This is a genomic window from Phreatobacter sp., assembly GCF_027532945.1.
Lineage (GTDB): Bacteria > Pseudomonadota > Alphaproteobacteria > Rhizobiales > Phreatobacteraceae > Phreatobacter.
Genome location: NZ_JAPZTZ010000004.1, coordinates 281,143 through 335,855 on the forward strand (window position 1 = coordinate 281,143; position 54,713 = coordinate 335,855).

At 69.3% G+C, this 54,713-nt stretch carries 54 protein-coding genes (1 of these 54 running past the window's edge); 30 read left to right on the forward strand and 24 right to left on the reverse strand.

Translation table 11 applies throughout. The annotated features are described in order from the left end of the window. The first annotated feature begins 67 nt into the window (after positions 1 to 67). Positions 68 to 3,004: an FAD-binding and (Fe-S)-binding domain-containing protein gene (locus tag O9344_RS04075; RefSeq protein WP_298473106.1), complete on the forward strand. Its 2,937-nt coding sequence runs from the start codon at positions 68 to 70 to the stop codon at positions 3,002 to 3,004. A gap of 26 nt (positions 3,005 to 3,030) precedes the next feature. Here O9344_RS04075 and O9344_RS04080 read toward each other — a convergent pair whose 3' ends face one another. The 3 genes from O9344_RS04080 to O9344_RS04090 form a co-directional block, all read right to left on the reverse strand. Further along, positions 3,031 to 3,369, reverse strand: coding sequence for a hypothetical protein (locus O9344_RS04080; RefSeq protein WP_298473107.1), 339 nt, complete (start codon positions 3,367 to 3,369; stop codon positions 3,031 to 3,033). Between the two features lie 84 nt (positions 3,370 to 3,453). After that, positions 3,454 to 4,428, reverse strand: coding sequence for a tripartite tricarboxylate transporter substrate binding protein (locus O9344_RS04085; protein ID WP_298473109.1), 975 nt, complete (start codon positions 4,426 to 4,428; stop codon positions 3,454 to 3,456). Positions 4,429 to 4,571: 143 nt separating this feature from the next. Beyond that, positions 4,572 to 5,381, reverse strand: a complete 810-nt coding sequence (locus O9344_RS04090) for an aspartate dehydrogenase (protein ID WP_298473112.1) — start codon at positions 5,379 to 5,381, stop codon at positions 4,572 to 4,574. Positions 5,382 to 5,600: 219 nt separating this feature from the next. Between O9344_RS04090 and O9344_RS04095 the strand changes: the two genes are divergently transcribed. Further along, positions 5,601 to 6,593 carry a tripartite tricarboxylate transporter substrate-binding protein gene (locus tag O9344_RS04095; protein WP_298473115.1) on the forward strand — a complete coding sequence of 331 codons (993 nt, stop codon included), beginning with the start codon at positions 5,601 to 5,603 and terminating at the stop codon, positions 6,591 to 6,593. Positions 6,594 to 6,800: 207 nt separating this feature from the next. On the opposite strand, the gene O9344_RS04100 is transcribed toward O9344_RS04095, so the two are convergent. Then, positions 6,801 to 7,715 carry a sugar kinase gene (locus tag O9344_RS04100; protein ID WP_298473117.1) on the reverse strand — a complete coding sequence of 305 codons (915 nt, stop codon included), beginning with the start codon at positions 7,713 to 7,715 and terminating at the stop codon, positions 6,801 to 6,803. 281 nt (positions 7,716 to 7,996) lie between these two features. Here O9344_RS04100 and O9344_RS04105 point away from each other — a divergent pair, with 281 nt between their 5' ends. After that, positions 7,997 to 8,770 (forward strand): ferredoxin--NADP reductase, encoded by a 774-nt coding sequence (locus O9344_RS04105; protein WP_298473119.1) that lies wholly within the window; start codon positions 7,997 to 7,999, stop codon positions 8,768 to 8,770. Positions 8,771 to 8,901: 131 nt separating this feature from the next. Further along, positions 8,902 to 9,576 carry a hypothetical protein gene (locus tag O9344_RS04110; protein ID WP_298473120.1) on the forward strand — a complete coding sequence of 225 codons (675 nt, stop codon included), beginning with the start codon at positions 8,902 to 8,904 and terminating at the stop codon, positions 9,574 to 9,576. Between the two features lie 2 nt (positions 9,577 to 9,578). Here O9344_RS04110 and O9344_RS04115 read toward each other — a convergent pair whose 3' ends face one another. From O9344_RS04115 to O9344_RS04130, 4 genes are all read right to left on the reverse strand, one after another. Continuing rightward, positions 9,579 to 10,160, reverse strand: coding sequence for a gamma carbonic anhydrase family protein (locus tag O9344_RS04115; RefSeq protein WP_298473122.1), 582 nt, complete (start codon positions 10,158 to 10,160; stop codon positions 9,579 to 9,581). A gap of 72 nt (positions 10,161 to 10,232) precedes the next feature. After that, positions 10,233 to 10,379 (reverse strand): hypothetical protein, encoded by a 147-nt coding sequence (locus tag O9344_RS04120; RefSeq protein ID WP_298473124.1) that lies wholly within the window; start codon positions 10,377 to 10,379, stop codon positions 10,233 to 10,235. Then, positions 10,376 to 10,879 carry a hypothetical protein gene (locus O9344_RS04125; protein ID WP_298473127.1) on the reverse strand — a complete coding sequence of 168 codons (504 nt, stop codon included), beginning with the start codon at positions 10,877 to 10,879 and terminating at the stop codon, positions 10,376 to 10,378. The genes O9344_RS04120 and O9344_RS04125 overlap by 4 nt, the downstream gene beginning before the upstream one ends. Positions 10,880 to 10,969: 90 nt before the next feature. Next, a complete protein-coding gene (locus O9344_RS04130) occupies positions 10,970 to 12,301 on the reverse strand; it encodes a TIGR03808 family TAT-translocated repetitive protein (protein WP_298473130.1) in 1,332 nt (443 codons plus the stop codon). 136 nt (positions 12,302 to 12,437) lie between these two features. On the opposite strand from O9344_RS04130, the gene O9344_RS04135 reads away from it, so the two are divergent. Beyond that, positions 12,438 to 13,190, forward strand: a complete 753-nt coding sequence (locus O9344_RS04135) for a metallophosphoesterase family protein (protein WP_298473133.1) — start codon at positions 12,438 to 12,440, stop codon at positions 13,188 to 13,190. On the opposite strand, the gene O9344_RS04140 is transcribed toward O9344_RS04135, so the two are convergent. Both O9344_RS04140 and O9344_RS04145 read right to left on the reverse strand, forming a co-directional pair. Beyond that, complete coding sequence (locus tag O9344_RS04140) at positions 13,139 to 13,807, reverse strand: pyroglutamyl-peptidase I (RefSeq protein ID WP_298473136.1); 669 nt, start codon at positions 13,805 to 13,807, stop codon at positions 13,139 to 13,141. The genes O9344_RS04135 and O9344_RS04140 overlap by 52 nt on opposite strands. Further along, positions 13,804 to 14,982 (reverse strand): aminotransferase class I/II-fold pyridoxal phosphate-dependent enzyme, encoded by a 1,179-nt coding sequence (locus tag O9344_RS04145; protein ID WP_298473139.1) that lies wholly within the window; start codon positions 14,980 to 14,982, stop codon positions 13,804 to 13,806. Before O9344_RS04145 ends, O9344_RS04140 begins: the two co-directional genes overlap by 4 nt. 167 nt (positions 14,983 to 15,149) lie before the next feature. Here O9344_RS04145 and O9344_RS04150 point away from each other — a divergent pair, with 167 nt between their 5' ends. Further along, positions 15,150 to 16,535 (forward strand): M48 family metalloprotease, encoded by a 1,386-nt coding sequence (locus O9344_RS04150; protein ID WP_298473142.1) that lies wholly within the window; start codon positions 15,150 to 15,152, stop codon positions 16,533 to 16,535. 10 nt (positions 16,536 to 16,545) lie between these two features. Continuing rightward, entirely contained in the window at positions 16,546 to 17,319 is a 774-nt protein-coding gene (locus O9344_RS04155) for a DsbA family protein (RefSeq protein WP_363321919.1), read from the forward strand. Between the two features lie 185 nt (positions 17,320 to 17,504). Here the strand turns inward: O9344_RS04155 and O9344_RS04160 are convergent, their stop codons facing one another. Continuing rightward, positions 17,505 to 17,912: a nuclear transport factor 2 family protein gene (locus O9344_RS04160; protein ID WP_298473149.1), complete on the reverse strand. Its 408-nt coding sequence runs from the start codon at positions 17,910 to 17,912 to the stop codon at positions 17,505 to 17,507. A 147-nt stretch (positions 17,913 to 18,059) separates the two neighbouring features. Here O9344_RS04160 and O9344_RS04165 point away from each other — a divergent pair, with 147 nt between their 5' ends. Genes O9344_RS04165 through folK form a run of 4 tightly spaced genes read left to right on the forward strand, consistent with a single transcriptional unit; the run spans position 18,060 to position 20,205 of the window. Then, positions 18,060 to 18,443, forward strand: coding sequence for a DUF2267 domain-containing protein (locus O9344_RS04165; protein ID WP_298473282.1), 384 nt, complete (start codon positions 18,060 to 18,062; stop codon positions 18,441 to 18,443). A 57-nt stretch (positions 18,444 to 18,500) separates the two neighbouring features. Continuing rightward, positions 18,501 to 19,346: a dihydropteroate synthase gene (gene folP / locus O9344_RS04170; protein ID WP_298473152.1), complete on the forward strand. Its 846-nt coding sequence runs from the start codon at positions 18,501 to 18,503 to the stop codon at positions 19,344 to 19,346. Next, positions 19,343 to 19,711 carry a dihydroneopterin aldolase gene (gene folB / locus O9344_RS04175; RefSeq protein WP_298473155.1) on the forward strand — a complete coding sequence of 123 codons (369 nt, stop codon included), beginning with the start codon at positions 19,343 to 19,345 and terminating at the stop codon, positions 19,709 to 19,711. Before folP ends, folB begins: the two co-directional genes overlap by 4 nt. Further along, positions 19,711 to 20,205 (forward strand): 2-amino-4-hydroxy-6-hydroxymethyldihydropteridine diphosphokinase, encoded by a 495-nt coding sequence (folK, locus tag O9344_RS04180; RefSeq protein ID WP_298473157.1) that lies wholly within the window; start codon positions 19,711 to 19,713, stop codon positions 20,203 to 20,205. The genes folB and folK overlap by 1 nt, the downstream gene beginning before the upstream one ends. Here the strand turns inward: folK and O9344_RS04185 are convergent. Beyond that, positions 20,202 to 20,984, reverse strand: a complete 783-nt coding sequence (locus O9344_RS04185) for a class I SAM-dependent methyltransferase (protein ID WP_298473160.1) — start codon at positions 20,982 to 20,984, stop codon at positions 20,202 to 20,204. The genes folK and O9344_RS04185 overlap by 4 nt on opposite strands. After that, the gene (locus tag O9344_RS04190; RefSeq protein ID WP_298473163.1) at positions 20,981 to 21,790 is read right to left on the reverse strand and encodes a sugar phosphate nucleotidyltransferase; all 810 of its coding nucleotides are present in this window, start codon (positions 21,788 to 21,790) and stop codon (positions 20,981 to 20,983) included. Before O9344_RS04190 ends, O9344_RS04185 begins: the two co-directional genes overlap by 4 nt. 149 nt (positions 21,791 to 21,939) lie before the next feature. On the opposite strand from O9344_RS04190, the gene O9344_RS04195 reads away from it, so the two are divergent. The 6 genes from O9344_RS04195 to O9344_RS04220 all read left to right on the forward strand — a co-directional run bounded on the left by O9344_RS04195 (position 21,940) and on the right by O9344_RS04220 (position 30,067). Next, positions 21,940 to 23,925, forward strand: a complete 1,986-nt coding sequence (locus tag O9344_RS04195) for a methylmalonyl-CoA mutase family protein (protein WP_298473166.1) — start codon at positions 21,940 to 21,942, stop codon at positions 23,923 to 23,925. Positions 23,926 to 23,935: 10 nt separating this feature from the next. Next, entirely contained in the window at positions 23,936 to 26,083 is a 2,148-nt protein-coding gene (scpA, locus tag O9344_RS04200; RefSeq protein ID WP_298473169.1) for a methylmalonyl-CoA mutase, read from the forward strand. A gap of 173 nt (positions 26,084 to 26,256) precedes the next feature. Continuing rightward, positions 26,257 to 27,246 (forward strand): tripartite tricarboxylate transporter substrate binding protein, encoded by a 990-nt coding sequence (locus O9344_RS04205; protein ID WP_298473173.1) that lies wholly within the window; start codon positions 26,257 to 26,259, stop codon positions 27,244 to 27,246. 62 nt (positions 27,247 to 27,308) lie between these two features. Beyond that, positions 27,309 to 27,806: a tripartite tricarboxylate transporter TctB family protein gene (locus O9344_RS04210; protein WP_298473176.1), complete on the forward strand. Its 498-nt coding sequence runs from the start codon at positions 27,309 to 27,311 to the stop codon at positions 27,804 to 27,806. A 6-nt stretch (positions 27,807 to 27,812) separates the two neighbouring features. Further along, the gene (locus O9344_RS04215) at positions 27,813 to 29,312 is read left to right on the forward strand and encodes a tripartite tricarboxylate transporter permease (RefSeq protein WP_298473178.1); all 1,500 of its coding nucleotides are present in this window, start codon (positions 27,813 to 27,815) and stop codon (positions 29,310 to 29,312) included. 104 nt (positions 29,313 to 29,416) lie between these two features. After that, complete coding sequence (locus O9344_RS04220) at positions 29,417 to 30,067, forward strand: HAD hydrolase-like protein (protein WP_298473181.1); 651 nt, start codon at positions 29,417 to 29,419, stop codon at positions 30,065 to 30,067. A gap of 100 nt (positions 30,068 to 30,167) precedes the next feature. Here O9344_RS04220 and O9344_RS04225 read toward each other — a convergent pair whose 3' ends face one another. Further along, positions 30,168 to 31,397: an alpha/beta fold hydrolase gene (locus O9344_RS04225; RefSeq protein WP_298473183.1), complete on the reverse strand. Its 1,230-nt coding sequence runs from the start codon at positions 31,395 to 31,397 to the stop codon at positions 30,168 to 30,170. A gap of 213 nt (positions 31,398 to 31,610) precedes the next feature. Between O9344_RS04225 and meaB the strand changes: the two genes are divergently transcribed. Both meaB and O9344_RS04235 read left to right on the forward strand, forming a co-directional pair. Next, positions 31,611 to 32,594 carry a methylmalonyl Co-A mutase-associated GTPase MeaB gene (gene meaB / locus O9344_RS04230; protein ID WP_298473185.1) on the forward strand — a complete coding sequence of 328 codons (984 nt, stop codon included), beginning with the start codon at positions 31,611 to 31,613 and terminating at the stop codon, positions 32,592 to 32,594. A 110-nt stretch (positions 32,595 to 32,704) separates the two neighbouring features. Further along, entirely contained in the window at positions 32,705 to 34,129 is a 1,425-nt protein-coding gene (locus O9344_RS04235; protein WP_298473187.1) for an amidase family protein, read from the forward strand. Positions 34,130 to 34,139: 10 nt separating this feature from the next. On the opposite strand, the gene O9344_RS04240 is transcribed toward O9344_RS04235, so the two are convergent. Beyond that, positions 34,140 to 34,268, reverse strand: a complete 129-nt coding sequence (locus O9344_RS04240; protein ID WP_273509785.1) for a hypothetical protein — start codon at positions 34,266 to 34,268, stop codon at positions 34,140 to 34,142. A gap of 190 nt (positions 34,269 to 34,458) precedes the next feature. Here O9344_RS04240 and O9344_RS04245 point away from each other — a divergent pair, with 190 nt between their 5' ends. The 3 genes from O9344_RS04245 to O9344_RS04255 all read left to right on the forward strand — a co-directional run bounded on the left by O9344_RS04245 (position 34,459) and on the right by O9344_RS04255 (position 38,097). Then, positions 34,459 to 35,991: a helicase HerA-like C-terminal domain-containing protein gene (locus tag O9344_RS04245; RefSeq protein WP_298473193.1), complete on the forward strand. Its 1,533-nt coding sequence runs from the start codon at positions 34,459 to 34,461 to the stop codon at positions 35,989 to 35,991. A 159-nt stretch (positions 35,992 to 36,150) separates the two neighbouring features. Continuing rightward, positions 36,151 to 36,618, forward strand: a complete 468-nt coding sequence (locus O9344_RS04250; protein WP_298473196.1) for a hypothetical protein — start codon at positions 36,151 to 36,153, stop codon at positions 36,616 to 36,618. A gap of 93 nt (positions 36,619 to 36,711) precedes the next feature. Continuing rightward, a complete protein-coding gene (locus O9344_RS04255) occupies positions 36,712 to 38,097 on the forward strand; it encodes a M20/M25/M40 family metallo-hydrolase (protein ID WP_298473200.1) in 1,386 nt (461 codons plus the stop codon). Between the two features lie 4 nt (positions 38,098 to 38,101). Here the strand turns inward: O9344_RS04255 and O9344_RS04260 are convergent, their stop codons facing one another. The 3 genes from O9344_RS04260 to O9344_RS04270 all read right to left on the reverse strand — a co-directional run bounded on the left by O9344_RS04260 (position 38,102) and on the right by O9344_RS04270 (position 39,998). Then, a complete protein-coding gene (locus O9344_RS04260) occupies positions 38,102 to 38,665 on the reverse strand; it encodes a DUF6456 domain-containing protein (RefSeq protein WP_298473203.1) in 564 nt (187 codons plus the stop codon). Beyond that, positions 38,662 to 39,024, reverse strand: coding sequence for a chromosomal replication initiator DnaA (locus tag O9344_RS04265; RefSeq protein WP_298473206.1), 363 nt, complete (start codon positions 39,022 to 39,024; stop codon positions 38,662 to 38,664). The genes O9344_RS04260 and O9344_RS04265 overlap by 4 nt, the downstream gene beginning before the upstream one ends. 557 nt (positions 39,025 to 39,581) lie before the next feature. Then, positions 39,582 to 39,998, reverse strand: a complete 417-nt coding sequence (locus O9344_RS04270) for a MucR family transcriptional regulator (protein ID WP_298473209.1) — start codon at positions 39,996 to 39,998, stop codon at positions 39,582 to 39,584. 437 nt (positions 39,999 to 40,435) lie between these two features. Here O9344_RS04270 and O9344_RS04275 point away from each other — a divergent pair, with 437 nt between their 5' ends. Beyond that, complete coding sequence (locus tag O9344_RS04275; protein WP_298473212.1) at positions 40,436 to 42,550, forward strand: S9 family peptidase; 2,115 nt, start codon at positions 40,436 to 40,438, stop codon at positions 42,548 to 42,550. Here O9344_RS04275 and O9344_RS04280 read toward each other — a convergent pair. Continuing rightward, on the reverse strand, positions 42,547 to 43,698 hold the full coding sequence (locus O9344_RS04280) for an MFS transporter (RefSeq protein ID WP_298473214.1): 1,152 nt from the start codon (positions 43,696 to 43,698) through the stop codon (positions 42,547 to 42,549). The genes O9344_RS04275 and O9344_RS04280 overlap by 4 nt on opposite strands. 134 nt (positions 43,699 to 43,832) lie before the next feature. Between O9344_RS04280 and O9344_RS04285 the strand changes: the two genes are divergently transcribed. After that, positions 43,833 to 44,552 (forward strand): DUF1194 domain-containing protein, encoded by a 720-nt coding sequence (locus tag O9344_RS04285; protein WP_298473217.1) that lies wholly within the window; start codon positions 43,833 to 43,835, stop codon positions 44,550 to 44,552. Between the two features lie 365 nt (positions 44,553 to 44,917). On the opposite strand, the gene O9344_RS04290 is transcribed toward O9344_RS04285, so the two are convergent. Then, positions 44,918 to 45,517, reverse strand: a complete 600-nt coding sequence (locus O9344_RS04290; RefSeq protein ID WP_298473220.1) for a superoxide dismutase — start codon at positions 45,515 to 45,517, stop codon at positions 44,918 to 44,920. A gap of 232 nt (positions 45,518 to 45,749) precedes the next feature. On the opposite strand from O9344_RS04290, the gene O9344_RS04295 reads away from it, so the two are divergent. Beyond that, a complete protein-coding gene (locus O9344_RS04295) occupies positions 45,750 to 47,399 on the forward strand; it encodes a hypothetical protein (RefSeq protein WP_298473221.1) in 1,650 nt (549 codons plus the stop codon). 42 nt (positions 47,400 to 47,441) lie between these two features. Here O9344_RS04295 and O9344_RS04300 read toward each other — a convergent pair whose 3' ends face one another. The 3 genes from O9344_RS04300 to O9344_RS04310 all read right to left on the reverse strand — a co-directional run bounded on the left by O9344_RS04300 (position 47,442) and on the right by O9344_RS04310 (position 49,234). Beyond that, a complete protein-coding gene (locus O9344_RS04300; RefSeq protein WP_298473224.1) occupies positions 47,442 to 48,308 on the reverse strand; it encodes a branched-chain amino acid aminotransferase in 867 nt (288 codons plus the stop codon). A gap of 102 nt (positions 48,309 to 48,410) precedes the next feature. Beyond that, positions 48,411 to 48,848, reverse strand: coding sequence for a SufE family protein (locus O9344_RS04305; RefSeq protein WP_298473227.1), 438 nt, complete (start codon positions 48,846 to 48,848; stop codon positions 48,411 to 48,413). 38 nt (positions 48,849 to 48,886) lie between these two features. After that, positions 48,887 to 49,234 carry a hypothetical protein gene (locus O9344_RS04310; RefSeq protein WP_298473230.1) on the reverse strand — a complete coding sequence of 116 codons (348 nt, stop codon included), beginning with the start codon at positions 49,232 to 49,234 and terminating at the stop codon, positions 48,887 to 48,889. A gap of 381 nt (positions 49,235 to 49,615) precedes the next feature. On the opposite strand from O9344_RS04310, the gene O9344_RS04315 reads away from it, so the two are divergent. From O9344_RS04315 to O9344_RS04325, 3 genes are read left to right on the forward strand one after another with little or no spacing between them, the layout of a single operon-like run. Next, positions 49,616 to 51,406, forward strand: coding sequence for a PAS domain-containing sensor histidine kinase (locus tag O9344_RS04315; protein ID WP_298473233.1), 1,791 nt, complete (start codon positions 49,616 to 49,618; stop codon positions 51,404 to 51,406). After that, a complete protein-coding gene (locus O9344_RS04320) occupies positions 51,399 to 52,148 on the forward strand; it encodes a peptidoglycan-binding domain-containing protein (RefSeq protein ID WP_298473236.1) in 750 nt (249 codons plus the stop codon). Before O9344_RS04315 ends, O9344_RS04320 begins: the two co-directional genes overlap by 8 nt. A 13-nt stretch (positions 52,149 to 52,161) precedes the next feature. Continuing rightward, complete coding sequence (locus O9344_RS04325) at positions 52,162 to 52,512, forward strand: DUF1491 family protein (protein ID WP_298473239.1); 351 nt, start codon at positions 52,162 to 52,164, stop codon at positions 52,510 to 52,512. A 23-nt stretch (positions 52,513 to 52,535) separates the two neighbouring features. On the opposite strand, the gene O9344_RS04330 is transcribed toward O9344_RS04325, so the two are convergent. After that, positions 52,536 to 53,615, reverse strand: a complete 1,080-nt coding sequence (locus tag O9344_RS04330; protein ID WP_298473242.1) for a hypothetical protein — start codon at positions 53,613 to 53,615, stop codon at positions 52,536 to 52,538. Between the two features lie 313 nt (positions 53,616 to 53,928). Here O9344_RS04330 and O9344_RS04335 point away from each other — a divergent pair, with 313 nt between their 5' ends. Further along, entirely contained in the window at positions 53,929 to 54,090 is a 162-nt protein-coding gene (locus O9344_RS04335) for a hypothetical protein (RefSeq protein WP_298473245.1), read from the forward strand. A 44-nt stretch (positions 54,091 to 54,134) separates the two neighbouring features. Beyond that, positions 54,135 to 54,713 carry the 5' portion of a hypothetical protein gene (locus tag O9344_RS04340; protein WP_298473248.1) on the forward strand. It continues 240 nt past the right edge of the window, so the window shows 579 of its 819 coding nt (coding positions 1-579); its start codon is at positions 54,135 to 54,137; its stop codon lies beyond the right edge, outside the window.

Consider the following 54,713-nt stretch of genomic DNA (forward strand, 5'->3'; position numbering starts at 1 on the left):
AGCCTCGAAGGACGCACTTCGCTGATGCAGGCCACAAGCCGATGCAGGGCATGAATCGATGAACGACATGAGCAACACGCCGGACACGCCGCTGCAGCGCCGCCTCGCCTCCGAGGTCAAGGGCGACATCCTGTTCGACGCCTTCTCGCGCGGGCGCTACGCCACCGACGCCTCGATCTACCAGATCATGCCGGTGGGTGCGGTGGTCCCCGAGACCATGGACGATGCTATCCGCGCCGTGGCGCTCGCCCGCGAGGAGCGCGTCACCGTCCTGCCGCGCGGCGGCGGCACCTCCCAGTGCGGCCAGACGGTCAATTCCTCCCTCGTCGTCGACTGCTCGAAGCGCCTCAACCGCATCCTCGACCTCGACGTGGCCGGCCGCACCGTCCGGGTCGAGCCGGGCATCGTCCTCGACGACCTCAACCGTCAGCTGAAGAAGCACGGGCTCTGGTACCCGGTCGACGTCTCCACCGCCTCGCGCGCCACGATCGGCGGCATGACCGCCAACAATTCCTGTGGCGGCCGCTCGCTGCGCTACGGCACCATGCGCGACAATGTCATCCAGGTGGAGGCGGCGCTCGCCGATGGCACCCGCCGCTGGTTCGGTGAGGTCTCGCGCGACGATGCGATGCGCAATGACGCCGACCTGCTCACCCGCGATCTCCTCACCCTCGGCGAGCGCGAGGCCACCGAGGTCGAGGCGCGGTTCCCCAAGGTCCAGCGCCGCGTCGGCGGCTACAATCTCGACGCCCTCGTGCCGAAGGGCGCCGCCAACAACATGGCGCATATCCTGGTGGGCTCGGAGGGCACGCTCGCCTTCACCACCGCCGTCGACCTGAAGCTCTGGCCGCTGCTTGGGCCAAAAGTCTTCGGCATCTGTCATTTCGGCGCGTTCCACGAGGCGATGGACGCGGCCCAGCACCTCGTCACGCTGAAGCCGATCGCGGTGGAACTGGTCGACCGCACGATGATCGGCCTTGCCCGCGACATCGCCATGTTCCGCCCGACGGTGGAGCGCGTGGTGCGCGGCGATCCGGACGCGCTGCTGGTGGTGGAATTCGCCGAGGAGACCGAGGCGGAGAACCTCCAGAAGCTCCGGGATCTCGAAGCCCTCATGGGCGACCTCGGCTTCTCTTGGTCCGGCACCGGTGCCCGCTTCGGCGGCGTCGTGCCGGTGGTCGAGCCGGCCTGGCAGGCCGCCGTCACCGAAATGCGCTCCTCCGGCCTCAACATCATGATGTCGATGAAGGAGGCCGGAAAGCCTGTCTCCTTCGTCGAGGACTGCGCGGTGCCGCTGCCCGATCTCGCGGCCTACACCGCCGGCCTCACCGACATCTTCCGCGCCCATGGCACCGAGGGCACCTGGTACGCCCATGCCTCGGTCGGCTGCCTGCATGTGCGCCCCGTCCTCAACATGAAGCTGGACGTGGATGCGAAGCGCATGAGGTCGATGGCCGAGCAGGCCTTCGAACTCGTTCGCAAGTATAAGGGCTCGCATTCCGGCGAGCATGGCGACGGCATCGTTCGCTCGGAGTTCCACGAGCAGATGTTCGGCACCCGCCTCGTGCGCGCCTTCGAGGAGGTGAAGGACCGCTTCGACCCGGACGGCCTGTTCAATCCGGGGAAGATCACCCGCGCCCCGCGAATGGATGACCGGACGCTGTTCCGCTATCCGCCGGATTACCAGGGCATCGAGATCAATCCGGCTCTCGACTGGTCCGACTATCCCGGCGCGTCCCAGGGTTTCCTCGGTGCCATCGAGATGTGCAACAACAACGGCACCTGCCGGAAGCTCGACGGCGGCGCCATGTGCCCGAGCTATCGCGTCACCCGCGACGAGCAGCACGTCACCCGCGGGCGCGCCAACACGCTGCGCCTCGCCATGACCGGCCAGCTGGGACCTGCGGCGCTGACCTCGCCAGAGATGGAAGAGACCTTGAGCCTCTGCGTCTCCTGCAAGGCCTGCAAGCGCGAGTGCCCGACCGGCGTCGACATGGCGCGGATGAAGATCGAGGTGAAGGCCCAGCGCTACGCCCTCTATGGCGCCAAGCTGCACGAGCGGCTCGTCGCCCATCTGCCGCGCTATGCCGGCCTTGCCGCCAAGGCCCCCTGGCTCTTCAACCTGCGCGACCGCGTGCCGGCCCTCAAAATCCTGTCGGAGAAGCTTGCTCAGTTCTCGGCGCGGCGCAGCCTGCCGCGCTGGCGCTCCGACGTCTTCGCGCCGAAGGCCGCCGCGGAAGGCCCGGAGGCGGGCCGCGAGGTCGTGCTCCTCGCCGACACGTTCAACCGCGCCTTCGAGCGCGAGAACCTCGACGCGGCGGTGTCGGTGCTCGTCGCCGCCGGCTACCGCGTCCATCACGCGAAGCCCGTTGGCGGCGGCCGCGCGCTATGCTGCGGGCGCACCTATCTCGCCACAGGTATGGTCGATCGCGCCCGTGAGGAAGCCGACCGGCTGGTCGCAGCGCTCGCGCCTTTTGCGGCGCGTGGCGTTCCGGTGATCGGGCTCGAGCCGTCGTGCCTCTTCTCGCTGCGCGATGAAATCCCGGCGCTGCTGCGGTCCGACGATGCGAAGCAGGTGGCCGGCGTCGCCGTGCTGTTCGAGGAGTTTATCGCCGCCGAGGCCAAGGCGGGCCGTCTCGCCCTGCGGCTCGGCGAGATGAAGGCCAAGGCCGTGCTGCACGGCCATTGCCACCAGAAGGCCTTCGGCGCCATGGGGGCGGTGGAGGGCGCGTTGCGCCTCGTCCCCGGCCTCGAAGTGCAGACGGTGGAGAGTTCCTGCTGCGGCATGGCAGGGGCCTTCGGCTATCACGTCGAAACCATCGACGCCTCGCTCGCCATGGCCGAGCTGTCGCTGCTCCCGGCCGTCCGCAAGGCGCCGGAGGACGCGATCATCGTCGCCGACGGCACCTCCTGCCGCCACCAGATTGCCGACGGCGCCGGCCGCGAGGCGGTCCATGTCGCGCGGGTCCTGGCGATGAGCCTTGAACAAAAAGGGGCGTGCTGAGCCCGCTGCCTCCAGAGGCCTTTGCCTCAACCGCCGGTCGCGCGACGCCGGCCTGACCTGCCAGTTGGATGATTTGGGGCCGAGCGCTTGGTAAGCGCCCGCGAGGCCATTTCGATGGGGCGCGTGGTCGTCGTCATCATCGCCGCAATCGCGTCCATCGCGGCGGCCTTGAAGCGCCGCGCCACCTCGTCGATGAGTTCGACGACGTCCTGATGCGTCTTGTTATTGAAGACGATCCGGGTTCCTTCGCTCAGCGGCCCGCCCAGAGGACTGTCGGTAGGCGGCACGGGCGCGAAGCTGACGACCTTGGCGGGGTCGATCCCCACGGATGTTCCGTCGGGACGCGTAAAAATGACGAAGGCCATCGGTATCTCCCGTCATGATTGCAGAACGAACGTGCCGGACTAGGTCCGGCACGTCCATCTTGGGAGAAGTCCGGAAGGCCGCCCTCAGTTCTCCAGCTTGATGTTGGCGTCGGTGACGACCTTGCGCCAGCGCTGCACCTCGGACGACACGAAGCGGCCGAAGGCCTCGCCCTCCAGCGTCGGGATGTCGGAGCCGTTGCGGGCCCAGGCCTCCTTGATGTTTGGCAGTTCCAGCACGGCGCGGATCTCGCGGCGCATGCGGTCGACGATCGGCTGCGGCGTGCCCTTCACCGCGAAGATGGCGTACCAGGTCGACACGTCGAAACTGGCGAGGCCGGCCTCGGTCGCCGTCGGCACGTTCGGCACGGCGGGGTTGCGCTGCGGGGCGGCGAGAGCGATGCCGTGGATCTGGCCGCCCTGGATCTGCGGCGCCGAGGTGCCGAGGCCGTCGAAGATCATGTCGATCTGGCCGGCGACCAGGTCGGCCATGGCCGGGCCTGCGCCGCGATAGGGCACGTGGCGGATCTGCGTCTGGGTGAGCAGCTTGAAGAGTTCGGCCGAGAGGTGATGGGTCGTGCCGATGCCAGCCGATCCATAGACGAGGCCGTCTGGCCGCGACTTGGCGAGGGCGATCAGCTCGGGCAGCGTTTTCGCCGGCACGCGGCGCGGATTGACCACGAGGATCTGCGGCGGCTGGCCGATCACCGCGACGGGGATGAAGTCCGTCTCGATATTGTAGTCAAGGCGCGGATAGAGCGAGGGCGCGATGGTGTGGTGCGCCGCGCCGACGAGGAAGTAATAGCCGTCGGGCGTCTGGCGGGAGGCGACGAGCGCGCCCGCCGTGCCGCCGGCACCGGCGCGGTTCTCGATGATGACGCCCTGGCCGAGGCGCTTCTCCAGCTCGGCCGCCAGCGGCCGGGCAAAGGCGTCCGTGCCGCCGCCGGCCGCGAAGGGGACCATGAAGGTGATCGGCCGCTGCGGCCAGGTCTGGGCGTTCGCCGCCGTACCGGCGACGAGGGCGGACAGGGCGGCAAGGCCGGCCAGCATCAGTTTGCGCATTCGGGTTCCCTCGGGAGTTGTTTCCTGCGGCGGCCCCTTGCGCGGGACCGCTCGTCCGGACTGTTTGCCGGTTCGGAAACGAGACTAGCGTCTCGACCGGGGGTTTCAAGGCCGCATCACCGCGTCCCGGAGTCGCTCCGGGATCAGGTTCCCACGCGCACCGGCGCGTTGAGCTTGCGCAGCGCGGCAATGACCGACAGCGCCGTGATGCGGCCGGTCTTGGGGTTTTCCGACGGGATGTTCTCAATGGCGAGCGACAGTTTCGCCGAATCCGAATCGACCTCGATGGCGTGGCAGTTGCGGGTCACCGTCGGGTCCGCCCAGATGTCGATGGTGGTGCGGTCCGGGCCGATGCCGGCGAGCGACAGCGCGACCGCGACATTGACGTTGGCCGGGAAGCCCTTGGCGGCATCGCGCGCCGATCCGGAGAAGATGAGGGTCGGCTCCTTCACCGCGTCCATGTCGAGGCCCTTCTCGACGAGGTAGGGCGCGCCGACGAGACCCTTCGGCGGCTTGCGGGTGATCATCCTGACAGAATGGATCGTGCCCTCGGCCGCCGCCGTCACCGCGTCGAGGCCGAGCAGCGCGCCGGTCGGCACGATGATCTGGCCGCCATGGGTCTTGGCGAGCTCCATGAGGTGAGGGCGCGGCAGCAGCGCTCCGCAGGACAGCACCATGACCTTCTTGCCCGCTTCGAGCATCGGCGTGCAGATTTCCTCGATGATGGCGGCAGGGGCGCATTCGACCGCGAGATCGGCATGGGCGGGGAAGTCCGCGAGCGCCACGATCGGCACGTCGATGCCCTCGGCCGCAAGCCAGGCCCTGGCCTTCGCCTCGTCGCGCGCGGCGACGGCGGTGAGCACCGTGCCGGGAATGGTGCCGCGGGCGATGCGCGCGGCGAGCGTGCGGCCGATGGCGCCGAGGCCGGCAATGGCGATGCGGGTCGTGGTCATGGAGGGTCCTCTTGTCGGGCGGCGGACCTTACGGTCTTCGCCAACATTTGCCAGCCCTTGGCGTCATGGGCTCCATGCGACCCCGGGTTGCTCGCAAGGTGATCCAGACAGGGTCAGCCGACTCGCTGCCTGTGCGGCGGTCCGACGCTGCCTATCATTTGGGATGGACAAGGCGGGTCATTTCGCCATGATCCGCCGCTTCCGGAGGAGTTTTCCGACATGAAGTCCATCGCCCGCCGTTCGCTTCTCGCCCTTGCCGCCACCGCTTCCCTTGTCGCTGCCGCCCCTGCCGCCATGGCTCAGGCCTGGCCGGTGCGCCCCGTCACCATGATCATCCCCTTCGCCGCGGGCGGGCCGACCGACGTGCTGGGCCGCATCATGGCGGAGCGGATGTCGCAGATCCTCGGCCAGCAGGTCATTGTCGAGAATGTCGGCGGCGCCGGTGGCATGACGGGCACGGCCCGCGTCTCGCGTGGCAGCCCGGACGGCTACACCTTCGTGCTCGGCACGGTCGGCACCCACGCGGTGAACCAGACCCTCTATGCCCAGCCGCTGTATAACGCCGCGACCGACTTCGCGCCGGTGACGCTGATCGCCGAGGTGCCGCTGATCCTCATCACCCGCAAGGACTTCCCCGCGAACAACCTCCAGGAGTTCATCGCCCACGTGAAGGCCAATGAGGCCAAGATGCAGTTTGCCTCCGCCGGCCCCGGCTCGGCGGTTCATCTCGGCTGCCTCTACCTCAACTCGGTGATCGGCACGAACGGCGTCACCCACGTGCCCTATCGCGGCTCGGCCCCGGCCATCCAGGACCTGATCTCCGGCCGCGTCGACTATATGTGCGAGATCTCCTCCACCGCGCTGTCGCACATCCAGGGCAATTCGGTGAAGGCACTGGCGACGCTGACCGCTGCACGCACCGCCGTGCTGCCCAACCTTCAGACCGCGCAGGAGCAGGGCCTCCAGGGCTTCGAGGCCTATACCTGGAACGCCTTCTTCTTCCACAAGGACACGCCGCCGGCCATCGTGGAGCGCCTGCGCGCCGCCACCATCGAGGCGATGGACACGCCCGCCGTGGGCGAGCGGCTCGAGGGCCTCGGCGCCATCATCGCCGGGCCGCAGCGCCGCGGTGGCGCCTATCTCGACCGCCTGGTGAAGAGCGAGATCGAGAAGTGGGCCGGCCCCATCCGCGCCAGCGGCGTCAGCCAGTAAGCCTCGCCCTCTTTCGGGAGGTGGCGGCACCCGGCGGGAAACCGCCGGGTGTTTTCTTTGAGGGGGTGAACGACTGCCCTTCGAGGCTTACGCCCGAACCACCGCCCGTCATGCCCGCCACAAGGGCGGGCATGACGCGGGACGGGCCGTGCGTCTTCGGCCGGCCTCTGCGAAGGACGCTTCCGTTGGGAGCCGAAGCGCCCCACCTCAGCCCATCGCCGCCAGGACCTCCTCGCGGCGCGGCAGGGGGGCGACCGCCCCATATCCCCGCGTCGACAACGCCGCCGCGACGCAGGCATAGCGCCCGGCGGCGAAGGGGTCCTGCGTCCGCAGCCATTCGGCGAGGAACGCCCCGTCGAAACAGTCGCCGGCCCCCGTCGCATCGACCGCGTTCACGGTGATCGAAGGGATCACCCGCCGCTCCTGCGGCGTCGCCACCAGCGCGCCCTCCTTGCCGAGGGTGAGCGCGACGATGCGCGAGCCACCCGCGAGGTAGAAGTCGCAGATCGCGTCGGGCGTCTCGCAGCCGGTCAGCTGGCGTGCATCGTCCATCCCGGGAAGGGCGATGTCGGCAAGGCGCATGGCGGCATTGGTGACGGCGCGCGCCTTCTCCAGCGGCCAGAGCCGGAGCCTGAGATTGGTGTCGTAGGACACGGTGACACCCGCGTCCCGCGCGGCGGCGATTGCCGCCAGGACCGCCGCGCTGGCGCTGTCCGAAATCGCCTGCGAGATGCCGGAGACGTGGAGGATCCTCGCCGACCGCACGAGGTCGAGCGGCACGTCCGCCGCGGTGATGCGCGCCGCCGCGGACCCTGCGCGCCGGTAGCTGAAGGCGTGGCCCTCGGGCCCATGGGTGACGAAATAGAGGCCGGTATCGCCGCCCGCGACCCGGCGCATTCCCGACGTGTCGACGCCTTCGCGCGCCCAGAGGGCGATGAAATCCTCCCCGAAGGCGTCGTCGCCGATGGCGCCGATCACACCGACGCCCGCCCCCGACCGCGCCGCGGCGATGGCACAGTTCGATGTGTCGCCGCCGAAGCCGAAGAGGTAGTGCGGCTCGCCTGGCCGGGTCTGGTTGAACTCGCCGAGGGCTTCGCCGAAGCAGAGGATGTCGCTGGCCATGTCATGTCCGAAGCATCAGGGGCGACGAGCATAGGTTGCGTCGTCGCGCCGGTGAAGGGCGCTGGTGCCGTGGGGCTGTGCATGACCTCCGCGCAGCAGGGAAAAATCTGGCCTGGAGGGGCCCATCGCGAGAAAATTTCCCTCATCGGCTCTAGGAATTGATCCAGCTCGGCGACAGGACTGTTGCGCCGTCTTATGGTCTTGCCTAGTTGGTGCGATGCGGTATCATTCGTACACGAACGAACTGCACGCGGCGCCAGTCACCCCGGACTTAACAGCCTATGTCGAACCTGAACTCCGAGCGCGTCCTCGACGTGCGGCACTACACGGACCGGCTCTTCTCCTTCAAGACGACCCGCGACCCCTCGTTCCGCTTCGTCAACGGCCAGTTCGTGATGATCGGCCTTGAGGTCGAGGGCAAGCCGCTGCTGCGCGCCTATTCGATCGTCTCGTCGAACTACGAGGACAATCTCGAGTTCTTCTCGATCAAGGTTCCCGACGGCCCGCTGACCTCGCGCCTGCAGAACATCAAGGTGGGCGACCAGATCCTGGTGGGACGCAAGCCCGTCGGCACGCTGGTGCAGGACGCGCTGCTGCCCGGCCGCAACCTCTATCTCTGCGGCACCGGCACGGGCCTCGCGCCCTTCATCAGCGTGGTGAAGGACCCGGAAGTCTATGACCGTTTCGACAATGTCGTGCTCATCCACGGCACGCGCTTCATCGCCGAACAGGCCTATGGCGACTACGTTTCCCGCGAACTGCCCGATGACGAGCTCATCGGCGAACTGGTCCGCGACAAGCTGAAATACTATCCGACCGTCACCCGCGAGCCCTATGTCCACACCGGCCGCATCACCGAGCTCCTTGGCAGCGGCGCCATCCAGGCCGAGTTCGGCCTCGGCCCGCTCGACAAGGAGACGGACCGGGTGATGATCTGTGGCTCGCCGGCCTTCCTGGCGGACATGGTGGACATGCTGGTTGCCCGAGGCTTCGACGAGGGCGCCATTTCCAAGCCCGGCCATTTCGTCATCGAGAAGGCCTTCGTGGAGAAGTGACCCCGGCCGGGATCCGTTGAACCTTTTGGGTCCCCATCCCGACTGACGGGCGAGCCGCTTGTGCGGTGCACCGTCAGGTCATGTCCGAGCATCAGTCCCCATCAGGGCCTTCGCGCCCACCCACCTCGGTTTTGCGCGCCGCCCTGCGGATCGCCGCCGGCCTCGCCATGGTGGGGACGGGTGCCGCCGTCGCGGCCTTTGCCGCCCAGACCGGCGCGCTCCTCTTCGCCCGCTGGATCGACCTCGGCTCGGCCGCCGACCGCCTCAGCTTCGCCAGTGCCATGGGCGCCATCGGCGCGCTCTCCGGCGGCGGGGCCGGCCTGTGGTTCGCGCTCGCCCTGCGCGACAAGGACACCGCCGTCGCCAGGGCCCTCGCCATGGCCGCGTCCGTCCTCGCCCTCTTCGCCATGGCCGTTGGCTATCTCGCCTTCGCCGTCACGACGGCGCCGCCGCCGGTCCAGACCCTTCTCGTCGCCCAGATCCGCCTCGGCGGTCAGGCCTGGAGCGGCCTCGCCGTCGCCGCAGCCGGGCCCCGCCTCGAAGCCGCACCCGACCGTCTGCGGCGCGAGGCTCAGGCCGACGGTTCGACCCTGGTCGAGGTCGTGCTGCCGCTGCCGGAGCCCGCAGGTCTGAGGGCCGTGCTCGTCCGCAATGACGGTGCCGATCTCGCCCGCTTCAGCCTTGACCTGCCGGGCGATCCGCCCGCCACCGCCAATTACAGCCATTGGCTCACGCCGGACCGCCGCAGCGGCGAGGCGGCGACCATGGAGATGCGGTTTCGCATCGAGAGGCGCGTGCGGCGCTGATCTCAGGAGGCGCGGTCGACCCCGAACCGCGCCGCCTCGGCCGCAAGGTCGGCCTCGGCCCAGACCCGATGCTCGCCGCGGGCGAAGGCCTCGGCGTTCATCCGGTAGAGATGGGCGTTGAAGCGGTTGGCGGGCCCTGAATCCCGGCTCGCCTTCACCAGCGCGGGAACGCCGGCGACGATGGAGTTCGGCGGCACGACGGTCCCCTCCTTGAGGAAGGCGCCGCCGGCGATAATGGAATTCGCACCGATGATGCAGCCGTCCATGATCGTTGCGCCGATGCCGACGAGCACATCGTCGCCGATGGTGCAGCCATGCAGCGTTACCCGGTGGGTGATGGAGCAGTTGCGGCCGACATGGGTTCCGAGGCCGTTGCCGACATGCACCATGACGAAGTCCTGGATGTTCGATCCCTCGCCGATCGTCACCTCATAGGCCTCGGCGCGGATGACGGCGTTCGGCCAGACGGAGACGCCTGCCGCAAGGCTCACCTTGCCGTAGATCAGCGCGGTCGGGTGGACGAAGGCGTCGGGATCGATGGTGACGAGAGGCCCGCTGCGCGGCGCCTTGGAACCCCTGAGCATGGCCTCTCCCCGTGTCGTCGCCTCTGGCGGGCGGCGTCACGGCACCATGAAGGGCGGGCCTGCCGGGGACAATCAGTCCTTGCGGGAGAGGGCGGCCGGCTCCAGCCACTCGACCTCGTGCAGGTCGGCGACATCGGCGTCGAAGCTCGCATCGGGCGAAAGCGGCGGGGCGACGATGACGGGCAGGGTGGTCTCGTCGGCGGTCATGTTCGCGTTCATGGCCGGGCTCCGGGTGCCGTGGGCGAGGAGGTGGCAGGAGACCGCGGTACCGTTCCGGTCACCGTCGGGCTCGCCTGCGCGATGAGGTGGAAGACGATGGTCCGCATCACCGCCGTGTTCTCCTCCTCGGAGAGCGCGCGCAGATGCGGATAGAGCGGCCGGAAGGCGGCGGTCAGCAGTTGGACCAGCGCCGGCGGCACGGTCGGAATCTCGTCGGCGGCATAGGTGGCGTAGCTGGTCCGGCCGGCGAGGGCTGCGACCTGAACGAGGATGCGCTCCTCGACCTCGCCGACATTGCGGAACTGGGCGAGCGCGAAGGCCGCGCAGGCTTCCAGCGCCGCCTCGGCGCCAGCGCGCAGGTCGGTGTCGGAGATCATCGCCTCGGCGGTGAAGCGGGTGAGGTCGCCGGGCGCGCAGGCCTGCTGCGCCTCGGCATGGCCGGGCAGGCCCGCGAGGGCGGCAAAGGCCGTGACGGCGAAGACCTTGGCGAGCGCGCGCATCGGGCGCCTCCGTCGGGTGAACCTGTCCCGACCGTGCCCTGATCCGGTTAACGACCTCTTAACGCCCCGTGCCGCCGCGAGTCGCGCGCCTCAGCGCACCCGGTTGCCGGAGACGCTAAGCTGGGCGAAGCGGCCGACGCCCTCGCGGGCCATGTCACCCGTCACCGGGCGCTTCCATTCCATGCCGACCACCGCGCCGACGCTCGCGCCCTGCACGAGGTTGTCGGCGATGAGCGCCTGGCCCGCCCCCGGCACGACCGACACGGCGATGCCGACCGGGGAGCCCTTGATGACATTGGCGGTGACCGAGAGGTCCCGCATGTACTGGCCCCAGCCGAGCTGGATGCCGGCCGTCGGCGCGCCCTCGATGACATTGGACGAGATGGCCGCATCCGCCTCCGCCGAGATGCCGACGCCGGCGACGTCATGCGGATCGGTGCCGGCGGGCCGCCGGTTGACCAGGTTGCGGATGATGTTGCCGTGGATGTTGGCGAGCCGGCCGCCATGGTTGAAATTGGTGGCGACGATGCCGAGCGCCGCGCCGTCGATGATGTTGTTGGCCACCACCGCGCCCTCGAAGCCGAATTCGATATAGACCGCGACCTCGCCGAGGGAGGCGCAGCTGTTGCCGGTCACCGCGACATTGGCAGCGCCATTGGCGCGCACGGCCGAGAAGGCGGCGCCGCGGATGCGGTTGCCGGTGATGGTGACATTGCCGGCGCGGAACACGTTGATGGCATTGCCGTTCTGGCCCGAACCGCCGTCGCGGGCGCCGATCTCCTCGATGCGGTTGCCCTCGACGATCGTGCCGTCATCGCCGGCAATGGTGCGCCAGACGAGGATGCCGTTATTGGCGGCGGAGCGGATGGTGTTCTGGGTGAGTGTCAGGCCGCGGCTGTCGAGGGCGACGATGGCCGCCTTGGCGACGCCGGAGACGGTGTTGCCGCGCACCAGGCCCTCGATGCCCTCCAGCACGATGCCATGGTGGCTGGAGCCGGCGATCTCGCAATCCTCGAGGCGCACGCCGCGACCGTGCTCCAGCACGATCAGGCCGCGCTTGTCGGGCAGCGGCCGGCCATTGCCCTCGATGACGAGGCCGGACAGCGTCACCATGTCGGCGCGCGGGGCGACGAGGCAGCCCGTCCCGCCCTGGAACACCAGGCGCGTCGCGCCCCGGACGCCCATGATCTGGGTGTTGGCGGGAAGGCGAACCTCGCCGACCTTGTAGGCGCCGGGCGCGAGGCGCAGCGGCATCCGCGAGCCCGCTGCGGTCTCGACGGCGCGCTGCAGGGCGCGGGTCTGGTCCTCCGGGGCACCGGGCTTCAGGCCGAACGCCGATCCGTCGAGCACGGAAGCGCGGGCGGAAGCGGGCAGGGCGAGGGTGGCGGCGGCGGCGAGCAGCAGGGAACGGCGGGCGAGCATGGAAGCCTCCGGGTTTGCTTAAGCCCACCGCAAGCCCCATGCCGTCGCAGGTTGTGCCGGAATGGGATGCAGCGATGGCGGTTGTCCTGCCAGCGGGTCGGCCCGATGGTGCAGCCCTCGGATCAGGACCTTCCGCATGCGCCTCGCCGTCATCGCCGATATCCACGGCAACCTCCTCGCCCTCGAGGCCGTGCTTGCCGACATCGCCGCCCGCGGCGTGGACATGACGGTCAATCTCGGCGACTGCGTCTCCGGCCCGCTCTGGCCGGCCGAGACGGCCGCGCGGCTGATGGCGCTGGACCTGCCGACGGTGCGTGGCAATCACGACCGCTGGGTCGTCGAGGCCGAGGGCGAGGCGCTGTACTTCTCCGACAAGCTTGCCCGCGCGGCGCTGGATGAGGGGCAGCGCGCCTGGCTCGCCGCCCTGCCGATGCAGCGCGACCTCGACTGCGGCGGCGTCGCTGTCCGGCTGTTCCACGCGACGCCCGCTGACGACAACACCTACCTGATGGAGGACAAGCAGGGCGGCCGCCTCGTCCAGTCGGACCCGGCCGTGATCGGCGGCCGCCTCGGCCCGCTGGGGGATGCGCGCCTCGCCCTGTGCGGCCACAGCCACCTGCCGCGGCTGCTGGTGCTCGACGGCGTGACCGTGGTGAACCCCGGCAGTGTCGGCCAGCCCGCCTATTCCGATCCGACGCCGCCGGATGCCCATGTCTCCGAGGTGGGTTCGCCCCATGCGCGCTATGCCGTCGTGACGCTCGACGCCGGGATGGTGGCGGCAATCGACTTCGTCGCCGTCGGCTATGACTGGGAGGCGGCGGCCCTGAAGGCCGAGAGCTACGGCCGGGCCGACTGGGCGAAGGGCCTGCGCACCGGCTTCGCCAAATAGGCGGAGCGCCCGGTGATCGCCAGCGCCGCGGCCCGCGCCACGGCGGCGAGGTCGGCAGCGGTCATCCTGCGGGCGAAGGCGCCGCGGGCCGGGCGGTCGGCCTTCAGCGGCAGCGGCACATGGACAAAGAGCGCGCGCTTGGTGTCGTGGCGCGCCACCGCCTCCAGCGCCAGCCAGTAGGAGAAATTGCAGAGATATTCCCCGGCCGAGGGCGATGGGCGGGCGTCGAGCCCGGCCGCTCGCAGCCGGGCGACCAGCGGTCCGCAGGCAAAGCCGGTCGGCACCCGCCAGGGCGCGTCGGCGCGGATCTCGGCGCTCGCATGGAAGGCGCCGGAGGCGTCCGGAACACTGCGGGTCGTGACGTTATGGGCATGCCTCTCGATGCGGACATGGCCGGTGCGCCCTGCAAGGCCGAAGAGCAGCACCGCGTCCGGCTTGTGCCGGGCGATGAGGGCAGGGAGGTCGCGTTCGACCTCCGCATAGACCGTGTTGAAGACGTGGCCGACGATGCAGACTCCCGGCAGGCGCATGGTGGTGACCGCTGTCACCATGGCGGGAGTCGGGTTGCGCTCCCAGCCGGGGAAGGGGCCGAAGCCGGTGACGAGGAGCGTGGTCACCTCAACCACTCACCCAGCCGCCGCACCGCCTCCTCCATGTCCGCCGTCGAGCCGGCGAAGGAGAAGCGGATGGCGTGCAGGCCGCCATAGGGGTCGAAATCCGGCCCCGGCGTCGCGGCGATGCCGGTCTCGGCCAGCATCCGCCGGGCGAAGTCGAGGCTATCATTGGTGTATTTGGCGACATCCGCATAGATATAGAAGGCGCCGTCCACCGGCAGGAGACGGTCCAGACCCGCCTTCGGCAGCCCCTCCAGCAGCACGCGGCGATTGGCGGCATAGCCGGCCTTGATCACCTCGAGTTCGGCAGTCGCGTTGAAGGCGGCCAGGGCCGCGACCTGGGAGAGCTGCGGCGCCGAGATGAACAGGTTCTGCGCCAGGCACTCGACCGAGCGGGCAAGGCTTTCCGGCACCACCATCCAGCCGATACGCCAGCCGGTCATGCAGTAGTATTTGGAGAAGGAGTTGATCACGACCACGTCGTCGCTCGTCTCCAGCGCGGTGTGGCAGGGCATCTCGTAGGAGAGGCCGTGATAGATCTCGTCGGAAATGAAGCGGATGCCGAGGTCCCGCGAGGCCTCGATCAGCGCCTTCAGCGCCTCCGGGGTCATCATCGTGCCGGTCGGATTGGCGGGGCTGGCGATGAGGATGCCGTCGAGCTTCTTCTTGCCATGCTCGGCGGCGAGCATCTCCGGAGTCACCGCCCAGCGCGTCGTCGCGGTGGTCTCGATGAACACAACCTCGCAGCCGAGCGCCTCCAGGATGTTCTTGTAGGCGGGGTAGCCCGGGCTGGCGATGGCCACCCGCGCGCCGTGCTCGAACAGGGCAAGGAACGACAGGATGAAGGCCGAGGACGAGCCCATCGTGACGGCGATCCGGCCGATCGGCACCTCGACGCCATGGGTCTCGGCATAGTGGCGGGCGATGCGCTGGCGCAGGTCGGGGATGCCGAGGGCCAGCGTGTAGCCGATCTGGCCCTGCATCAGCGCTTTGGCCGCGGCCTCGCGGATGGACAGCGGCGTTGGCGCTGCCGGCTGGCCCACCTCCATGTGGATGACGCTTTTGCCCTCGGCTTCAGCCTTCGCCGCCGCCGTCATGACGTCCATGACGAGGAAGGGCGCCACGGAGCCGCGCCGGGTCGGCGTCAGCAGTGAGAGGGCGGTATCGATGCGCGACATGGCGATTTCGTCCTGCGAAGGCGTCGGGCGTCATGGTTTCGCCCGTTTGGGCGCTCAAGAGACCGGCACAGCGCCTATCACAGCCGACGCTGCCGGTCACGGCCTCGCCGGCTCGTGACCTCCGTGACGTTGACCCTCGCCGACCGGCTCCTTAAGGATTCCGGACCATGACCCTGCGCATGACCCTGCGATCGACCTCCCGGCTGGCCGTTGCCGCCCTGGCCGGCCTGCTGGCGATGGTGCCGGCGCGGGCGCAGGCGCCGGCCGGTCTGCCGATCATCCGCGACACCGAGATCGAAAACCTGCTGCGCGACTATGCGCGGCCGCTGTTCCGTGTTGCCAATGTCGGCGGCAGCCAGACCAACGTCATCATCGTCAACAGCCGCGCCTTCAACGCCTTTGTGGCCAATGGCCGCCGCATCTTCATCAATGCTGGCGCCATCCTCGACAGCCGGACACCCAACGAGCTCATCGGCGTCATGGCGCACGAAACCGGTCACATCGCCGGCGGTCATCTCGCCCGCCTGCGCGAGGCGGTGGAGCGGGCCCAGGTCATTGCCGCCATCGGTATGCTGGTCGGCGCGGCCGGCGTTGCGGCGGGAGCCGCGACCGGCGGCGTCCGTTCCGGCGTCGGCGAGGCCGCGCCCGGCGCCATCACCGCCGGTGCGCAGATCGGCATGCGCTCGCTGCTGTCCTACCAGCGCGGCGAGGAGGCAGCCGCCGACCGCGCCGCCATCACCTATCTCAACGCCACCGGTCAGTCCGCCAAGGGCATGGTCGAGACCTTCCGACGGCTGCACAACGAGAGCATGTTCGTTGCCCGGCATATCGATCCCTACGCGGTGAGCCATCCCATGCCGGCCGACCGCATCGCCATCATCGAGCCGCTGGCCAAGGCCAGTCCCCATTACAACCGCACCGATCCGCCGGCGCTGGAGGCCCGCCACCAGCTGGCGCGGGCGAAGCTCGCCGGATTCCTCGACCGCTCCGACGCGATCGTCCGCCGCTATCCGCCATCCGATACGTCGCTGCCGGCGCGCTATGCCCGCACCATCCAGATGTTCCGCTTCGGCGACCGAAACCGCGCTGCCGCCATGGCCGACGATCTCATCCGGTCCCAGCCGAACAATCCCTACTTTCACGAGATCAAGGGCCAGATCTTGCTGGAGACCGGCCAGCCCGCCGCCGCGCTGCCGGCCCTGCGGCGCGCCGTGGCCCTGGCGCCGAATTCCGGCCTGATCCGCATCATGCTCGGCCATGCCCTCGTCGCCTCTGGCAACAATGCCGTGCTGGACGAGGCCATCCGCGAACTGCGGCTGGCGCTACAGGCCGAGCCGGAGGCCAGCGACGGCTACCAGCAGCTCGCGATCGCCTATGGCCGCAAGAACGACCGCGGCCAGGCTGATCTCGCCGCCGCCCAGGCCGCGTATCATTCCGGCGACGTCCAGACGGCCCGTGGCCTTGCCCGCCGCGCCCAGGGCTCGCTGCCCACGGGATCGCCTGGCTGGCTGATCGCCGAGGACATCTTCAATCAGCGCCAGCGGCGCAACTAAGGACATGCTCATGTTCAAGCGCCTGATCGGCCCGGCCCTTGCGGCCCTGTTCGCCCTTTCCGCGCCTGTGGTGGCGCAGGCGCCCGAGGCGAGCCCCGCCGAGCGCCAGCGGATCGAGGCGATCGTGCGCGAGTATCTGCTCCGCAATCCGGAAATCCTGCAGGAGGCGCTGGTGGAGCTGGAGAAGCGCCAGGCCCAGGCCGAGGACCGCGCCCGCGCCGCCGCCTTCGCCGCCAACCGCGACGCGCTCTACCGCTCGCCGAACCAGATCGTCCTCGGCAATCCGCAGGGCGACGTCACGCTGGTCGAGTTCTTCGATTACAACTGCGGCTTCTGCAAGCGCGCGCTGCCCGAGATGATGGAGCTGCTGCGCTCCGACTCGCGCCTGCGCGTCGTGCTGAAGGACTTCCCCGTCCTCGGCCCTGGCTCCATCGAGGCCGCCAATGTCGCCGTGGCACTGAAGATGCAGCTTGCCGCGCCGAAATACCTCGAATTCCACCAGAAGCTGCTCGGCAGCCGCGGCCAGGCCAATGGCGCCCGCGCCCTCGAGGTCGCGCGTGAAATCGGTGCCGACATGACGCGCCTGCAGCGCGATATGCAGTCGCCGCAGGTGCAGGCCACGCTCGCCGAGAACATGCGCCTTGCCGAGATGCTGCGCATCAACGGCACGCCGACCTATGTGGTGGGCGAGGAGGTCGTGGTCGGGGCGGTGGGCCTCGAAAAGCTGCGCGAGAACCTCGCCCGCGCCCGCGTCGCCTGCGCCGCCCAGCCGAACATGTGCTGAGGCTGATCGGGCGGGAGCGCTGCCGCTCCGCTGGTCCGGCCGCGCCTGGACCTCTCGCGTCATGCCCGGCCTTGTGCCGGGCATCCACGACTTGAACTCCGTATTCTCGCGGTGAGGCGTGCATGCCCGGGTTAAGCCCGGGCATAACGAAAGGACGGCTGTCCGTCCCGGCCGTCCTTCCGGCTTCACCGCGTCTCGTAGCGATAGGCCTTCGAGACGATCCGCCAGCCATCGGTCAGCTTCAGCAGGACGAGATAGTCGGTGAAGAAGCGCGGCGGCAGGGCGCAATGCACCTTCACGAAGGCGGTGCTCTCGTCCGACCGGTCCACCGTGACGATGAAGTCGTGGCGTGCATGGCCCTGCGACTTGGCGGAGGGACGCTTGGCGACACGGTCGAGCCAGTCCCGGTAGCCGATCATCTGGAACTCGCCGTTCTCCTGCCAGCGCAGGTCGGCTGTGGGGTGGAAGGCGGCGCCGAGCTTGGCGACATCGCCCTCGTGCAGGCCGTCGAAATAGAGCTGCACAACGGCCTCGACACTGGAGCGGTCATAGGCGGGCGTGGTGCTGGTCGGGATCGGGCTGGCGACTGTCATGGTCCTGTTTCCTCCGCGGTCTAGGCCCCGAGCGAAGCACATCGCCACGGGCGGCGGAACGTCGCTTGCCGCAGGTTCGACCCTTGGCCATAGTGCGCCGCAACGAGCGGGGCCGTTCGCCATCCGCCGCATCGGGAGACGATCATGATCCAGGACCTCATCACCCGCGTCGCCGGCGCTGCTGGCCTCGACGAGGGCCTCGCTGCCAAGGCGGTCGGCATGATCCTCGGCTTCCTGCAGAAGGAAGGCCCGCAGGAGCAGGTCCAGCAGATGCTCGCCGCGCTCCCCGGCGCCACCGACCTCATCGCCCAGAGCGAGGGCGGCGGCGGCGGCGGCCTGATGGGCATGATGGGCGGCCTGATGGGCGGCGGCATCATGGGCCTCGGCGCCAACCTGATGGGCGCCGGCCTCGACATGGGCCAGATCTCCACCGTCGGCAAGGAACTGATGGCCTTCGGTCGCGAGAATGCCGGCGAGGACGTCATGGGCCAGATCGTCGCCAACACGCCGGGCCTGTCGCAGTTCGTCTGAGACCTCGCTTCCCCGGTTGTTGACAGCCGGGCGGGGATGGCGTCCAAGCCTGCCGCCATGACCGCAATCCCTGCTTCCGCCCTGGCTGCCGCCGGGCCGCTCGCCCGCTTCCTGCGGGCCGACCGGCCGGCGGTGATGGGCATCCTCAATGTCACCCCCGATTCCTTCTCCGACGGCGGCCGGTTCTTCGACCCGGCCGTCGCTATCCGCCACGCCGAGCAGATGGCCGCCGACGGCGCCGACATTCTCGACATCGGCGCGGAATCGACCCGGCCCTATCCCGGACAGAAGCCGGTGGACCGCGACGCGGAGATCGCACGGCTTGCGCCTGTCCTGCCGGCGGTGGTGAAGCTCGGCCTGCCGGTCTCCATCGACACGATCAAGGCCGATGTCGCCCGCTGGGCCCTCGACCAGGGCGCGGTCATCGTGAACGATGTCTGGGGCCTGCAGCGCGATCCGGCCATGGCGCCGCTGGTGGCTGAGCGCGGCGTGCCTGTCATCGTCATGCACAACCGCGACGAGGCCGACCCCGCCATCGACATCGTCTCCGACATGGTCGCCTTCCTCGCCCGCTCCGTCGCCATCGCCGAAGGTGCGGGCATTGCCCGCAACCGCATCGCCGTCGATCCCGGCATCGGCTTCGGCAAGACGCCGGACCAGAGCATCGCCGCCTTGGCCAAGGTGCGCGCGCTGCACCAGCTCGGCCTGCCGATCCTCGTCGGCGCGTCCCGCAAGCGCTTCATCGACCGGATCGACCCATCGCCGGTCACTGCACGGATCGGCGGCTCGCTTGCCGCCCATCTCCATGCGGCGGAGGCTGGCGCCGCCATCATCCGCGCCCATGACGTGCGCGAAACCGTGCAGGCGCTGAAGGTGCGCGCCGCCCTTGGAGCTGCCGCATGAGCGACCGCATTTTCCTCAAGGGCCTGCTGGTCCATGCCCATCACGGTCTGCTCTCGCATGAGAGCGAGGTTGGCCAGCGCTTCGTCATCGACCTCGACATGGAGATCGACCTCGCCCGCGCCGCGGCGAGCGACCATCTCGCCAACACCGTCTCCTATGCCGATGTGGCGGAGGTGACGTTGAGCACGTTCAAGGCGCGGAACTTCAAGCTGCTGGAGGCCGCAGCCGGCGCCGTGGCCGAGGCTGTCCTGTCGGCCTTTCCCGCCATCGCGGCGATCACCGTCACCGTCCACAAGCCGCACGCGCCCATCGCCGCCATTTTCGACGATGTCGGCGTCATCATGACCCGGCGGCGCGCCGCCTGATGGCCCTGGCGCTCCTCGGCCTCGGCGGCAATGTCGGCGACGTGCGCGCGACGCTCGACCGCGCCGTTGCCGATCTGTGCGACGGCACGGCGGTAACACTCCTCGCCCGCTCCTCCGACTATGAGACGCCGCCCTGGGGCGTCACCGACCAGCCGGCCTTCGTGAACCTGTGCCTCAAGGTGGAGACCACGCTGACGCCGCGGGATCTGCTCGCCCGCGCCCTGGCCGTCGAGGCCTCGCTCGGGCGCGACCGCGCCACGGGCCGCCGTTGGGGGCCTCGCCCCGTCGACATCGACATCCTCGCCTATGGCGACCTCGTTCTCCACGACGCCGACCTGACTGTGCCGCATCCGCGCATGGCCGAGCGGGCTTTCGTGCTGGTCCCGCTCATGGAGATCGCGCCGGACTGGCGGATCGGCGATGCGACGGTGCGGGAGCTTGCGGCGCGGATTGACGCCACCGGCGTCACCCGCCTGCCGCCGCGGCCGATTTAAGCGAAGCTCACGCGCGTCTTGCCCGCGGGGCTGACGCGGATGTGCGCCGTCGGCAGCATCTGCGGCATGACCTCGACGAAGCCGATATCCGAGCGGTCGAGTGCCTTGTCGAGCGCAGCAGCCATGGCCGAGCCGGTGCGCGCGATCACGAGATCGCTCATGTCGGTGCTGGTGAGGGCGACGGGCGTGAAATCCGCCCGCTTCATGAAGTTGCCGACCGCCTCCAGCACGCCGAGGTTCTGGTTCATGCCCTTCTGGCTGTGGCAGCAGTCGTTCAGCATCATCACCCCGTCGGCCGACAGCAGATGCTGGTAGTAGAGCAGGTCGCGCAGCACATATTCGTACTGGTGGTTGGCATCGACATAGATGAAGTCAAACGCCCCATCCCCGTGCCGGTCGCGCACTTGGGCGAAACCCGAGATCGTGTCGGCGCGGATGATCTCTACATCGCCGCGACCCGCGAAGCGCTGGCATGCCGTCTCGTAGGTCCGGTCGAAGGTCGCCTGGTCGGAGAGGCTGCCGCCGAAATAGCGCTCGAAGGCGGTGAGCGGCAGGATCCATGGCGGCAGCTTGTCGAAATGCGAATAGGTGGCGAGGGCCTCGGCGCTCCAGGCATCGACGAGGACGCTGTGGCTGGGCTTCAGGGCGTCCATGAGGCGCACCGCATTGTCGCCCTTGTGGACGCCGAGTTCGATCATGGCCGGGCGCCGCCCGGCCGCCGCGAACACCTCGCCGACGATGTCGTAGAGCCGCGCGCGGCCGCAATCGACGACCTTCATGACGCCATGCGCTCCGGCGGCGGCGAGCCGGCGAGGGGAGGGCGCATCCACGGCGCATCGCCGCTCTCCCAAAGGCCTTCCAGCAGCTTCAGCGCACGCAGCGTGTCGGCGGCGAGCCAGAAGCCCTCGTGCCGGTAGCCGCCGAGGCGCTTCTCCTGCGTCAGCGTCTCGAACAGGCCGTTGAGGCTCGCGCCATCGCCGGCCATGGCCGGATGGTCGAAGACGGCGGGGTCGAAGACCGCGAAGCCGCCATTGATCCAGCCTTCGCCGATCTGCGGCTTCTCGACAAAGCCGGCGACCTTGTCGCCATCAAAGCGGATGCCGCCGAAGCGGGACGGCGGGCGCACCGCTGTCACGGTGACGAGATGGCCGCGCCGACGATGGTGCTCGACCACGGCCGAGACATCGACGTCGCTGACGCTGTCGCCATAGGTGACGATGAAGGGTTCGGCCTCCAGCAGGGGGCGCAGCCGTGCGACGCGCCCGCCGGTCTCGGTCTGCGCGCCCGTGTCGACGATGCGCACCCGCCAGTCGTCGTCGGCGCCGCCGGAGCGCGCGACATGGCCGCGGCCCGCGTCGATCTCGAGGTCGCCGGCCGTGTCCACCGCATCGAGGAAGAAGCGCTTGATCTTGTCGCCCTGCGAGCCCGCCGCAACGATGAAATCGTCGAAGCCCTGCAGGCGGAAGCTGCGCATGATGTGCCAGAGGATCGGCCTTCCGCCGATCTCCAGCATGGGTTTCGGCGCAAGATCGCCGTCGGCCGCCATGCGCGTGCCGCCGCCGCCGGCCAGGATCACCACCTTCATGCGAACCCCGCTGGAGCCTGTGGTTTCCGCCCATCTGTGCGGCGATCATGGTTAACGGGCGGTAAAAGGTTCGCCCCGTTCCGGCGAGGCGTCCCGCTCCGCCCAAAGGACGCCTTCCTGTCGGGCTTTCTTCGTGGCATCGAAGCTGCATGACCGACACCATGACCTCGCCCGACGCACCGCTCGCGCTCGCCTCCGAGTTCCCGCCCGCAACGGACGCCGCCTGGCGCGCCGCGGTCGATGCCGTCCTCAAGGGCAAGCCCTTCGACAAGGTGCTGGTGGGCCGCACCGCCGACGGCATCGCCGTCCAGCCCCTCTATCCCCGCAAGGCTGGCGCAGCGCCGCTTGCCGCCCGCGCGCCGGGCTTGCCCTGGACCATCGCCCAGCGCGCCGACCATCCCGATCCGGCCGCCGCCAATGCGCTCGCCCTCGAGGATCTCTCGGGCGGCGCATCGGGCCTCGTCGTCGTCACCCGCGGCGCCATCGGCGACCGGCGCGGCGACGCCATGGTGGTCGATGGCCTTGCCGACCTCGATGCGCTCCTCGCCGGGGTGATGCTCGACCTCATCCCGGTCCGCATCGATGCCGGCACCTCCGCCGGCCATGTCGCCGCCATGCTGGCGGCGAAGGCCGAACGTGACGGCATCGATCCGGCGACGCTCACCATTGCCTTCGGCATCGATCCCGTCGGTGCCTTCGCCCGCCGCGGCACGCTGGAGGACTGGGCCGGCGCCGCCGGCAAGGCCTCCGACGCAGTGCTTGCGCTGCGCCGCCGCGGCTTTGGCGGCACGCAGCTCCTTGCCGACGGCCGCGTCATCCATGATGCCGGCGGTTCGGAGGTGCAGGAGCTCGCCTATGTGCTCGGCGCCGCGGTCCAGTATTGGCGGATGCTGGAGGCGGCCGGCCTGCCGCTCGCCGAGGCCGCGCGGGCGCTGTCCGTCGTGCTCTCTGTCGATGCCGACCAGTTCCTCTCGACCGCCAAAGTCCGCGCCATGCGCAAGCTCTGGGCGCGGCTCGAGACGGCGTGCGGCCTCGCGCCCTCCCATCTCGACCTCCATGCCGAGACCGCCTGGCGCATGCTCACCCGCGTCGATCCGGCCGTGAACTGGCTGCGCACCACCACTGCCGTCTTCGCCGCCGGCGTCGGCGGTGCGGATCACGTGGTCGTCGAGCCCTGGACCGCCGCAATCGGCCTGCCCGATGCCTTTGCCCGCCGCATCGCCCGCAACACCCAGCTCATCCTCATCGAGGAATCGAACCTCCACCGCGTCGCTGATCCCGCCGCCGGCTCCGGTGGCATGGAGGCGCTGACCGACGAGCTCTGCCAGCGCGCCTGGGCCCAGTTCCAGGAGTGGGAAAAGGCCGGCGGCATCGTCGCCGCCCTGTCGGCGAACCTCGTCCAGCCTGCGGTCGCCAAGGTCCGCGCCGAGCGCGCCGCCGCCATCGCCAGGCGGCGCGAGCCGCTGACCGGCGCCTCCGAATTCCCCAATGTCCATGAGGCGGTGCCCGAGGTGCTCGCCGCGCCGAAGCGTGAGACCCGCCGCGATGCCGCGCCCATCGACCTGCCGGAAGCGGGTGGCGGCGCACGCTTCGAGGCGCAGGTGAAGGCATTCACCGGCGGCGCGATCCGCTCCGCCCTGTCGCGGCTGAAGAGCGATACGATCTTCGTCGAGGCGCTCGCTCCCATCCGCCTCGCCGAGCCCTTCGAGGCACTGCGCGCCCGGCTCGACGCCGTCACCGCTGCATCCGGCACGCGGCCAAAGGTGTTCCTCGCTGTGGTCGGCCCTGTCGCCGCCTTCACCGCCCGCGCGACCTTTGCCCGCAATCTCTTCGAGGCCGGCGGCTTCGATGCGCCGATCCCCGCAGGCTTTGCCGATGTCGCGGCGATCTGCAGTGCCTTCACGGTAAGCGGCGCCGCCATTGCCTGCATCTGCTCCTCCGACGAGCTCTATGCGTCGGACGGCGCCCATGTCGCCGAGGCCCTCAAGGCCGCCGGTGCGAAGCAGCTTTGGCTCGCCGGCCGCCCCGGCGATCTCGAGGAGGGCCTCAAGGCGGCGGGCGTCGACGGTTTCGTCTTTGCCGGAGGCGACGTGCTAGACTTCCTGAACCGCGCCCATGCGGCGCTGGATGCGTGAGGAGACGGCCATGACCCGCATCCCCGATTTCACCACCATCGCCTTTACAGACGCCGCCCCCGTCGCGAGCGGCGGCGCCACTTGGGCGACGCCCGAGGAGATCGCGGTGCGCCCGGTCCACACGCAAGCGGACCTCGCCGGCATCGACTTCCTCGACACCTATCCGGGCATCAAGCCGTTCCTGCGCGGCCCCTATCCCACCATGTACGTGAACCAGCCCTGGACGATCCGGCAATATGCCGGCTTCTCCACGGCCGAGGATTCCAACGCCTTCTACCGGCGCAATCTCGCCGCGGGCCAGAAGGGCCTGTCGGTGGCCTTCGACCTCGCCACCCATCGCGGCTACGACAGCGACCACCCGCGCGTTTCGGGTGATGTCGGCATGGCGGGCGTCGCCATCGACAGCATCTACGACATGCGCACGCTGTTCTCCGGCATCCCGCTGGACCAGATGAGCGTGTCCATGACCATGAACGGCGCGGTGCTGCCGATCCTCGCGCTCTACATCGCCGCGGCGGAAGAGCAGGGCGTGCCGCAGGCCAAGCTCTCCGGGACCATCCAGAACGACATCCTCAAGGAGTTCATGGTCCGCAACACCTACATTTATCCGCCGAAGCCCTCGATGCGGATCATCTCCGACATCTTCGCCCACACGGCGAAGGAGATGCCGAAGTACAATTCCATCTCGATCTCCGGCTATCACATGCAGGAGGCCGGTGCGACGCAGGACCTCGAGCTCGCCTACACCCTCGCCGACGGCGTCGAATATATCCGCGCCGGCATCGCCGCCGGCATGACGGTCGATCAGTTCGCGCCGCGCCTGTCCTTCTTCTGGGCCATCGGCATGAACTTCTTCATGGAGGTGGCAAAGCTCCGCGCCGCGCGTCTCCTTTGGGCGAAGCTCGTCAAGCAGTTCGACCCGAAGAGCGACAAGTCGCTGCCGCTGCGCACGCACTCGCAGACGTCGGGCTGGTCGCTGACCGCGCAGGACGTGTTCAACAACGTCGTCCGCACCCAGATCGAGGCCATGGCGGCGACGCAAGGCCACACCCAGTCGCTGCACACCAACGCCCTCGACGAGGCGCTGGCCCTGCCCACAGACTTCTCCGCCCGCATCGCCCGCAACACCCAGCTCTTCCTCCAGCAGGAGAGCGGCACGACGCGGATCATCGACCCCTGGGGCGGCTCGCTCTATGTCGAGCGTCTGACCGCGGACCTTGCCGCCAAGGCCTGGGAACACATCCAGGAGGTCGAGGCCCTTGGCGGCATGGCCAAGGCGATCGATGCCGGCATCCCGAAGCTGCGCATCGAGGAGGCCGCGGCCAAGACCCAGGCGCGCATTGATTCCGGCGTTCAGTCGGTGATCGGCGTCAACAAGTTCCGCCCCGATGGCGAAAAGCCCATCGACGTGCTGAAGGTCGACAATTCCGCCGTCCGGGCGAGCCAGATCGAGAAGCTGAAGCGCCTGCGCGCCGAGCGCAATCCGGCCGAGGTCCAGGCGGCGCTGGATGCACTGACCGCGGGCGCTGCCGGCAACGGCAACCTTCTGGCGCTCGCCATCAATGCCGCCCGCGCCAAGGCCACGGTCGGCGAGATGTCGGACGCGATGGAGAAGGTGTTCGGACGCCACAAGGCCGAGATCAAGGCCATTTCCGGCGTCTACAAGCGCGAGGTCGGCGCCATGAACGAGAATGTCTCGAAGGTCCAGCACATGGTCGAGGCCTTCGCCGAGAATGAGGGCCGCCGCCCCCGCATCCTTGTCGCCAAGGTCGGCCAGGACGGCCATGATCGCGGCCAGAAGGTCATCGCCTCGGCCTTTGCCGATCTCGGCTTCGACGTCGATATCGGGCCGCTCTTCGCCACCCCGGGGGAGGCCGCCAAGCAGGCCATCGAGAACGACGTCCACTGCGTCGGCGTCTCATCGCTTGCCGCCGGCCACCTGACGCTCGTCCCCGAGCTCAAGGCGGAGCTGGCGAAGCAGGGCCGCGAGGACATCATGATCGTCGTCGGCGGTGTCATCCCGCCCCAGGACTTCGACGCCCTCTATGCCGCCGGCGCCTCGTCGATCTTCCCGCCGGGCACGCCGATCGCGGATGCCGCCATCGACCTGATCGACAAGCTCAACGCCAAGCTGGGTTACGTGCAGGCGGCGGAGTAACGGCGGCATAGCGGGAGAGGCCAGTCGGGTCCGGCGGCGGCACTCCCCGCAACCCTCCTATGCGCACCATCACACCACCATTCGAAACGGTTGAAACGCCCTCCATTCCGGTGCAGCCTGCCAAACCAGATACGAGCCGGATCAACCGGCCGATCGATCAAGGGAAGATCACCATGACTGAACTCAGCCGTCGTCACCTCATGGCCGGCGCAGCCGGCCTCGGCCTCGCCTCGCAGCTCTCCGCCCCCGCTCTCGCCCAGGCCTTCCCCGCCCGTCCGATCACCCTCGTGGTGCCCTGGGGTGCCGGCGGCGGCACGGACGCCACCGCCCGCATCGTCGGCTCGCTCATGGAGCGTGAGTTCGGCCAGCCGGTGAACGTCGTGAACCGCACCGGCGGCTCCGGCGTCGTCGGCCACTCCGCCATCGCCACCGGTGCCGCCGACGGCTACACGATCGGCATGGTGACGGTGGAAATCACCATGATGCATTGGCAGGGCCTCACCCAGCTCAAGCACGACAGCTACACCCCGCTGGCTCTCATGAACGAGGATCCGCCGGGCGTGCAGGTTTCCGCCTCCAGCCCCTATGCCGACCTCAAGGCCCTCGCCGACGCGATCCGGGCGAATCCCGGCAAGCTCAAGGCCTCCGGCACCGGCCAGGGTGGCATCTGGCACCTCGCCCTCGTCGGCTGGCTCGGCGCCATGGGCCTGCCGCCGACCGCCGTGCCGTGGGTGCCCTCCAACGGCGCCGCCCCCGCCATGCAGGACCTCGCCGCCGGCGGCATTGACATCGTCACCTGCTCGGTCCCCGAGGCCAAGGCCATGCTCGACGCCGGCCGCGCCAGGTCGCTCGCCATCATGGCCTCGGCGCGCAACCCGCAGTTCCCGAATGTGCCGACGCTGAAGGAGGCCATTGGCGTGGATTACACGGTCGGTGCCTGGCGCGGCATCGCGGCGCCCAAGGGTCTGCCGGCGCCGATCGCCGAGCGGTTCACCACGGTGCTCAAGAAGATCAACGAGTCCAAGGAGTTCACCGACTTCATGGCGGCTCGTGGCTTCGGCGTGAAATGGGCCGACGGCGCGGGCTTCGCCAAGTTCATGGCCGAGGGTGACGCCGCCATGGGCGTCGCCATGAGGGCCGCTGGCCTCGCCCGCCAGGCCTGACCTCGCATCCATCGGCAGGACCCGCGGCCCGCCGCGGGTCCTCGCGCCCAAGGTCCAGTCCCATGCATATCCCGAACCGCGCCACCGGCATCGGCCTCGCCGTGCTGGGAGCTGCCGTCGCCTATGGCGGGTCGCTGCTGCCGCCAGTCCCGGGCCAGCAGGTCGGCCCCAATGTCTTCCCGATGGTGATCGGCATTGGCCTCGTCCTCTGCGGCATCGCCATCGCCATCGGCATCGGCAAGTCGTTCGAGGAGCCCGAGGAGGTAGTGGCCTCCGAGGATGGCGCCCACGTTCCCGCAGACGCCGTCGCGCCCGTGCCGCACGCAGCACTGAAGACCATCGTGCCGCCGCTGCTCCTGCTCTTCTACGCCTTCACGGTCGACCATCTCGGCTTCATCCCAACCGCCGCGGTCATGGTGGCGACCACCTGCTTCGCCCTCGGCGGCACGTGGCGCTCGGCCCTCATCCTGGCGCTCTGCGCACCGCCCGCCGTCCACCTCGTCTTCGCCAAGCTGCTGCGCGTGCCGCTGCCGCCCGGCCTTCTCCCGATCCCCTGGTAGGCCGCCATGAGCACCTTCATCGAAGCCTGGCAGATGGTGCTGGCACCCGACGTGCTGCTGGCCATCCTGCTCTCCGCCATCTACGGCCTGGTCGTCGGCTCGCTTCCCGGCCTGTCGGCCACCATGGCGACGGCGCTCCTCGTGCCGGTGACCTTCTACCTGTCGCCCATCGCCGCCATCGCCACGATCATCACCGCCTCGGCTATGGCCATCTTCTCCGGCGACATTCCCGGCTGCCTCCTGCGCATCCCCGGCACGCCCGCCTCTGCGGCCTATACGGACGAGGCCTATGCGATGACGCGCAAGGGCCAGCCGGAGCTGGCCCTCGGCATCTGCCTGTGGTTCTCGGCGCTCGGCGGCGTCTTCGGCACGCTGTCGCTGATCATCATGGCGCCGCTGCTGGCCGAATTCGCCCTGTCCTTCTCGACCTTCGAGTATTTCTGGCTCGCCTTCCTCGGCCTGATGTGCGCGACCGTCGTCGCGCGCTCCTCGCCGGTGAAGGCCATCGCTGCGATGCTGCTTGGCCTGCTCATCGCCTGCGTCGGCATCGAGAACCCGGCCGGCACGCCGCGCTTCACCTTCGGAATGACGGACCTCCTCGGCGGCATCGAGGTCATCCCGGCGCTCGTCGGCTGTTTCGCCGTGGCCGAGGTCATGCGCGCCATGTCGGTGCCGGAACCGCCGCAACTCGCGCGGCGCAAGTTCGGCTCGATCCTCGCGGGACAGTGGAAGCTGACCAAGGAATACCCCAAGCAGCAGGCGCGCGGGAACGTCGTCGGCATCATCATCGGCGTCCTGCCGGGCGCCGGGGCCGACATGGCGGCCTGGGTCTCCTACGCCATGGCCAAGCGCTTCTCGAAGACGCCGGAGAAGTTCGGCACCGGCCATCCCGAGGGGCTGATCGAGGCCGGCGCCTCCAACAATGCCTCGCTCGCCTCGGGCTGGGTGCCCTCGCTGCTCTTCGGCATTCCCGGCGACACAATCACGGCGATTGCCATCGGCGTGCTCTACATGAAGGGCCTCAACCCTGGCCCGACGCTCTTCACCGAGAAGGCGTCGAGCATGTACGCGCTCTACATCATCTTCATGCTGGGCAACATCATCATGATCCCGCTGGGCATCATCATGATCCGCCTCGCCACCTTCATCCTGCGGGCCAAGCGCTACATGATCATGCCGGTGATCGTGCTGCTCTGCGCCGTCGGCTCCTTCGCCACCGGCAACAACCTCTTCCTCGTCATCTCCGTCGCCGCCTTCGGCTGCATCGGTTACCTGATGGAGAAGAACGGCTTCCCGGTCGCGGCCCTCGTGCTTGGCATCGTTATGGGCAACATGGTGGAGACCCATTTCATCACCTCGCTCATCAAGTCCGACGGCTCGCTGCTGCCCTTCTTCGCCCGACCGGTCTCGGCGACCCTCGCCGCGATCACGATCGGCCTGATGGTCTGGCCGCTCGCCGTCTGGCTCTACAAGAAGCGCACGCAGGCGACCGCCGCGGCCGCGTGACTGTGGTCGGCGGGCGGCCCTTCGGGTCGCCCGGCGGCACCCCGGCCCTCCTTCACAACCGTGACCTGTTTGACCGCGCCGCGCCCGGCTGCTAGCCGGGGGGCATGCCGGCTTACCGCCTTGCGATCTTCGATTTCGACGGAACACTCGCTGATAGCGCCGAATGGGGCTTCGGCGTGATGAACGACGTGGCGCGTCGCCACGGCTACCGCGTCATCGACGATGCCGAGCGGGAGCATCTGCGCGGCCGTCCCAACCACGAGATTATCCAGGCGCTGGGCGTGCCGCTGTGGAAGTTGCCCTTCATCGTCGCCGACTTCCGGCGCCTAGCCGCCGAGAACGCCGCCCGGATCCCGCTCTTCCCCTATGCCGCCGCCCATCTCGACCGGCTGCGCGGCGCCGGCGTCATCGTGGCCATCGCCAGCTCCAACAGCCGATCGACGATCGAGCGCATTCTCGGACCTGCCGCCGAATTCGTCGTCGATTTCGCCTGCGGCGCCTCGCTCTTCGGCAAGGCTCCGAAATTCCATGGCTTGATGCGCCGCCATCGGGTCGCACCGGAGCATACCGTCGCCATCGGCGACGAGGAGCGCGATGTCACGGCCGCGCGCGAGGCCGGCATCGCCAGCATCGCTGTGTCATGGGGTTTGTCCCGTCGCGGGGCGCTGGAAGCAGCCCACCCAACCGCGATCGTCGACGAGCCGGCGGAACTGGAGCGGTTGATTCTCGAGGGTCCGGCGCCGAAGCGCGCTTAGAGTGGTTTCCGATCTGACTGCATCAGATCGGCCGATCTACCTTGTTGTTGTATCGCACCATCTCATCCATCAACCGGTGCCCACGTGATCGGATGATGCTCTAGTCGGCTGCTGGCGCCTGCGGGCCCGCGGCAGTTATCGGCTCGCTCGTCACCGTCCGCGCGCTGTCCGGCTGGCCGGCCATGGGCGCCTGCTCCTGCGGCGCCCGCAGTTCCGAGGGCAAGGGCGGGGCTTCCGCCACCTGCGGCAGCGAATCCTCGATCACCGGCGGCTGGCTGATCTTGCCACCGATCAGGCGGACGATTTCCGGCGCCTCGGCGAAGGTGCCGTGGCGGATGAGGTCGGTCCAGCCGGTGGCGCTCATGGTGAAGACGCGCACGCCAAGCGAGGAGATGACCTGCCGGTGCTGGGGATTGCGCACATCGAGGGCGCCGACACGCTGGCGGTCCCAGGCGACGGTGGAGGAGGCGGCGAGCGCCCGGTCGTCGGCCTGGACGAAGAGCGACACGCGCGAGGGGCGTGCGATGCGCGCCATCTGCTGCCGGAACACCTCGACGTCGAGGTCGGGCGCGGCGAGGATCACCTCGCCGAGGCGCCCGCCGAGTTCGCCATTGCCGGCGATCGAGGCCTGGCGCAGGGCCTCCATGGTGAGGAAGCCGCCCATGGAATGGGCGAGGATATGGATGCGGCCGACGCCCGGCGTGCGGCCGAGGTCCGAGAGCAGCTTCTCCAGCGCGTCGCGCGAGGCGGTCGCCACCTCGCGATCGCCGGAATAGGCCAGCACGCGGCGATAGCTCGGCCAGGTGAACAGTACCTGCGTGCCACGGAAGCCGCCATCGGCCGCCACCTGCACGATGCGGAAGGCCGCCTCGTCATAGTCGGTGTTGAAGCCGTGGACATAGACGAGCACGTCCCGCTGGTCGAAGGGCTTGGCCGCGATGGTCTGCGCCAGCTCGCGACGGAAGGCATCGGGGGTGAGGGCGTCGCGGTCGGCCAGCATGGCGTGGCGCCGCGGGTTCTCGGAGGTGATCTGCGGCCGCGGGATCGATCCGGTGGCGCGGCCCGGCGGCATGCTCACCACCTGGCGGTAGAACCGTGCCCGCTCCGCCGAGGGCGCGCCGAGCCGGTCGCCGGTGAAAGCCGGCCGGGTCGAGGTGACGAAGACCGGCGTCGCTACCGGCTGGGAGGGCGGGGCGGTCAGCGCGCTCACGGAGCCGGTAATGCCCGACAGGCTTGGCCCGAAGCAGCCGCCAAGCGCCAGCGCCGCCGCGGCGAGGGTCGCGAGGCGAAGGGCAGAAGCGGGGCGGGGCGGCATTGACGACAGGGGCATGGCGGGGGAGGCGCGGGGGGCGCGAGGGATCCACGTGAGGAGGAGCGGCAGAGCAATGCCGCCGCCGGGTTGAGGAAAGGTTGAGAGAGGCGACATCCGCCTCCTCCCACTGGCGGGTAGAGGTGGCGCGTGGCCGCAATGGGGCGAAAGGGAGGGCAGGGGAGGGCGTCGAATCGCTCGCCTGCCGGCTGTGGCTTTGCTAGCACGCTGAACATGCGTCCGCCTGTCGATCCCGCCGAGCTTGCCGCCGCCATTCGCGCGGGCGACCGCGCCGTGCTGGCCCGCGCCATCACCCTGGTGGAATCGACCAAGCCCGAGCACCAGGCGCTCGCCCGGCAGCTCGTGCAGGTCCTGCTGCCCGAAACCGGCCGCGCCATCCGCATCGGCATCACCGGGGTGCCGGGCGCGGGCAAATCGACCACCATCGATACATTCGGCTCGAACCTCACCGCCGCGGGCCACCGCGTCGCGGTGCTGGCGGTCGATCCCTCCTCGACGCGCACTGGCGGCTCGATCCTCGGCGACAAGACGCGCATGGCCCGCCTCGTCAACGATGAGCGCGCCTATGTCCGGCCCTCGCCCTCGTCCGGCACGCTCGGCGGCGTTGCCGCCAAGACGCGCGAGACCATGCTGCTCTGCGAGGCTGCCGGCTTCGACGTGATCCTCGTCGAGACGGTCGGCGTCGGCCAGTCGGAGACCGCGGTCGCCGACATGACCGATCTTTTCCTCGTGCTCATGCTGCCCGGTGCCGGCGACGAGCTCCAGGGCATCAAGAAGGGCATCCTGGAACTTGCCGACATCATCGCGGTGAACAAGGCGGACGGCGACGGCGCCATGCGCGCCAAGGCGGCTGCGGCCGAGTATCGCGCCGCGCTCCACATCATGGCGCCGCGCTCACGCGTCTGGTCGCCCCCCGTTCTGACCATTTCCGGCCTCGCCAACCAGGGGCTCGACGCCCTCTGGGAACAGATCGTCGCCTATCGGCAGAAGACGGAAGGCTCCGGCGATTTCGCCGCCCGCCGCAGGGCCCAGGGCGTGCGCTGGATGTGGACCATGCTGCACGAGCGCGTCGCCGAGCGGTTGAAGCGCGATCCGGTGCTGAAGGCCCGCCTGCCGGCATTGGAGGCCGATGTCGCCTCCGGCCGCCTCGCGCCGATGCTGGCAGTGGAGGAAATCGCCGGGGTCTTGGGCCTCTGACCGACCGGCGAGGTGGTGGCTCCGCGCATGACTTGTCCCCGCTGCCGGCACTTCCCTCCCGCACCCATCCCCGCGCACCATCCAGCCACCCTCACGCGGAGACGACGACAGTGGCCAAGGCACCGATCTGGCAGTGGAGCGCGGTGAAGACTGCGCGGGCGATCCGCAAGGGCAAGGTCTCCGCCGAGGAGGTGGTCCTGGCCCATGTCGATCGCATGAAGGCGGTGAACCCGAAGCTCAACGCCGTCGTTGTCGATCTGTCGAAGGACGCGATCAAGGCGGCGAAGGCCGCCGACAAGGCGCAGGCCAGCGGCGAGGAGCTTGGCGTGCTCCACGGCGTGCCGGTGACCATCAAGATCAATCTCGACGTCAAGGGCCAGGCCAATTCCAACGGCGTGCCGGCCTTCAAGGACAATATCGCCCCCGACGATTCCGCCGTGACGTCGAACCTGCGCAAGGCCGGCGCGATCATCATCGGCCTCACCAACACGCCCGAATTCTCCATGCGCGGCTTCACCGACAACCCGCTGCACGGGCTGACGCTGAACCCCTGGGATCCCAAGATCACCTGCGGCGGCTCATCGGGGGGCGCGGGCGCGTCCGTCGCCGCCGGCATCGGCGCCATCGCCCACGGCAACGACATCGGCGGCTCGCTGCGCTGGCCGGCCTTCTGTAACGGCGTCGCCACGATCAAGCCGACGCAGGGGCGTATCCCCGCCTTCAACCCGACGCAGCTGAAGGGCGACGAGCGCCCGCTCATGGCGCAGTTCATGTCGTCGCAGGGACCGATCGCCCGCTCCGTCGAGGATGTCGCCCTTGGCCTCGAGGTCATGGCCATGCGCGACCCGCGCGACCCCTGGTGGGTGCCGGCGCCGCTGAAAGGTCCGAAGCTGAAGGGGCCGATCAAGGTCGCCTTTGCCAAGATCCCGCGCGACATGAAGGGCGACACCAAGGTGATCTCGCTCGTCCGCACAGCGGCCGATCACCTCGCCGATGCCGGCTACGACGTGCACGAGGTCGAGCTGCCCGATCTCGACGGCACCTGGAAGCTCTGGTCCGACCTGATCTTCACCGAGCTGACGGTGCTGCAGGAGGCCACGATGCGCCAGCATGGCAGCGCCGACTTCATCACCGCCATCGAGTCGATGAAGGGCACCAGCACCGTTCTCGACCGCGAGGGCTACATGAAGGCCATCGCCCGCCGCACCCGCGTGCTGCGCAACTGGATGCTGTTCCTGGAGGACTATCCGGTGATCCTGTCGCCGCTCTCGGTGCGCAAGACGCCGTCCTTCAACGCCGATCTCGAAAGCCCGGAGCGCGGCCGCTCCCTGTTCTGGAACGACCTGCGCTTCATGTCGGCGATCAACGTGCTCGGCCTGCCGGCGGCCGTGGTGCCGGTCGGGCTTCTCGGTGGGACGCCGATCGGCGTCCAGCTCATCGCCTCGCGCTACCGCGAGGACCTCTGCCTCAAGGCGGCCGAGGCCATCGAGGAGCGGGCGGGCACGCTGGTCGAGACGCTGTGGGCGCGCGGCTGAGCCGCGGCGCTCACTCGGCCGGGCCGGGGCCGGCGATCGGCGGGCGCACGTCCTTGGTCGAGTAGTCGACCCAGGCCACCACGGCCCCGAATCCGCAGAAGACGAAGAGCACGAGGCTCAGGAACATTGTTTCGGTCATGGTCGTATCCTCCCAGGATGACGCGGGCAGGATCGCGCCGACCGGCCTTGACGACCTTGATGCACGTCAAGGCCGTGGCGGGGGCCTCGCGGCCGACCTGTCGCAGTACGGCGCCCCGTCTTGGCGCTTGGCGATGCCCCTGCGTCATTGCTAGAACCGTGACATCGCCCCGCAGCGGACAGGACGGATCATGGCCGACGACGCCCTCCTCATCGGCAAGAGCACCAAGCAGGAATGGCTGGCGCTCCGGTTCGGTAACCGCCACGGCCTGATCACCGGCGCCACCGGCACCGGCAAGACGGTGACGCTGCAGGTCCTCGCAGAAGGCTTCTCGAATGCCGGCGTGCCGGTCTTCGCCGCCGACATCAAGGGTGACCTCTCCGGCGTCGCCGCCATGGGCGAGGAAAAGCCTTTCATCGCCGAGCGCGCCAAGCAGGTCGGCCTCGATTGGCATGCCGACCAGTTCCCCGTGGTCTTTTGGGACCTCTTCGGCGAGCAGGGCCATCCGATCCGCGCCACCGTCGCCGAGATGGGCCCGTTGCTGCTGTCGCGGCTCATGGACCTCAACGACACCCAGGAAGGGGTCATCAACATCCTCTTCCACTATGCCGACCAGAACGGCCTCGCTCTTCTCGACCTGAAGGACCTGCGCGCCCTTCTGCAGGAACTCGGCTCGAACAAGGAGCTGCAGAACGAGCTGCGCGCGGCCTACGGCAATGTCTCGCCCGCCTCCGTTGGCGCCATCCAGCGCCAGCTTCTCACGCTGGAGAACCAGGGCGGTTCCAAGTTCTTCGGCGAGCCGGCCCTGGCGCTGAAGGACCTGATGAAGGTCGACCGTGACGGCCGCGGTACCATCAACCTCCTCGCCGCCGACAAGCTGATGGGGAGCCCGCAGCTCTACGCCACCTTCCTGCTCTGGCTGCTCTCCGAGCTGTTCGAGGAGCTGCCGGAGGTCGGCGACGTCGACAAGCCGAAGCTGGTCTTCTTCTTCGACGAGGCGCACCTGCTCTTCAACGACGCGCCCAAGGCGCTGGTGGAGAAGATCGAGCAGGTCGTCCGCCTCATCCGCTCCAAGGGCGTCGGCGTCTATTTCGTCACCCAGAACCCGCTGGATGTTCCCGAGACGGTGCTGGCCCAGCTCGGCAACCGCGTGCAGCACGCCCTGCGTGCCTTCACGCCGCGTGACCAGCGGGCGGTGAAGGCAGCGGCCACCACCTTCCGCCAGAATCCCGACCTCAACACCGAGGAGGTCATCACCCAGCTCGGCAAGGGCGAGGCCCTGGTCTCGACCCTCGAGGGCAATGGCGTGCCCTCCATCGTCCAGCGGACGCTGGTCTCCCCACCGGTGGCGCGCATCGGTCCGGTGAGCGAGCAGGAGCGCCGGCAGATCCTCGCCAAGAGCCCGTTCAAGGGGAAGTACGACGAGGCGATCGACAGCGAATCCGCCTATGAAATCCTGAAGAAGCGTGCCGAGCAGAAGATCCAGGCCGAGCAGCAGGCCCAGCAGGCCGATACCGGCGGCATGGGTGGGCTCGGCGGCATCCTCGGCTCGATCCTGGGCACCGGCGGCGGCGCACCTGCCGGCAAGGGCCGCGGCCGCGCGCCCATGTCGACCACCGAGGTCATCATCAAGAACGCCGCGAGTTCCGTGGCCCGCAGCGTCGGCACACAGCTCGGCCGGGCCATCATGCGCGGCGTTCTCGGCGGCCTCACGCGGCGGTAGGTGAAGTTCGCGCGGCAATCGCATCAATTGCAGTGAAATTCGTAGAGGGTCCCTAATCTGGTAACGCTATCCCTGCCGATGAGAGCCGGCCGGGCCCCCACCGCCGACCCCCAAAGGGTCGCCTGTGGCTGGCCTCCGGCGAACATCGGGAATGGTGTGATGGCCGGCAGGAAGCAGATCCAGGATGCGCGGGTTGTGGTGCTGCGCCTCGACGGTGTCGATCCGGCGGATGCGGCCCAGAGCCTGAAGGATCTCGGCATCGTCCATGCCGTCGGCCTCGCCGACGTCGGTTCGCTCTCTGTCCATATCGAGGGTGGCAAGGTCGACGTGCTCGTCGTGTCCTCGCCGCCGCAGGCGGGCACTGCGGCGCCACCGGTCCTGCCCCTGCCGCCCCAGCCACCCGAGGCGGCGCTGAAGGCCGGCATCCCCTGCCTGCTCCTGCTTCCCGGCACGTCGCGCAGCGCCGCCCGCATGGCGCTCGCCTCCGGCTATGCCGCGGTCATGTCCGTCGACGCCGCGCCGCGCCAGGTCTATCGCCGTATCGGCGCGCTGATGCAGCGCGTCCGCCGCATCGGCCGCGCCCATGCCTCGGTGCGCGGCGCCCCGGCTGGCGGCGAGGGCGGCTGAGGCGGGCCGGGAGCCAGCCCCGCGCCATCGGCGTTTGCAAGGCCGGGACGGATTGCTAGCCTCGCGCCTCCCGAACACCCACCCGGACATGCCATGACCCGCCCTGTCGATCAGGTTCTCGCCGCCGTCGATGCCAGCCTCGACCAGAGCCTCGAGCGTCTTTTCGCGTTTCTCCGCATTCCCTCGGTCTCCACCGACAGCGCCTATGCCGCCCATTGCGCCGCTGCTGCGGACTGGCTGAAGGCTGATCTTGCGACCATGGGCTTTGCGGCCGAGGCGCGCGCCACCGGGGGCCATCCCGCCGTGGTGGCCAAGAGCCCGGGTGGTGCCGGCCCGCATGCGCTCTTCTATGGCCATTACGATGTCCAGCCGGTCGATCCGCTCGACCTCTGGGAGACGCCGCCCTTCGAGCCGCGCATCGCCACGGGGCCCGATGGCTCGAAGCGGATCGTTGCCCGCGGCGCCTGCGACGACAAAGGGCAGGTGATGACCTTCGTCGAGGCCTGCCGGGCGTGGAAGGCGGTGACCGGCTCGCTGCCCGTTGGCATCACCATGCTCATCGAGGGCGAGGAGGAGAGCGGCTCCAAGCACCTCTTCGATTTCGTCCGCGCCAACAAGGCGGATCTTGCCGCCGACATCGCCCTCGTCTGCGACACCGGCATGTGGGACAAGGAGACGCCGGCCATCACCACCTCGCTGCGCGGCATCGTGGTGGACGAGTTCAAGGTGGTGGCCGCCGACCGCGACCTGCATTCCGGCGTCTATGGCGGTGCTGCCGCCAACCCCATCCACATGATCGCCAAGGCCATTGCGGCGATCCACGGACCGGACGGGCGCATCGCCATTCCCGGCTTCTATGACGGCGTCGAGGACCTGCCGGCCGACATCCTCGCGGACTGGAAGGGCCTCGACCTCAAGGCCGAAGATTTCCTCGGCGCCATCGGCCTGAAGCATCCGATCGGCGAGAAGGACCGCCTGCTGATCGAGATGGTGTCCTCGCGTCCCACCTGCGACATCAACGGCATCTGGGGCGGCTATACCGGCGAGGGATCGAAGACCGTGATCCCCTCGGAGGCCTGGGCCAAGGTGACGATGCGCCTCGTCGGCAAGCAGGACCCGGTGAAGGTCCGCGAAGCCTTCCGCGCCCATATCCGCGCCCAGCTTCCCGCCGATTGCCGCGCCGAGTTCTTCGGCTCGCGCGGCAGCGCCGCCATCGCCCTGCCCTGGGACATGCCGGTTCTCGCCAAGGCGCGCGGCGCCCTGACGGCGGAATGGGGCCGCAAGGCCGTCACCATCGGCTCCGGCGGCTCCATCCCCATTGTCGGCGCCTTCAAGGAAGATCTCGGCCTCGATACCCTGCTCGTCGGCTTCGGCCTTGAGGATGACCGGGTCCATTCTCCCAACGAGAAGTACGACCTCTCCTCGTTCCACAAGGGCATCCGCTCCTGGGTGCGCATCCTCGACGCCCTCGCCACCTGACGGCTCAGTCCGGCGGTACAGACCAGGCGCGGATGCGGCCGCGTTCCGGTCCCACCGCCGCCTCGGCAAGCCCATAGGCGCGGGCCAGCGCGGAAAGCGCCAGCTTCAGCACCACCTTGGCGGTGCGGAGCGGCCAGCCGCGCTCGCGCTCGACGGTCTCCAGCCCTTTGAGGAAGCCGCAGACGTCGAGCAGCAGCGAGGCAAAATCCGGCCCCACCGCCGTGATGGCCGCATCGAGCCGCTGGCGCGCCGCCAGCACCACCTCCGTATAGGTCTCGCCCCGACCGCCTCCCGAGACGGGCGCCGCCCAGGCGATGCCGAGCTTCGGCACGAGCCCAGCCAGCGTCACGTCGCGGCGGAAGCGCTCGCCGGCCTCCACCTCGTGGTCGCGGAGGAACGGCTGGCCCGATGCGTCACGACGGCTCGCCAACCAGCGCAGCGGGCTCTCCGTCAGGTCGATCTCAACCGGCCCCTCCGGCGTGTCGAGGGTGAGGCGCTCCTGCCGCGCCCTGCGGAAGCGGTCGTGGTCGCTTTGGCTCCCGGCCCGCCCTGCTGTCCTGCCGGTCATCGCGCCACCTCCGCCGGGCCGCGCAGCGGCAGGAGGATGGCCTCGATCCGCGAGAGGCGCTGGTCGAAGGCGGGGTCGTCGCGTTCGTCCTCGATTCGCCGGATCGCGTGGCGCAGCGAGGCGCGGTCGCGGCGGAAGGCACGCGACAGCCGCGTCAGGTCGCGGCCGAGCGCCACATGGCTCAGATAGATCGCGAGATGCCGCGCCGCGGCGACATGCGCCTTGCCGCGCGTGTCCCGCATCAGCGCACCCGAGTCCACACCGGCAACCCACGCCGCGAGAGCCACAGCGACGTCGATCCCCGGATCACCCGCCTCGGAGCGATGCTCCCAGCACCCATCGCCGATGACCATCAGCATGCCGCACCTCCCTGTCGAGGACCGCAATCCTCAATCTGAACACGGGAGATGATAATAAGTTTTTATTCCTTTTCGTGGCAGCAGCATGGCCGCGATCCGGAAAGCCCAGCCTTTTCAATGACCTTGCGCGTTGTCTCAACCATGTCGGCGAAGAATTCGCGGTAAAGTTGTCCCCACTGGAGTCTGAACGCCGATCCTTCCCGCCCCTGGTGGACGGGAGGCACGGATGGCCAAGGCCAATCATCGACCGAGCAGGATCAGGAGCTGGCGCGCGGCGGATGCGGGCGGCCCGCGGGGGCGTTGGCACGACCTGCTCGCGGCGGAAGCGGTCTTCGCGCCGGACAGCTGTGCCGCGCCGCGCCTCGCGGCGGCGCTGCGGCGGGAGCGCGCGCGGATGCGCGGCCTTGATTATGACTGCACCCGCCATTGGGTGCTGTCGCGCGCCCTGGCGTTGCTCGCGGGGCGCCGGCCGCGTCCCGCGCCCCCACAGAACGACGAAGGCGCCACCCGGCGAGGGGTGACGCCTCCTGGAAAGGTCCGGATGGACCGGATCGGGTTCAGCGGCCCTTGCGGCGACGCTGCTGGCCGAGGCCCATCTGCTTGGCGAGCTGCGAGCGGGCAGCGGCATAGTTCGGGGCGACCATCGGATAGTCGGCCGGCAGGCCCCACTTCTCGCGATAGTCCTCGGGGGAGAGGTTGTACTGGGTGCGCAGGTGGCGCTTCAGCGACTTGAACTTCTTCCCGTCCTCAAGGCAGATGATGTAGTCCGGGGTGATGGACTTCTTCACCGGCACCACCGGCTTCAGCGGCTCGGCCGGAGCCTCGACCTTGCCGGACGTGACGTTCAGCAGGGCGTTGTGGACAGAGTTGATCAGGCTCGGAAGGTCGCCGGCCGAAACCGAGTTGTTGCTGACATAGGCCGATACGATATCGGCAGCGAGCTCGATGTAGTTGGCAGTCGACGAGTCGGCCATTGTGGGAAAATCCTTCAACTGGCGACGCATGAAGACGACGTCGCGACAGGAGCGTTGTGCCCAATTGCTTTCATGACAGACCGGGCCTGCGCCCCCCTGGGTGAATCGCCAAGGCACCGGAAGTGTCAGAATGGGCAGATACTGCCTTGTCGCAGGTCATGCAAGAGCGAATCGGAAAAATCGAAGTAAATCGGTGAACAATATCGTTGTGGATCGGCAAGTCTGGCGGCAACTTCGGCTGATAGCGCTCTGAAAACGTGTATGTATGAAGATAATGCAACCAAATTGCGGCTCCGGTCGATACGGTTCGTTACATATGTGGCGGTGACGAGACGCAGAGCCTGCCTCACCATGACGCGTCCGGCCGGTTGCATGACGCCCTTGCCTCCGGACGTTTGCCCCCCACTTGCCAGTCAGTTCTTCCAGCCGGTGACCGCATGACCCTGAAAACCCCTGCCTCCGCCGCGCCCGTGGCCGCGCGCCGTCCGGTGACGCGAACCGTCCACGGTGTCGAGCTCGTCGATGAGTACGGCTGGATGCGGGCAGCCAATTGGCAGGAGGCGCTGCGCGACCCGGCGGTCCTTCCGGCGGAGATCACCGCCCATCTCGTCACCGAGAACGCCTATGCGGAGGAGGCGCTCGCGCCACTGAAACCGCTCATCGACACGATGGTTTCGGAGATGCGGGGGCGCATCAAGGAGGACGATGCCGGCGTCCCCATGGCCGACGGACCCTTTGAATATTTCGACCGCTACCGCGAGGGCGGCCAGCATCCCATCGTCTGCCGCCGCCCGCGCGGCGCCGAGGCGGGGGAGCAGGTCCTGCTGGACGGCGACGCACTCGCCGCCGGCAAGGCCTTTTTCGACCTCGGCGGCGCCACCCACAGCTCTGACCACGGCCGCCTCGCCTGGAGCTTCGACGACAAGGGCTCTGAATTCTTCACCCTGCGCATCCGCGATCTCGCCACCGGCGAGGACCTCGCCGATGTGATCGAGGAGACCGGCGGCGATGCTGTTTGGTCGACCGATGCTTCGGCGCTCTATTACATCCGCCTCGACGACAATCACCGGCCCCTTCGGATCTTCCGCCATGTCCTCGGCAGGCCCGTCGCCGATGACGCGCTGGTCTTCGAGGAGAAAGATACTTCGGTCTTCGTCGGCATGGGCGAGGCAACGGCCGGCGGCCTGGCGCTGATCTCCTGTTCGCAGAGCGATTCCACCGAGACCTGGGCGCTCGACCTGACGGATCCCGTCGCCGCGCCCTGGCTCGTCCTGCCCCGCCTTGGCGAGATCAAGGCCTATCCCGACTATCACCCGGATTACCGCGGCCGGAAGACGCTGTTCATCCGCACCAATGACGAGGCCGAGGACTACCGCATCGTCGCCGCCCCGCTCGCCACTCCCGGCCGCGAGCATTGGGAGGAGATCGTCCCCCACCGGCCCGGCGTGCTCGTCCTGTCAGCCACGGTGCTGAAGGACTGGCTCGTCCGCCTCGAGCGCGAGAACGCCCTGCCGCGCATCGTCATCCGCAACCTGACGACATCAGAGGAACACGCCATCGCCTTCGACGAGGAGGCCTATTCGCTCGGCGTCCTCTCCGGCTACGAGTTCGACACCGACACGCTGCGCTTCGTCTATTCGTCGATGACGACGCCGTCGGAGACCTTCGACTACGACATGCGCGCCCGCACGCGCGTCCTGCGCAAGCGCCAGGAGGTCCCCTCCGGCCACGACGCCTCGGCTTACGTGACGCGCCGCCTGCTGGCGCCGGCCGCCGACGGCGAGACCGTGCCTGTCTCCCTCGTTTATCACCGCGACACGCCGCTAGACGGCACCGCGCCCGTCCTGCTCTATGGCTACGGCTCCTACGGCCACTCGCTGCCAGCCTCCTTCTCCACCGCGCGGCTGTCGCTGGTGGACCGCGGGTTCATCTATGCGATCGCCCATGTGCGTGGCGGCATGGAGAAGGGCTATCGCTGGTATCGGACGGGAAAGCGCGAGCACAAGGCGAACACCTTCCGCGACTTCATCGCCGCCGCCGAGCACCTGATCGCGGCAGGCCTGACGGCGAAGGGCCGCATCGTCGCCCAGGGCGGCTCGGCCGGCGGCATGTTGATGGGCGCCATCGCCAACATGCGGCCTGAGCTCTTCGCCGGCATTCTCGCCGAGGTGCCCTTCGTCGACGTGGTCAACACCATGCTCGACGACACCCTGCCGCTGACCCCGCCGGAATGGCTGGAATGGGGCAATCCCATCACCGATCCGGAGGCGTTCCGCCGGATGCTGGCCTATTCGCCCTATGATAATGTCCGCGCCCAGGCCTATCCGCCGATCCTGGCGCTCGCCGGCGTCTCCGATCCGCGCGTCACCTATTGGGAGCCGGCCAAGTGGGTGGCGCGCCTGCGCACCGCCAAGACGGATGCCAACCCGGTGCTGCTTCTCACCAACATGGATGCCGGCCATGGCGGCGCGGCCGGCCGCTTTGACCGCCTGGCGGAAGTTGCGCGGTCCTATGCCTTCGCCGTGGCGGTGACGGGCGGTCGCCTCGCCTAGTAGGTGTCGCGCCTGACCCCGAGCCTGAGCGACAGCAGCACATGGGCGAGGCCGACAAGGCCGAGCCCGACCGCCGCCACTCCGATGGCGGGGATGCCACCGACGCTCTTGGCGAAGCCTGCGAGGCTCGAGCCGAACGCCGCGCCGACATAGATACAGGCGGCATTGAGCGAGAGCAGGACCTGGAGCCGCTCGGGCGCCAGCGCAACCAGCCGCGCCTGCTGCGACACGCCGATGGTCCAGCCCATCATCGCCCAGAGGAAGAGGATGACGGCGCCGCCGACCGGCCCCCAATCGAGGAAGGTCAGCGCCGCCATGCAGGGCAGCGGCCCGGAGGCGGAGATGAGCAGCGTGCGCCCTGCGCCGATGCGGTCGACCAGATAGCCGCCGAGCGCATTGCCGGCCACCGACCCGATTCCATAGATGATGAGCAGGGTCGCCACGATGCGCGGGTCGGAGCCCGTCTTCGCCTCGATGATCGGCGCGAGGAACGTATAGGGGATCCAGGCCGCCCCCATCACCGTCACGGTCACCAGCACTGCGATGGCGAGGCGCGGCTCTGTCATGGCCCGGCCGAGATCGCCGAGGCTCGCCGGTGCGACATGGATGGTCTTCGGCACGCGGATGATGAGGGCTGCCGCCATGGCCAGCGCCGCGAGCGCGATGGCAATGAAAATCCACGGCCAGCCGATGCTGTAGCCGACCGCGCTGGCGGTGGGGATGCCGATCACCTGCGACACGGTAAGCCCGGCATAGATGGCCGCAAGCGCCCGGCCGCGCTGTTCGGGCGGTACGCTCATCATCGCGACGCCGGCCGCCGCCGGCGTGTAGAGCCCGGCGCCGCAGGCGAGCACCACCCGCCCGGCATAGAGGACGGCGGCGTTGCCCGCGACCGCCGTGAGCAGCGCGCCGGCCGCGATAAGCCCCATCCCGGTGACCAGCACGCTGCGCCGGTCCATCCGGCCCGTCAGCGAGGAGCCGAGCGGCGAGCCGATCGCATAGGCCAGCGCATAGGCGCTGATGATCCAGCCGGCGCCCACGGGCGTGAGGGCGAGATCGCGCGACATCGGGGTGATCACGCCGATCGCCCCGAAGGCGCCGAAGCCGACGATCAGCGTCCCGAAGGACAGGAGAATGAGAAGGGCCATCAATGCTCGGGGAATTGGGGGCGGCCGGGGGCCGGGACGCGCACCCTATACGAAGCGGCGCTCCCTCACGATGATGTGGATGGTCATGGCGGCCGCCCCATCTGAACATGGCGGAGGTGTCGGCGGAGGGGGCAATGGCGGTGCATGAAGCAAAGACCCTGTCACGGCGCCTGGCGCTCGGCCTTGCCGCGGCGACCACCTTGGCCGGGGGCGCGGCGGCCCAGCGGCCGGTGGATGTCGATGTCATGCTGGCGCTCGCCGCCGACGGCTCCGGCTCCATCGACAATGACGAGCTCCGCCTCCAGCGCGAGGGCTATGGCGAGGCGCTGGCTTCACCCGAGGTACTGTCGGTCATCGCCAAGGGCATCCACGGCGCCATCGCCGTCATCTACACCGAATGGGGAGGGCCGACCTCGCAGCACGTCATCGTCGACTGGACGGTGATCCGCGATGCGCCAAGCGCCCGCGCCTTCGCCGCCGAACTGCTGGCCCGGCCGCGCGCGGCGCGCGGCTACAATTCGATTTCCGCCGCCATCGACTTCTGCGTCCGCCACATGGAGACCAGCGGCTTTCGCGCCCTCAAGCGGGTGATCGACGTCTCCGGCGACGGGCCGAACATCGGCGGCCGGCCGGTGGAGGAGGCGCGCGACGATGCGGTGGCCAAGGGCATCACCGTCAATGCCCTTGCCATCCTCAGGCCCGGTGGCAGCGTGCCGGCGCGCGCCGGCCAGCCGCTGCCGGACTATTACCGCGAGGCGGTGATCGGCGGCCCCGGCGCCTTCGTGGAAGTGGCGGACCAGAACCGGACCTTCGCCGAGGCGGTGAGACGGAAGATCGTGACGGAGATTGCGTGAGGGTGAGGGGCTGCACGGCGTGTGGACCCATGCGGTGGAACAATCCCGGGCACCGAGGAAGTGCGTCCTTCGAGGCTCGCTGTCGCTCGCACCTCAGGATGAGGAGGGTGGTGACTTGCAGCAGGGTCGATCCACCACCGGTCCCCGGCCATCGCTGACCGCCCTGCAGATCTCCTCCTTCCTCATCCTGAGGTGCGAGCGGATAGCGAGAGGCGAACGCATCTCGCGTTCGCTCGATGCTATGGCGAGCCTCGAAGGACGCACTTCCGTCTTGCAGCGAACCACTGGCGCTAAAGCCTCGTCCCCCAACGAAAAACCCCGGCGCGAGGCCGGGGTTCTCGAAATCCGTGGTCCGGCGTCCCGCCTCAGGCGGTCGCCTTCTGGAACATCTCGTCGACATACTCCCAGTTCGCCAGGTGCTCGACGAAGGCCTTGAGGTAGTCGGGACGGCGGTTGCGGTAGTCGATGTAGTAGGAGTGCTCCCACACGTCGCAGCCGAGGATCGGCGAGGCGCCATGGACCAGCGGGCTCTCGCCGTTCGGGGTCTTCTGGACGATGATCTTGCCGCCCTGCACGGCGAGCCAGGTCCAGCCCGAGCCGAACTGGGTCACGCCGCCCTGGATGAAGTCTTCCTTGGCCTTCTCGACCGAGCCGAAGGAATCAACCAGCGCCTTCTCGAGGCCACCGGGGATCTTGCCGCCGCCATTCGGCTTCATCCACTTCCAGAAATGGATGTGATTGTAGTGCTGGCCGGCATTGTTGAAGATCGCCGCGTTCTTGCCGAACGAACCCTTCACGATCTCCTCGAGGCTCTTGCCCTCGAACTCCGTGCCCTTGATCGCGTTGTTGCCGTTGTTGACATAAGCGAGGTGATGCTTGTCGTGGTGATACTCGAGCGTCTCCTTCGACATATAGGGCTGGAGCGCATCGTGGGCGTAGGGAAGATCGTCGAGTGTGAAGGCCATGACCTCGTCTCCTGATGGGGACTGCCGGCCCTTGGGGACGGGAACGGGCAGCCGCTTGGAACCAACACCTCTCACATAGGCTGGCCCGCCGTCCCGGGCAATTGCCCGGGTGTCGCCGGGTGGTGTAGTTGGCGGGAATCGGGTGGGTTGCCTTGGTTAGGTCGTTTTTTGACGGCTCAACGGTAATCGGGAGCGGGCCTTGAGAAGCCCGCATGGGGTGAAAGGACGATCCATGGCCCTCATTCTTCAGGTCGTGGCGGGCATTCTGATGCTGATCGGCCTCGGAACGCTCTACTCGGGCACCAATCCGGCGCTTCTGAGCCTCGGCAACACGATCATGATCGTCGGAGCCCTCTTCGCCAGCGCCGGCTTCGTCCTCTTCGGCCTCGCCGTGGTTGCCGGCCAGGTGGCGCGCCTTGGCGCCAGGCTGGACCTGTTGGGCGACGCGCTCGCCGCCGGCCGTCGTGCCGAGGCCGGTCAGGCGCCGCTCGCGCCATCGGCCCTGCCGCGCGATGTCGAGGCCATGGCGCCATTGCCGCCCGATCTCGACCTCGGCCTCACCGAGCCGCCGAGGAGCACCACTCCGCCCGTCGCGCCGCCTGCCGCGCCGGTTGTCCTGGCGCCGGCCGCTGCTCCCGCTGTCGCGCCGCCGGCAGCGACCACGCCGGTGCCGCCCAGCCGCCAGAGCTTCGGCCTTCCGCCGCTGGCCGGACAGGCGCCCTTCGGTGCCGCCGCCACCGGCATTGCCGCCGGCGCAGCCGCCGGTGTCCTTGCCGCCGGTCTCGGCTCATCCGCCCGGTCCGAGCCCTCCCTGGAGGAGCGTTCCGCCGAGAAGCCTGTCGCGCCCGAGCCGGTCAGTATCGAATCCGTGGTGCTTGAGCCCGTCGTGCGCGAGCCGGCGAACGTCCAGCCTGTCATCCCTGCCATCGTCGTGCCCGACAGGGCCGAGCCTGACCTCGCCCATGCCGTCGAGGACCTCAAGGACGAGGTGAAGGCCGCCGAGGCTGACCTTGCGCCCTCGCCGGCCGCCGCCGAGGAAACGCCGGACCACCTCGCCTCGCTGGAGCGCATCCTGCTCGGCGCCGCCACCGAGGGCAGGGCGCCGGCAACGCCGGAGCCGGAACCGCTGGTTCTGCCGCCGCATCGCGAGCCCGAGCCCGTTTCTGACGACCAGGCCGAGGACGACGATACGTCCGCGGAGGAGGAGCCGGAAGCTAAAGCCCAAGCGCCAGCGCCGGAGCCCGATCCGGTCATCGCCACCGACGATTTCATGGCCCGCCTGCGCGAAACCCTCGCCCGGCCTGTGGCGCCGCCCGAACCGGCGCCGACCCCCGACCTGACGCCCGAGCCCGCCGACGAGACGCGCCACGCGCCGAAGCCCTCGCCGGTGCTGTCCATCGAGGAGGAACTGGAGCGCGCCCTTCAGGCCTCGCTGGCGCCTGCCAACGTTCCGCCCGCGCCGGCCCCTGCCGTCGAGCCCGAGCCGGTCCCAGCGGAGCCCGTCCGCGCTGCGCCAGAACCGCAGGTTTCCGGCCGCGATGGCCGTCCGCCGGACGCCATGGCGGCGCTGGCCAAGGACTTCCCCGAACTCAACGATCTCCTCGCGCCCAAGGCGCCGCCGGCCGATCCGGCCGCCTCGTTGCTCGATGATCTCAAGGGCATCTTCGCCGACCCGAGGGCGGCCGCCCCGCGACAGGAGCCCGTGGTCGATGCACCGGCCCCGCCGCCGCCCGCGCCGCCTTCACCGCCGCTGCTGCGCGAGGGGGTCATCGCCACCATCCCGTTCCGTCTCTATGGCGACGGCACGATCGAGGCGGATCTGGCGGAGGGGACGACCCGCTTCGCCTCGCTGAAGGATTTCCGCGCCCACGTCGGTGGGTGAGGGGCGCTATCGTCCGTTGGACCTGAGGGCCGCCGCCCGCGCTCAGACGCGCGGGCCGGCCGCCGCATAGTCGAAATAGAGCTCGCGCGCCTTGCGGCCGAAGGGGCCCGGCTGGAGCTCGCGGTCGTCGATCTTCGTGATGGGCATGACCTTGGAATAATTGCCTGAGGCGAAGATCTCGTCGGCGCCCTCGAAATCGGCATAGCGCAGGCTCTGCTCGACGACCTTCACGCCGGCCTCGCGCAGCAGGGCAATCGTGCGCTGGCGGGTGATGCCATTGAGGAAGGTGCCGTTCGGGATGGGCGTGTAGACCACGCCGTCTTTGGCCATGAAGATGTTGGAGGTCGCGGTCTCCGCGACATTGCCGACCATGTCGAGCACCAGGCAATTGTCGAAGCCGCGGGCGCGGGCCTCGCGCAGCGCCCGGCCATTGTTCGGATAGAGGCAGCCCGCCTTCGAATCGGTCGGAGCGTTCTCGATGGTCGGGCGGCGGAATTTCGACAGGGTGATCGACGTGCCGGTCGGCTGGCCCATGGGCGCCTCGTAGAGGCAGAGGCAGAACCGCGTCGTCTCCGGGTCGGGCAGGATGGCGTTCGGGCCGTCGCCCTCGGCCCAGTACATCGGCTTCACATAGAGCGGCACCGTGCCGTCGAACTTCTTCGCCCCGTCGGCGGCGAGGCCGACGATCGTCTCCGCCGCCATGGTCGGCTTCAGGCCGAGGGCCGTTGCCGAGCGGTTCACGCGGGCCGCGTGCAGGTCCATGTCGGGCATCAGCCCATCGAAGATGCGCGCGCCGTCGAAGACCGAGGATCCGAGCCAGAAGGCATGGCTGCGCGGGCCGGTCAGGGGCGGGTTGCCCTCGATCCAGTCGCCGTCGACAAAGGTCCAGGTTTTCGACCAGGTGGGCATGGGCGTTCTCCGCAGGCGGGGGACGCGAAATCTATCCTGTCGCCCGCGGCCGTCACCATGAAATGTCGTGATCCCAGACGCGCGCGGGAGCGATGGGTCTGCTCACCCCGCGGTCGCTGCCACCGCATCGCGGCGGATGCGGTCGATCATCGCGCGCACGCCGTTGGAGCGTTGCGGCGTCAGGTGCTGTTCGAGGCCGAAGGAGCGGAAGAGGCCGAAGGCGTCGTCGGTCGCGACCTCGCGCGCCGGGCGGCCCGAATAATAGGCGAGGGTGAGGGCCACCAGGCCCTTGACGATATGGGCGTCGCTCTCGCCCTCGAAGCGGATCAGAGCGTCGGGTCCGGGCCTGTCGACATGGGTGACCACCCAGACATTGCTGGCGCAGCCTTTCACCCGGTTGTCCTCGGTGCGCTGCGCCTCGGGAAGCCCGGGCAGTGCCTTGCCGATCTCGATGAGATAGCGATAGCGCTCCTCCCAGTCGTCGATCAGGGCGAAGGCGTCTTTGATCTCGTCGATCGAGGGCAGGGCGGTCTGGCTCATGGGGGGCATATAGACCGCCCCCTGCCCGAAACAAAGGGTCAGGCCGGCCGGCGCGGCGGCAGGGGGGCGCGCAGCGGCGCGGAGCCGACAGGGGCCTGGACGCCGCCGAAGGGCACCTCGCGGTCCGCCGGGGTCAGCGTGTCATGGGCCGCCGGCGTCGAGGCGCCGATCAGCTCGCGCTGCACCGTCTCGGTGACGAGGCCGGCGCCGCGGGCGCAGGTTGCCGCATGGTCGCGACAGAGCTGCGTCGCGCCGCGGATGACCGCGGAGGCGACCTCGCCGGAACTCGGCAAGGCCGTGCCGGCCGAGGGCGGCAGCGGCGCCGACGGCGGCAACACGTAGAAGACGAGGCAAAGCCAGAAGGCGGCCTTGAAGAGGAATGACATGACGCCGTTTCCGGTCGTTGGAGCCCTGTATCCGGGCGGTCGTTTTGGCCTCGAGGGCACCGCTCCGGTTGTAGCCATCCTTGCCCGCGAGCCATGAACGAGGCCTTGGCGGACAAGGTGAACAGGCGGGAAACGCATCGCGGAAATTCGATTAAGGTTGATGCACCTTACCGGCCGCCGGTACACGCCATGGCTGTGGGACGGCCCCGAAAGTCTTTTTTCACCATGGCCCGCAAAACGCCGCCCACAGCGGAACAGAGGCCCACGGACCCCCCGGACTTAGCGTTTCCTTCACGCCGCCCTGTCATGGTCGCTGGAGTGAGAACGGCGGATGCCGCGTCCGGGGTGCGTGCGTTGCGTGAAAGCGCGTTGATCCATTCTGTGAGGTCCTATCTCGACGGCCTGGTCCATCCGGCCGCGACGGTGGACCCCGTGGTCTTCGCCCGCCACCGGGCCTTCATCGCCACGCGCATGATCCCCGGCCTCCTCGCCCTTTCCGCCCTGCCGCTCTACCTCGCCTTCAAGGGCGTGCCCGGCCCGGTCGAGACCATCGCCTTCGGCTGGCTCGTCCTGCCCATCGCGATCGCCGCCTTCCTGTCGCGCACCGGCGCCTATGAGCAGGCGCACCTGTTCTCCGCGGCCGCGCTCACCGGCATCGTCACGCTCATCGCCATGCTGTCGGGCGGCCTGTCCTCCTTCATCGTCATCTGGTTCGCCCTGGTACCCGCCGAGGCGGTGCTCTCCGGCGCCCGCCGTGTTGTCGCCGCCGCCGGCGGCATGGTGCTCGCCGCCGTGACGCTCATCGCCGCCGCGCAATATGGTGGCGCGCTGCCCACGGTCGGCCTGCCGCCGGAGCATCTGGCCGTCGCCGCCTTCGCCTCGGTGGCCGCCGCCATCGTCTATGCCATCAGCCTCGCCCTGTCGGCCGCCATGGTCAGCCGCACCGGCGAGGAGGTCACCACCTCCGGCGAACAGCGCTACCGGCTCCTCGCCGAGAACATGACGGACCTCGTCACCTGCCACGCGCGCAATGGCGCGGTGGTCTTCGCCTCGCCGGCCGCCGAGCGCGTCCTCGGCGTCCCCTCCTATGCCCTTCATGGCCAGAGCCTCTTCGACCGCGTCCATGTCGCCGACCGGCCGGCCTATCTCAACGCCCTGTCCATCGCCGCCTCCCGCAAGGTCGAGGCCGCCGCCGAGTTCCGCCTGCGCCGCGGCGATGCCGCCGATGGCCAGCCGATCTTCACCTGGGTCGAGATGCGCAGCCGCCCGCTGAGTGGCTCCGGCGAGAGCCAGCAGGTCGTGTCGGTGCTGCGTGACGTGTCCGAGCGCAAGCATCACGAGGCCGCGGTCGATGCCGCGCGTGAGGAGGCCGACCGCGCCAACGAGGCGCGTGGCCGCTTTCTGGCCAATGTCAGCCACGAGCTGCGCACGCCGCTGAACGCCATCAACGGCTTCTCCGAGATGCTGATGCACGAGGAGGCCATGCGGCTCGACCAGGCCCGCCGCCACGAATATGCGACGCTGATCCACGATTCCGGCGAGCACCTCCTGAACCTCGTCAATTCGATCCTCGACATGTCCAAGATCGAGAGCGGCCATTTCGAGATCACGCCGGAGCCCTTCGCCCTGGCGCCGCTGGTGCATCAGTGCCTGCAGCTCGTCGAGCTCAAGGCCGAGGCTGGCGGTGTCGCGCTTTCCGTCGACCTGCCGGAGAGCTTCGACGAGGTGGTCGGCGACAAGCGCGCCTATCGCCAGATCCTCCTCAATCTCGCGGCCAATGCCGTGAAGTTCACCAAGCCCGGCGGCTCGGTGACGGTGAGCCTGCGCCGCGATGGCGCCTTCCTGTCGCTGGCCGTGACCGACACCGGCATTGGCATCGCCGAGGCGGACCTGCCGCGGCTCGGCAGCCCCTTCTTCCAGGCGCGCTCCAGCTATGACCGCGCCTATGACGGCACCGGCCTCGGCCTCTCCGTGGTCAAGGGCCTCGCCGAACTGCATGGCGGCCGTATCGAGATCGCCTCGCAGCTCGGCCGCGGCACCCGCGTCACCCTGCGCATGCCCATGGATTGCGAGGCCCACGCCGCCGGCGCGGTGGCGCAGCTGCCCGTCGCACGCGGCGAGGACAGGGCCACGGCCGCTCAGACGATCCAGGAGGGACGGAAAATTGCGTGACGCCACCTGGGACGACGACGATCTCGAGCCCCGCGGCCGGCAGGCAGCGCAGGACGACCGCTCGCTGCTGCAGCGCCTGACCGGGCAGGACTGGGGCGACCGCCTCGCCCTCGGCGCGCTCGCGCTCATCGGCCTCGGCATCATCGGCAATGCGCTGATGCGCCAGACCGGCCCGCATCCCGACCCGCTCTTCGCTGCCGCTGTGATCGCGCCGACGCCCGTTCCCGCCGCCCGCCCGGCCGATGTGCAGCAGACTGCCAGCATCGCCCAGCGTCCCGCCGAGGCAGCATCCGCTCCCGCCGCTGCCGCGCAGGCGGCTCCCGCCGCCCGCGGCCGGTCGGAGATCGTCGCTGAGGTGCAGCGCGAGCTGGTCCGCCGCAAGCTCTATGACGGCGCCGTCGACGGCGTCACCGGCCCGAAGACCGAGGCCGCCATCCGCCGTTTCGAGACCGAGACGCGGCTCGCCGTTACCGGCGAGGCCTCCGAGGCGCTCCTCGCCAAGCTGAAGCGTGGCGGTCCCGCCGCGACGGTTGCCGCCCGCCCCCAGGCTCCCGCCGCTCCCGCGCCCGCGCCGCAGCGCACCGCTCAGGCGGCCCCGCCGCAGGGCCCGCAGTCCATTGCCGACCTAATCGGCCAGAATGGTCGTCCGGCGCAGGTCCCCGCGCCGCGCCCGGCGCCTGCGGCCCGTGAGCGCTCCATCGGCGATCTAATCGCTGCCGACGCCGGTCCGCGCCGGCCCTGACGGGACGGCGGCGATGCGCGTCACCTCCGGCTTCTGGGTTTCCGCCTTCATCCGCCGCGTCGGGCTGGAGAATGGCTTCGCCACGCTGCGCCGCCGCGGTGCGGAGGAGGCCGGTGCCATCGCCGTGACCGTCTCCCGCGCGAGCGACCGGCTGGTGGCGCTCTATCTCCAGGCCCCGCAATCCGCCTTCGGCGAGGACAGGCCGCAGGACCGCCTCTTCGTCCCGGCCTGGCCGGAGATTTTCGTCGAGGAAGAGAAGGTCCGCGACAAGCTGGAGCGCGAGATCCGCTTCGATCCGGACCTGTGGATCGTCGACGTGGACGACCGCGATGGGCGGAGCTTCCTCGACATCGCGCGGACCTGAGACGTCAGGCGGGGCCACCCGCCTCACGCCTTCGGCAGGCGCACGCTCCCTGGCCGCGCGACCAGCGTCCTTGGCATCGACCGCGCGGCGACGCTCGCCGCCTGCCGCGCACCGACCCGATCCGACGCATCGCTCGCCATGACCGGCTGGTGCCGCCCGACCCGCGGCGCCGTCTCGGCCACCGCTGCCGCCTGCCACGATCGCACCAGCGCCACCGCCGCAGAGCGCGGGATGGCCTGGTAGAGCGAGGCGAGGCCGTAGATCCGGTCGACGGATGTGCCGATCGCCTCGTGGGCGAAGAGCAGCATCCGCATCGTCGCCTCGCGGCCAAGGTCGAGGGCGCGGGCGCAGACCACCAGTGGCTCGCCGCCGGGATCGCCGGCAACCGCTGCGGCGGTGTGCGCGTCGAAAAGGAAGGTGCGGGTGAGCGCCTCGGCGAGGGCGCCCTCACGCCGTGACAGGGCGGCAGTCTCGAGATCGAGGCCGGCGCTCTTCGGCCCGAGGCCGGGGGGAAGCGCCTCGCCGGCCAGCGCCAGTTCGGCCAGCATCGTCTCGCGCTGCGCCGTCGCGGCGCCGAGGAAGCGCTGGCCGAGATCGGCCGGCTTCGGCCGTCGTGGCGCGGGCGCCGGCAGGCTTCGGCCGATGCGGGCGGCGAGCGCCGTGCGGATGGCCGGATCGTCCATGTCCTCGAGCGCCACCAGCGCGGCGAGCCCGATATCCTCGCGGCTAGCCACGGCCAGCGCCTTCTCGGCATCACCGGAGCGCACGGCGAGGAAGAGGTCGTCGTCGGAGAGGGCGCGGCAGCGGGAAAGGATCGGCCGCGCCGCGGCGCCGGTGTCGTGGGCGAGAGCCCGGGCGACGGCGGTGGGCGTCTGCGGATGATCGGCGAGTTTCTCGGCGACGATGGCGCGGTCCGCCTCGCTCGCCCGCGGCAGCAGGTTCACCACCAGTTCGGCGAAGCGTGTCACCTCGGCGGCGGGATGCTGCGTCTCGGCGACGAACTGGTCGACGATCACCCGGAGCAGCGTCGGCCGCACGTCCACACCATTCGACCGCGCAAGGCCGATCAGTCGCTGGACGCTGGGAAGGCGCGGTGAGGACATGCGGCGGGGATGACCGGTCGGGCGATAGGGGCTCGATACGGACAATAGGCGTGATTTCGTGAACGCTTCGTTAGTGCAAACGCCTCGTTAACCTTTGGCGGCAGGGTCCATGAGGGCGGGATCCTCCGCCGGGGACGGCTTCGGCCCGTCGCAAGCACGCCGCCATCGACGCCCCTTTACCCCCTGTTAACCATACCGGCCTCAAATGGCCTCGCGCGTCGGCGACAGTCGCCGGGCATGGCCGCATTGGAGGGCAGGCGCAAGGGAGGTCTTTATGGGGTCCGTTCTTCGTTTCCCGCTCGAAAGACGCCGCATGCTGGGGTCGGAGCAGGAGCCGTCTTCCGCCGCCGGCGAGGTGGTGGTGCTGCCCGTCGTCCGGATCGAACGCCATGACCTGCCACCGCCGCCGGTTCTCATCGTCGATCCGCCCCTGAAGGGCGGCGACCGGCCGAAGCGCCGGCGCAGGAGCGCCTGACCCTTCCCGAGGACGGGCTGCGTTCACCCGCGGAAGGCCCCCGCATGTTCCACGCCGCCGTCCGATCCGCCGTCCCCGGCCTTGCCGCCGCCGGTCTCGCCCTGGCGCTCGGCGCCTGTGCGCCGCAGGGCGACCTCGGCCGTCCCGCCCCCAATGTCCTCAACGACGAGATCATGCCCTGGGCCGGCAGCCACGCCGCCCGTTGGCGCGAGGAACCCGTCTCCGGCTATGGCTTCACCGATGCCGAGCGCGAGATGCGCCAGCTCGGCTACGGCCTGATCATGCCCACCCACGCCGCCGATCGCGCCAACCAGTTCTGGGCCGAGCTGCGCCGAACCCGCATCGGCGATCCGGTTGCTTATGATCCCGACCCGCGCGGCTATTGCCGGACGCTGGCCCGCGAGGACTATCGCTCGTCCAAGGCCCGTTTCATCCGCATGACCGATGACATGCGCGCCGACCGCCAGCGCATCCGCCCCTTCTGCGACAAGGCCCGCGAGGTGCTGGCCGCCGACCGGGTGCGCGAGGGCGCGCTCGGCTACATTCCGAGCCTCACCCCGGTCGAGGTCCGCTCCGCCCGCGACCGCATTGCCGAGAACCGCACCATCATCGCCTGGGTGCGC

What these genes read in the sequence shown, in the direction of transcription:
- O9344_RS04300 (WP_298473224.1), bottom strand. Translation starts at nt 48,308, where the DNA reads ATGCCCACCTGGTCGAAAACCTGGACCTTTGTCGACGGCGACTGGATC.
- O9344_RS04265 (WP_298473206.1), bottom strand. Translation starts at nt 39,024, where the DNA reads ATGCTGATGGTCATCGGCGATGGGTGCTGGGAGCATCGCTCCGAGGCG.
- O9344_RS04285 (WP_298473217.1), top strand. Translation starts at nt 43,833, where the DNA reads ATGGCGGTGCATGAAGCAAAGACCCTGTCACGGCGCCTGGCGCTCGGC.
- scpA (WP_298473169.1), top strand. Translation starts at nt 23,936, where the DNA reads ATGACCCGCATCCCCGATTTCACCACCATCGCCTTTACAGACGCCGCC.
- O9344_RS04155 (WP_363321919.1), top strand. Translation starts at nt 16,546, where the DNA reads ATGTTCAAGCGCCTGATCGGCCCGGCCCTTGCGGCCCTGTTCGCCCTT.
- O9344_RS04105 (WP_298473119.1), top strand. Translation starts at nt 7,997, where the DNA reads ATGTCGAACCTGAACTCCGAGCGCGTCCTCGACGTGCGGCACTACACG.
- O9344_RS04255 (WP_298473200.1), top strand. Translation starts at nt 36,712, where the DNA reads ATGACCCGCCCTGTCGATCAGGTTCTCGCCGCCGTCGATGCCAGCCTC.
- O9344_RS04270 (WP_298473209.1), bottom strand. Translation starts at nt 39,998, where the DNA reads ATGGCCGACTCGTCGACTGCCAACTACATCGAGCTCGCTGCCGATATC.
- O9344_RS04085 (WP_298473109.1), bottom strand. Translation starts at nt 4,428, where the DNA reads ATGCGCAAACTGATGCTGGCCGGCCTTGCCGCCCTGTCCGCCCTCGTC.
- O9344_RS04160 (WP_298473149.1), bottom strand. Translation starts at nt 17,912, where the DNA reads ATGACAGTCGCCAGCCCGATCCCGACCAGCACCACGCCCGCCTATGAC.
- O9344_RS04245 (WP_298473193.1), top strand. Translation starts at nt 34,459, where the DNA reads ATGGCCGACGACGCCCTCCTCATCGGCAAGAGCACCAAGCAGGAATGG.
- O9344_RS04215 (WP_298473178.1), top strand. Translation starts at nt 27,813, where the DNA reads ATGAGCACCTTCATCGAAGCCTGGCAGATGGTGCTGGCACCCGACGTG.
- O9344_RS04220 (WP_298473181.1), top strand. Translation starts at nt 29,417, where the DNA reads ATGCCGGCTTACCGCCTTGCGATCTTCGATTTCGACGGAACACTCGCT.
- folK (WP_298473157.1), top strand. Translation starts at nt 19,711, where the DNA reads ATGGCCCTGGCGCTCCTCGGCCTCGGCGGCAATGTCGGCGACGTGCGC.
- O9344_RS04280 (WP_298473214.1), bottom strand. Translation starts at nt 43,698, where the DNA reads ATGGCCCTTCTCATTCTCCTGTCCTTCGGGACGCTGATCGTCGGCTTC.
- meaB (WP_298473185.1), top strand. Translation starts at nt 31,611, where the DNA reads ATGCGTCCGCCTGTCGATCCCGCCGAGCTTGCCGCCGCCATTCGCGCG.
- O9344_RS04305 (WP_298473227.1), bottom strand. Translation starts at nt 48,848, where the DNA reads ATGAGCCAGACCGCCCTGCCCTCGATCGACGAGATCAAAGACGCCTTC.
- O9344_RS04240 (WP_273509785.1), bottom strand. Translation starts at nt 34,268, where the DNA reads ATGACCGAAACAATGTTCCTGAGCCTCGTGCTCTTCGTCTTCTGCGGA.
- O9344_RS04130 (WP_298473130.1), bottom strand. Translation starts at nt 12,301, where the DNA reads ATGCTCGCCCGCCGTTCCCTGCTGCTCGCCGCCGCCGCCACCCTCGCC.
- O9344_RS04260 (WP_298473203.1), bottom strand. Translation starts at nt 38,665, where the DNA reads ATGACCGGCAGGACAGCAGGGCGGGCCGGGAGCCAAAGCGACCACGAC.
- O9344_RS04100 (WP_298473117.1), bottom strand. Translation starts at nt 7,715, where the DNA reads ATGGCCAGCGACATCCTCTGCTTCGGCGAAGCCCTCGGCGAGTTCAAC.
- O9344_RS04080 (WP_298473107.1), bottom strand. Translation starts at nt 3,369, where the DNA reads ATGGCCTTCGTCATTTTTACGCGTCCCGACGGAACATCCGTGGGGATC.
- O9344_RS04090 (WP_298473112.1), bottom strand. Translation starts at nt 5,381, where the DNA reads ATGACCACGACCCGCATCGCCATTGCCGGCCTCGGCGCCATCGGCCGC.
- O9344_RS04120 (WP_298473124.1), bottom strand. Translation starts at nt 10,379, where the DNA reads ATGAACGCGAACATGACCGCCGACGAGACCACCCTGCCCGTCATCGTC.
- O9344_RS04135 (WP_298473133.1), top strand. Translation starts at nt 12,438, where the DNA reads ATGCGCCTCGCCGTCATCGCCGATATCCACGGCAACCTCCTCGCCCTC.
- O9344_RS04210 (WP_298473176.1), top strand. Translation starts at nt 27,309, where the DNA reads ATGCATATCCCGAACCGCGCCACCGGCATCGGCCTCGCCGTGCTGGGA.
- O9344_RS04310 (WP_298473230.1), bottom strand. Translation starts at nt 49,234, where the DNA reads ATGTCATTCCTCTTCAAGGCCGCCTTCTGGCTTTGCCTCGTCTTCTAC.
- O9344_RS04250 (WP_298473196.1), top strand. Translation starts at nt 36,151, where the DNA reads ATGGCCGGCAGGAAGCAGATCCAGGATGCGCGGGTTGTGGTGCTGCGC.
- O9344_RS04075 (WP_298473106.1), top strand. Translation starts at nt 68, where the DNA reads ATGAGCAACACGCCGGACACGCCGCTGCAGCGCCGCCTCGCCTCCGAG.
- folP (WP_298473152.1), top strand. Translation starts at nt 18,501, where the DNA reads ATGACCGCAATCCCTGCTTCCGCCCTGGCTGCCGCCGGGCCGCTCGCC.
- O9344_RS04095 (WP_298473115.1), top strand. Translation starts at nt 5,601, where the DNA reads ATGAAGTCCATCGCCCGCCGTTCGCTTCTCGCCCTTGCCGCCACCGCT.
- O9344_RS04290 (WP_298473220.1), bottom strand. Translation starts at nt 45,517, where the DNA reads ATGGCCTTCACACTCGACGATCTTCCCTACGCCCACGATGCGCTCCAG.
- O9344_RS04190 (WP_298473163.1), bottom strand. Translation starts at nt 21,790, where the DNA reads ATGAAGGTGGTGATCCTGGCCGGCGGCGGCGGCACGCGCATGGCGGCC.
- O9344_RS04330 (WP_298473242.1), bottom strand. Translation starts at nt 53,615, where the DNA reads ATGTCCTCACCGCGCCTTCCCAGCGTCCAGCGACTGATCGGCCTTGCG.
- O9344_RS04195 (WP_298473166.1), top strand. Translation starts at nt 21,940, where the DNA reads ATGACCGACACCATGACCTCGCCCGACGCACCGCTCGCGCTCGCCTCC.
- O9344_RS04225 (WP_298473183.1), bottom strand. Translation starts at nt 31,397, where the DNA reads ATGCCCCTGTCGTCAATGCCGCCCCGCCCCGCTTCTGCCCTTCGCCTC.
- O9344_RS04125 (WP_298473127.1), bottom strand. Translation starts at nt 10,879, where the DNA reads ATGCGCGCGCTCGCCAAGGTCTTCGCCGTCACGGCCTTTGCCGCCCTC.
- O9344_RS04275 (WP_298473212.1), top strand. Translation starts at nt 40,436, where the DNA reads ATGACCCTGAAAACCCCTGCCTCCGCCGCGCCCGTGGCCGCGCGCCGT.
- O9344_RS04205 (WP_298473173.1), top strand. Translation starts at nt 26,257, where the DNA reads ATGACTGAACTCAGCCGTCGTCACCTCATGGCCGGCGCAGCCGGCCTC.
- O9344_RS04335 (WP_298473245.1), top strand. Translation starts at nt 53,929, where the DNA reads ATGCTGGGGTCGGAGCAGGAGCCGTCTTCCGCCGCCGGCGAGGTGGTG.
- O9344_RS04185 (WP_298473160.1), bottom strand. Translation starts at nt 20,984, where the DNA reads ATGAAGGTCGTCGATTGCGGCCGCGCGCGGCTCTACGACATCGTCGGC.
- O9344_RS04150 (WP_298473142.1), top strand. Translation starts at nt 15,150, where the DNA reads ATGACCCTGCGCATGACCCTGCGATCGACCTCCCGGCTGGCCGTTGCC.
- O9344_RS04145 (WP_298473139.1), bottom strand. Translation starts at nt 14,982, where the DNA reads ATGTCGCGCATCGATACCGCCCTCTCACTGCTGACGCCGACCCGGCGC.
- O9344_RS04115 (WP_298473122.1), bottom strand. Translation starts at nt 10,160, where the DNA reads ATGCTCAGGGGTTCCAAGGCGCCGCGCAGCGGGCCTCTCGTCACCATC.
- O9344_RS04295 (WP_298473221.1), top strand. Translation starts at nt 45,750, where the DNA reads ATGGCCCTCATTCTTCAGGTCGTGGCGGGCATTCTGATGCTGATCGGC.
- O9344_RS04325 (WP_298473239.1), top strand. Translation starts at nt 52,162, where the DNA reads ATGCGCGTCACCTCCGGCTTCTGGGTTTCCGCCTTCATCCGCCGCGTC.
- folB (WP_298473155.1), top strand. Translation starts at nt 19,343, where the DNA reads ATGAGCGACCGCATTTTCCTCAAGGGCCTGCTGGTCCATGCCCATCAC.